This is a genomic window from Synechococcus sp. H70.1 (assembly GCF_047502705.1).
In the GTDB taxonomy this organism is placed as follows: domain Bacteria; phylum Cyanobacteriota; class Cyanobacteriia; order Thermostichales; family Thermostichaceae; genus Thermostichus.
The window spans coordinates 58,435-101,696 of record NZ_JANSIV010000076.1; the positions used below are offsets into that span (position 1 = coordinate 58,435).

Genomic DNA, 43,262 nt, shown 5'->3' on the forward strand with positions numbered 1-43,262 from the left:
GGAGATCCCGAGGAGGAGGCCCAGTTTACCCAGCTTGCAAGGTGGGAAAGCCTTCGCCGTTTATCGATAAGCCGGTCAATGGCTGGAGCCAGGCAGCGTTTTCAATAGAGAGTTTACAAGAGGAGGGTTTTGTGAGTCGGCACAGTCAGGAACATCAAAACGCTAGCCTATCGGTCCAGTTGCGGGAGGGCACCAAGCAGTCCCACACCATGGCCGAGAACATGGCTTTTATCAAATGTTTCCTTAAGGGGGTGGTCGACAAGCGTACCTATAGCCGCTACGTGGGCAATTTCTACTTTGTCTACAGCGCGCTGGAAGAGGGGTTTGCGAAGTTGCGGGATCACCCGATAGTGGGTCAGCTCTACTACCCTGAATTGTGGCGCAAGGCCAGCTTGGAGAAGGATTTAAACTACTTCATTGGTCCCCATTGGCCCTCTGTGGTTAAGCCTTCCCCTGCTTGCCAAGTCTATGTCAACCGCATTCGGGAAGTGGTGGAAAAAGATCCGGTTCTGCTCATTGCCCACGCCTACACCCGCTACATTGGCGACCTGTCGGGTGGCCAGATCCTGAAAAACATTGCCCGCCGGGCCATGGGCCTGCCGCCAGGGGAGGGCACTGCCTTCTACGACTTTGAGCAGATCCCCCACGAGGGCAAGTTTAAGCAGCGCTACCGCGCTCAACTGGATGCCCTGGGGCTGGATCAGGTTACTATCGAGCGCATTGTGGCGGAAGCCAACTATGCCTTCAAGCTCAACATGGACTTGTTTAGAGAGTTGGAGGGCAATTGGCTGCTGTCGATGGCGCGCTTGGCCTGGAATTCTCTCCTCGGCCAGTTTCAGCGTAAGCCTGCCAGCTCTGAGGTGGCTGCGTAGGCTAGGTCTGCCAAGTGATGGATTTCGCCCCTCTCCCTAGGGGAGAGGGGCTGGGACAGGGGCTAGTCGCACCCAAGGGTGTCGCGGGTGGCCCGACCAGTAACTGGGTTAACGCCGCTAGCCCGTTGGCAGAGGAGAGCAAGGGCATCTTTGCGGATGAGGGCGTTGGTAAAGTCTGCTCCCTCGATCTCGATCCCTTCCACCCGCGCCAGCCACATCATGCTGTCTTGCAGTTGGGCTTCCCGCAGGTCAGCACCCTGTAAATTGGCCATGTCCAAGGTGGCGCCGCGCAGGTCTGCACCGCGCAGGTTAGCCTTGCTGAGGTTGGCTCCGAAAAAATTGGCTCCTGTTGCCTTCACGTGGCTGAGATTGCTTTGCCGTAGGTTGGCTTTGAGGAATTTCCAGCCGCTCAGGTCTTGTCCGGCAAAGTTTGCCCCCTGCAGCTCCCGCTTGCTGTAGTCTTCTGCCCAGGCTGGCAATCCCAGCAGGACTAACCCCAACGCCAGCCCCAGGAGCGCCGCTAGTACGGCCCGTAAGCAGCGGGCCCACATCCATCTTTTCTCCGCCGCAACTGGCCCTGCAGTGGACATGACGGATCCCTCCCTTCTGGAGTCTTTTTGCCTTTGCTTTATCTATCCTACTGGCTGGGGATCTCAGCGGCAGATTGGGCTAACTTGGGATGTCAGCCCCCACTAACAACAAGGGGACGCAGGGGATCCATGTCCACAACCGAGGTGTTCAGTGCCCAGGAGATGGCTAGGCAAATTGCCGCTTTGGCGGCGGCAATCGGCAGGGATCACCCCCACCTGGACAGGCTGGTGTTAATTGGCATCCGCACCCGCGGGGTGCCCTTGGCCTATCGGCTCCGGGATGGCATGGCCGAGCTGTTTGGGATCCCACCCCAGGTAGGGGAGTTGGACATCACCCTCTTCCGCGACGACCTGGGCGCTGGCCGGCTGCGCACCCCCAATCGCAGTGAAATGCCACGGGATCTAACTGGCCAAGAGGTAGTGCTGGTGGACGATGTTATCTTTCACGGCCGCACGGTCCGGGCAGCTTTGGAGGCCCTTAGTCACTTTGGACGGCCGGAACGGGTGCGCTTAGCCGTGCTGATTGACCGCGGCCATCGGCACTTCCCCATTCAGCCAGACTACTGCGGCCACAGGCTAACCACGACCCCTGAGCAAATGGTTAAGGTGCAGCTGCGGGAAACCGACGGTGAGGAGCGGGTACTGTTGATTGACCCTGATCCCGAGGAAGCGCCCCAGAGGGCGATAGAGTGAGGCTCAGCGGCCCAAGGTTGTTGCTAGGTCTATGTTGCCGGAAAACCGCCGTTACGCTGTTTTGGGCAGCGGTGCCCTGGGAGGATTCTACGGAGCCAAGTTACAGCAGGCTGGCTTTGAGGTGCATTTCCTGCTCCATAGTGACTACGAGCACGTGCGCCAGAACGGGCTGTGGGTGGAATCCTGCTGGGGAGACTTTCACCTGCCCCAGGTCAATGCCTACGTCTCCGTGGAGGAGATGCCCCCTTGCGAGGGGGTCATCGTGGCCCTGAAAGCAACCCAAAATCACCTTCTGTCGCAGTTGCTGCCGCCCGTGCTGGCCGAAAGAGGGGTGGTGATCCTCCTGCAAAATGGGCTAGGGGCAGAGCCGGAGATTGCCAACTGCGTTGGCCCCGAGCGCATCATCGGTGGCCTCTGTTTCATCAGCTCCAATAAAGTTGGTCCCGGCCACATCCGCCACCTCGACTATGGCTCGGTGCTGCTGGCCGAATACGGCCCTGGCTATGCCCCCCAGGGAATCACACCCCGTCTGCAACAGATCCAGGCCGATTTTCAGCGGGCTGGGATCCCCACTGCCCTCTCACCAGATCTGATGTTGGCCCGCTGGCAAAAGTTGGTCTGGAACATTCCCTTCAATGGCCTCTCGGTGGTCTTTAATGCCGACACCCAGCAGATGATCCGCGACCCGGCAGCCCGCGCCTTGGCAGAAGCCCTGATGCAGGAGGTGGTGGAGGGAGCTGCAGCCTGTGGTCGCCGGCTTCCCCCTTCCCTGATTCCAGAAATGCTGGCTAACACCGAGAAGATGGCTCCCTACCGCACCAGCATGAAGATTGACTACGAGCGCAAGCGTCCCCTGGAACTGGAGGCTATTTTTGCCAACCCTCTCCGCTATGCCCAGCAGGGCGGGGTCCAGATGCCGCGGGTAGAGATGCTCTACCGGCAGCTGCAGGTGTTGGATCGTCTTAATCGTGGGATCCCAGCCTTTTCCTCCCCTTGCGGCTAGACTCAGCTCCAGTGGAGCGCTGCACTGGCTGGATGCCCCGGGGATCCACCCACGATCGCCTCACCCTTTGGACGGCTCCCGGCATCGCTTTGGCGGTGGGCTGGGTAAGTGACAGTACCGCAGCGGCTCTCGCAGCGGGATCGGCCTATCTTTTTGCCGGCCTGATGTTTTCCGGGGATCTGGATACACGCTCGCGGCAGTACCGCCGCTGGCTGTTCCTGCGCTGGATTTGGCTTCCCTACCGTCGCTGGCTGCACCACCGCTCCTTTTGGTCCCACGGGCCGCTGGTAGGCACCGCTCTGCGGCTACTCTACCTAGGCTTGTGGGTGACAGGGGTGGGCCTGCCAGCGGCTTGGCTGGGATCCCGCCTGGGCTGGTGGCAGTGGCAGCCGGGGATCTGGCGGGAGAGCCTCTGGCACTGGCTGCAAGCCCACGCCGCAACGCTGTTTTGGGTGGGCCTAGGACTGGAGCTGGGAGCCGTCAACCACAGCCTCAGCGATTGCCTGGTCTCGCGCTGGCGCCGTTGGCGCAAAAGGCGGCAGGGGAAAGGCTTGTCCGGCAAGTGGCGGCAAGGGTAGGGCGAGTCCTCCTTAGAGCTATCAAAAGCAGGAGGGGATCCCGGCAGCAGGGAAGGAGCGCATCCGCTAAGCTGGGTGGGGCAGAAGCCCTTGGGGTGGCACTTGGTGCATCCGCTGCGTAGCTATCGCCGTCTCTTTCCCTTCATTCAGCCCCACTTGTGGATGTTGCTGCTGGGGTTGGGCTGCACTCTGGGTTTTGTCCTCACCATGCCCGCCCTTGCTTACCTAATCGAGTGGGTGGCCCGCTCTATCGGGGCTGGGGATCTCAGACAACTGCGGACATTGGCCTTAATTGGGGTGGTATTTTTCGTGGTGCGTGGTGCTTTCCAGTACGGCCAGGACACCCTCATGGCCAGGGCTTCCCTGCAGATGGTGTTGGAGTTGCGGCAGCGAGTTTACGCTCACCTGCAGGGACTAGACGTGGACTATTTTTCCGGCAGCCGCACTGGTGACCTCGTCTATCGCCTCACCAGCGATCTGGATCGGGTGGGGGAGGTGGTCCAGCGGTTTTTCCACCGCTTTATCCCCAGCGTGCTTACCATCTTGGCCGTGGTGGCCTACTTGTTCTACCTCAACGGCATCCTCACCCTAACCACCCTGGTGATTGCCCCCCTGATGGGCGCCTTGATTAGTTGGTTTGGGGAGCGGTTGCTGCAGCGCTCCCGCCGCAATCAGGAAAGTATGGCTGACCTATCTTCTCTTTTAACAGAGGTCTTTGCCGGCATCCGCCTCACCCGTGCCTTTGCTGCCGAGGACTACGAGATCCGCCGCTTCAGTGCCCTGGCCGAAAGCAACCGCCTGGCTCGCTTCCAAACCGAACAGGTCAAGGCCATCCAAGACCCGGTGGTGGGCTTTCTCTACGCCATGAGCGTCTTGGGGGTATTTTGGGTGGGGGGCTGGCAGATTAGCGAGGGCAACCTGACCGGCAGCCAGTTCCTCGGCTTTATCGCGGGGGTGGCCCTGCTGATTGATCCCATTGTCCATATCACCAATAACTACAGCGAGCTAAAGCAGGGGGAGGCTTCCGTGGAGCGGATCTTTGAGCTCCTAGATACCCGCCCCCGCGTGCGCGAGCTGCCGGGTGCCCGCCCCATGCCCCCCATTCAGGGCTGGGTGGAGTTTGATCGGGTCTCCTTTGCCTACAAGCCGGATCAGCCGGTGCTCAAAGACATTAGCTTCCAGGTGGCCCCCGGCGAGATTGTTGCCCTGGTGGGCTCCTCCGGGGCTGGCAAATCAACTTTGGTGAATTTGATCCCTCGCTTCTACGATCCGCAGCAGGGGTGTATTCGCATCGACGGCATTGACATCCGCACCGTCACCCTCAAAAGTTTGCGCCGCCAGATCGGCATTGTTCCCCAGGAGATCACCCTCTTTTCCGGCACCATTGCCAGCAACATTGCCTATGGCCAGGAGCACTTTGACCTAGAGGCAGTGCGCCAGGCAGCCCGGGTGGCCAATATTGACCGCTTCATCGAGAGCCTGCCTGAGGGCTACGCTACCCGCATCGGCGAGCGCGGGATCACCCTCTCCGGCGGTCAGCGGCAGCGGCTAGCTATTGCTCGCGCCGTGCTGCTCAACCCCAAGATTCTCATCCTGGACGAGGCTACCTCTGCTTTGGATAACGAGTCCGAGGCTTTGGTGCAGGAGGCCCTCCAACGGCTAATGCAGCGCTGTACCGTTTTTGTTATTGCCCACCGCCTCTCTACTGTGCGCAGCGCCCATCGCATTTTTGTCCTCGAAGAAGGACAACTCCTAGAGCAAGGCAACCACCGCGAGCTCCTGGTGAAAGGAGGACGCTACGCCCAGTTCCACTGGCGCCAGTTCCAGTAGCTCTAAAGCCCCCACGCTTGCCGGAAGGGACGATAGAACTCCGGATCTGAGGGCGCACCCCCCGCAACCCCACAGATGGCTGCTGCAAACGCCACTGCCCGCTGCAGCAGCACCGCCTCCGGCCATCCTTGCAGCAGGCCGAGGATGGCTACCGCGCTAAACCCATCCCCTGCCCCTACTGTATCCACTAGCTGCAGCGCTGGCACCGCCTCCGCCTGATACACCCTCTCTGCTGTAAACAAGAGCGCCCCTGCCGCCCCCAACGTCAAGAACAAGCCCTTAAGGCCCAACTGGGCCCGCAAGAGCTGCCCCTGCTCTACCACCTCTTTGCCAGGGATCCCTTCCAGTTGAACCACTTGCTCCAGCTCCGCCTGGTTGAGCTTCAACCAAGTGCAGCTGCGCAGCATTTCTCGGATAGGGCCCGGGTGCCACCAGGGATCCCGCAGGTTGAGGTCGAGAAACACCGGACAGCCCAAAGCCAGGATGGCCTCCTGGAAATGGCGGTGGGTTGCCTCTTGCCGTGCTGCCAGACTGCCCCGGTAGAGTAAGCTAGGCCGGAAGGCTCTAAGGGCAGCAGGATCCAACTCAATGAAGTCGTAGGCCTGCTCTGGCAAGATGGCAAAGCTCGGGATCCCCTCCGGGTCGAGGGTAACCTGCACTTGACCGGTGGGGTGAGCCGGATCCCGCTGCAGCCCTTCCAGACGTAGCCCCTGCCGCCGCAGCGCCACCACCAACTGTTCTGCCGCCTCATCCTGGCCAATGCGGCTAATCAGCAGGGGATCCAACCCCAGTCCCTTGAGGTTCCAAGCCACGTTCAAAGCTGCTCCTCCCAGCACCACCCTGTCAGGGAAACAGTCAAAAAGAACTTCCCCCAAGATCAGAGGCGGACCAGGCGGCACTTCAAGAGGAGCCATGCTCGTCCACTAGAGGGCAGGGACGCCGTGCTGCTCTAGGATTTGCTGGTAAGTGTTGCTGCGGAACCAGCGCTCGATTTCCCTAGCTCGTAGCACCGGCAGCGGATGGGTACGGCCAAGGGTTTGCAGTTGTTTGAGCTCCAGCTGCCAGAGATCGTTATCCAACTCCTCGTAGGTGCGGGCCTGTTCTAGAAAGGCCTCCACGTTGAGCTTGGCCGCCAACTGGGGTGAGCCGCCGCACAGCTTCATCAGCACTGAGATTACCGTTCTTGGGTCCTGGGTAACCAGGAGCGCTGCCCGGTCGCAGGTAAACTCGGCACAACGCAGCCAGTGCAGCAGTTGATCCTGTAGCGCCTGATAGAACAGACCGCCAAAGGGGAGCAAGCTGGCGGAGAGCGTGAGAATGTTGGCCATCGTTAGGTAGACGCCGTGGTTGCACTTGAGATGGCCCAGTTCGTGAGCAATTACAGCTTGGAGTTCCTTCGGCTCCAGCAAATCTAGCAGAGAGCTGTGCAAGACAATAAAAGGCTTTTTCCCCTGCATGGCAAAAGTGTAGGCATTGGGCACAGGGTTTTGCCGCACATAGAGCTGGGGCACCTCCAGATCCAAAATGCGACAGGCTTGCACCAAAAGCTGGTAGATTTCCGGCAACTGGCGCTCGTTGATTTGGATGCTGGAGGCAATGTTGTCCAAGTAAAACATCTCCCCTGCTGTGGAGCCAAGCAAGTTTTGAATCAGCAGGCCTAAGCCTGGCAGCTGCTGCAGAGAGCGGGTGGCTTGCAGATCAACTGGATGGCGAAATTCGTCGGCCCGCAGGCCCAACAGGATGCGGGGCTCGCTGGAAACGGCTGACAGAGAGGCTGGAGAAGACATAGGAGGTCACAGAAAAACGGGTAGACTCTTAGGGCACCCCTGGCGGCAAGGGAGAGGGGTGAGCAGCTCTGGTCCCCCGGCGGGGGATCCCCCTCCCATTCTGCCTTAACCAGGGGGCAGGCTATCATGGTTGGGACGAGGACACAGCTGGGAGAAAACCGCGTGGAAGCAAAGTCAATCTTGGTAGCGGTTGGCCTGATCCTCTCCTTGGCAAGCTTCTACTTTGGCACCCGCAACGGCTTCTACGACACCGACAAGTATCACGGCAACGGCTCTGCCCACTAGGGCCAGCAGGAAGCAGTGGGGACTAAGGATCGCAAGCGAAGCGCTCCCCAGGAGGCGGGTGAGGCCGGCGAGGGCTGCGTGCAGCGCTACCTAGAAGGGCAAGGCTGGCAGATCCTGGCGCGGCGGTGGCGCTGTCGCTGGGGGGAAGTGGATCTGGTGGCCTACAAGGCAGGGCTGCTGATTTTTGTGGAAGTCAAAACCCGCAGCGGCCAGGGGTGGGATCAAGGCGGACTTTTGGCAGTTGGGAGGCGAAAACAGCAGTGCTTGATCCAAGCTGCCCAAGCGTTCCTCAGCCAGCATCCCCCCTTGGCGGAAGTCGCCTGTCGCTTCGATGTTGCTCTGGTGGAATATCGGCCTGGCCTTGGCTACGCGGTGGCTGACTACCGGCAGGGAGCCTTTGAGGTGGAGCCGTAGCGCCGCTCATCCAGCCAAGTTTGTAAAATCACCGCCGCCGACTGCTGGTCAATAAGAGCCTTCTGGGCTTTGGCCGGTATCCCTGCCTGGCGCAGATCCCACTCTGCCTGCACGGTGCTTAGGTACTCGTTAACTGTCTCTATGGGTAAATCCACAGCCGCCTGGAGAGCTCGCACAAAGCGCTGCACTTTGCGGGCTTGGGATCCCACTGAGCCATCTGCCAAAAGGGGGATCCCCACCACCACCACAGTAGCCTGGCGGCGGCGGATCCACGCCTGCACTTGGGCAATATCTTCCGGGAGGGAACGGCGCTGGATTACCCCCAGGCCAGTAGCCAGCAGCCCCAGTCGGTCGGAGCCGGCCACGCCAATGCGGCGGTTGCCCACGTCCAGCCCCAGGGCTGAAAAGGGATCCCTTGTGGGAGAATAGTACAGGCCTGTGGACATCTGAGCCTCCGTCCTTGGCAACATTGTAGCGGCCTCTCTCTGGCCGCTGGAGAGTTTAACTTCCTCCTAGGAGCCTTCTCATGAGCAGTGCTACTCTGTCCCTCCCCAAGCATGAAGTCAAGGATCTGAACCTTGCTCCCCTGGGTAAGCAGCGGATTCAGTGGGCGGCGCGGGAGATGCCGGTGCTGGCTCAGATCCGGGAGCGCTTTGCCCAAGAAAAGCCCTTGGCTGGCCTGCGTCTAGTAGCCTGCTGTCATGTCACTACCGAAACCGCCAATCTGGCCTTGGCCCTGCAGGCAGGCGGAGCTGAGAGTGTCCTCATTGCCAGCAATCCTCTTTCCACCCAAGACGATGTGGCCGCCAGCCTCGTGGCTGACTACGGCATCTCGGTCTTTGCCATCAAGGGGGAGGATGTGGAAACCTACCGCCGCCATGTCCAGATTGCCCTGGATCACCGCCCCAACCTCATCATTGACGACGGCGGCGACGTGACGGCGGAGCTGGTGCAGCAGCGGCAGGAGCAGCTCTCGGAGATCATTGGCACCACGGAGGAGACCACCACCGGTTTGGTGCGTCTGCGGGCCATGCTTAGAGCTGGGGTGCTCAGCTTCCCGGTAATGACCGTTAATGACGCAGCCACCAAGCACCTGTTTGACAACCGCTACGGCACTGGCCAATCTACCCTAGACGGCATCCTGCGTTGTACCAACATTCTCCTAGCCGGGAAGACGGTGGTGGTGGCTGGCTACGGCTGGTGCGGCAGGGGGGTGGCGATGCGGGCTCGCGGTATGGGCTCCCAGGTGATTGTGACCGAGGTCAACCCGGTGCGGGCCCTGGAAGCAGTGATGGATGGCTTTCGAGTTATGCCCATGGCCGAGGCTGCCCCTCTGGGGGATCTGTTCATCACGGTCACTGGCAACAAGCATGTTATCCGCGGCGAGCACTTCGACTGCATGAAAGATGGGGCGATGGTCTGTAACGCCGGCCACTTTGATATCGAGCTTGACCTAGGAGCCCTACGAGAGCGGGCCGTTTCCCGGCAGACAGTGCGCCCCTTCGTGGAAGAGTACCGCCTTCAGTCGGGCAAGTCGGTGTTGGTGCTGGGAGAGGGCCGGCTCATCAACCTGGCTGCTGCCGAAGGCCACCCCGCCAGCGTCATGGACATGAGCTTTGCCAACCAGGCGCTGGCCTGCGAGTACTTGGTGAAAAACCGAGGACGCCTGGCTCCTGGGCTGCACCCCATTCCTGCGGAGATCGATGAGACCATCGCCCGCCTCAAGCTCAAGGCCATGGGGATCCAGATCGACAGCCTTACCCCGGAGCAGATCGAGTACGGCAACACTTGGACAGTAGGAACCTAGAGCTGTTCGGGGGCAGACACCAGGGAGCTGCTATTGCCCGCTCCCTTGCAAGCGGGCCCCTGAAGGATACGCCCTCTCTAGGAAACTAAGCAACCCCAGACCTAGCCGCTCCACTTGATTGCAGTGAACAGGTGTTTCTGATAAGCTCTAGGCGGGGTTCTGGGATCCCTGGAGGCCAAGAGGGTGGCACGGGTAGGCATTAATGGTTTTGGCCGCATTGGACGGCTGGTGCTACGGGCAGCTTGGGGCTGGCCAGAGCTGGAGTTTGCCCACATCAACGAGATCAAGGGTGGGCCTGTTGCGGCAGCTCACCTGCTCAAGTTCGACTCGGTGCAGGGCCGCTGGAACATTGACATCGAACCCGGTGAGCAGCGGCTGCGCATCCAAGACAAAACCCTCACCTTCAGTGAGTTTAAGTCCCCTGGTGAAGTGCCCTGGGCCGATTTGGGGATTGACTTGGTGCTGGAGTGCTCGGGGAAATTTGTCAAGGCAGCAGAGCTGGAGGCTTACTTCAAAGCGGGGGTGCGCAAGGTTATTGTGGCTGCTCCCGTTAAGGATGGAGAGGCCCTCAACGTCGTTATGGGCATCAACGACCACCTCTACGATCCAGCCCGCCACCACCTCCTTACTGCCGCCTCCTGCACCACCAACTGCCTAGCCCCCTTGGTCAAAGTCATCCACGAAGGGATTGGCGTCCTACGCGGGGTCATCACCACCATCCACGATGTCACCAACACCCAAACCGTGGTGGATGCCCCCCACAAGGACCTGCGGCGGGCGCGCTCGGCTCTGTTGTCTTTGGTGCCCACCACCACCGGCGCTGCTACGGCCATTGGCCTCATCTACCCTGAGCTCAACGGCAAGCTCAACGGCATTGCCGTGCGCGTGCCCCTGCTGAATGCCTCCTTGACCGATGCTGTGTTTGAGGTAAGGCGGCCCACCACGGTGGAAGAGGTCAATCACCTCTTGAAGACTGCAGCCGAAGGGGAACTCAAAGGCATCCTTGGTTATGAGGAGCTGCCCTTGGTCTCCGTGGATTTCAAGGGGGATCCCCGCTCCAGCATTGTGGATGCCTCCTCAACCATGGTGGTAGATGGCACCCAAGTGAAGATCCTGGCTTGGTACGACAACGAATGGGGCTACGCCAATCGCATGGCGGAATTGGCCCGCAAGGTGGCTCTCAGCTTATAGAGGAGACCTGCCCATGACTGCTGTCTCAAGCGCCCAAGCTGCCGCAGTGCGCAACTATGCCCTAGTAACCGCCGCCTACTGGGGATTTACCATCACCGACGGCGCCATCCGCATGTTGGTGCTGCTCCACTTCCACAAGTTGGGCTTCACTCCGATTCAAATTGCCATGCTGTTTCTCTTCTACGAGATCTTCGGGGTGATCACCAACTTCCTGGGCGGTTGGATTGGCTCCCTGTTTGGCCTGCGGCTTACCCTCTACGGAGGCATTGCCATCCAGATCTTCGGCCTGGTGATGCTGGGGGTGATCAACCTGCAGTGGCCGGTCTGGGGCCAGGTGGCCTATGTGATGACGGCCCAGGCCCTAGCTGGGATCGCCAAGGATCTCACCAAGATGAGCTCCAAAAGCGCTGTCCGGCTGGTGGTGCCCAAGGAGGCCGAATCCCGCCTCTTCCGCTGGGTGGCGATGCTGACGGGATCCAAAAACGCCCTCAAGGGGGCGGGGTTCTTTGTGGGAGCGGCTCTGCTGCAGATCTTCACTGAGATCTACGGGGATCCCATGGGCTTCCGCATGGCCAACTTCGTCCAGGCAGGAGCGCTGGCTTTGATCTTCTGCTCTGGGGCGCTGCTGCCAGCAGACATGGGCAAGGTTAAGGCGAAGATCCCCTTCAAGCGGCTGTTCTCCAAAAGCCGTGAGATCAACCTCCTCTCAGCAGCCCGCTTTTTCCTCTTTGGATCGCGGGATGTGTGGTTTGTGGTGGCCCTGCCGGTGTTTCTCTACGACGAGCTGGGCTGGAGCTTTATGCAGGTGGGCAGCTACATGGCCATCTGGGTCATTGGCTATGGGATCATCCAGTTCCTAGCGCCCCAACTCCTGGGAGGAGGTCGCCCGGGTCGCGCTCCCAAGGCCCGTACCGTCCAGGTCTGGACGTTTACCCTAACCGCGGTGCCGGCCCTCATTGCCACCGCCTTTATGGCCGGCCTGCCGCCGGAGTGGGTAGTGACCGGCGGCCTCATCCTCTTTGGGATTGTCTTTGCCTTTAACTCAGCAGTGCACTCCTACCTGGTGCTGGCCTACACGGAAGATGACGATGTTGCCCTCAACGTGGGTTTTTACTACATGGCCAATTCCGGTGGCCGCCTGCTGGGGACGGTAACCTCCGGGATCCTCTTCCAGCTCTACGGCCTGGAGGGCTGCCTCTGGTTTTCCACCCTGTTGATTTTGATGGCAGGGCTGTTCTCGCTGAAATTGCCGGATCCCAGCAAAACTCCGGTGGAGTGGGTGGTTAAGCCGGGGGATTGAGGGGATCTCTCAAGAATCTGGAAAGTAGGTCAATCCAGCAGGGCTAGGTTGTCGCGATGGACGGCGGTATCCACCCCTTCGTAGCCCAAGATGTAGGGGATCTCGGCAGTTTTTTTGCCCTTGATGCGCCGCAGTTCCTCGGCGCTGTAGTTGACTAGGCCCCTGCCTACCTCACGCCCGCTGGGATCACACAGGCGCACGGCAGCTCCTGCCTCAAAGTCGCCGGAAACTTCTACGATCCCTGCCGGCAGCAGGGATCGCCCTTGCTCACAGACTGCCCGCACTGCCCCCTCGTCCAGGGTGAGGGATCCCTCAGGGATAAGGCCGTAGGCAATCCACCGCTTGCGGGCGCTAACAGGCTGGGGAGCTGGCTCGAAGCGGGTGCCAATGGGCTCGCCAGCCAAGATGGCCGGGATCTGGTCGGGCCGCTTGCCATTGGTGATTACCACCGTCACGCCGGCAGAGGTGGCAATTTGAGCAGCAGTAAGCTTGGTGGCCATGCCGCCCGTGCCCCAGCCACTTTTGCCTTGGGCTTCCGCCTTGACCCGTAAAGGCATCCCGTGCTCCACCCGCTCAATAGGCTCGGCGGAGGGATCGCGGTGGGGATCGGCTGAGTAGAGCCTGTCTACGTCGGTGAGGAGGATTAGCCACTTGGCCTGCACCATGCTGGCTACCAAGGCTGAGAGGGAATCGTTGTCGCCAAACTTCAGCTCCTCCACCGCCACGGTATCGTTTTCATTAACAATGGGGATAACTCCCATCTGCAGCAGTTGGGTAAAGGTGCGATTGGCGTTCACGTAGCGGCTGCGCTCCACGAAGTCGCCGCGAGTAAGCAGCACCTGAGCAATGGGTTGGTTGAGAGCGGAGAAGAGATCATCGTACAGGCGGATCAGCCGTCCCTGGCCCACCGCCGCCACCGCCTGTTTTTCCGCGATTGCTGTTGGCCGTTGGCGCAAGCCCAGGCGGGCACAGCCCACTCCCACTGCTCCGGAGGAGACGAGGATCACGGCGTAGCCTTGGTTGCGCAGCCGCGTCAGCACCTCCACGAGGGGCCCCAGCACGGAAAGGCGCAGTGAGCCCGTTTGCGGATCCGTCAGGCTGGAGGTGCCAATTTTTACGACAATCGTCCCCCCTGTAGCTGCCATAGTTCAATACTCCTCCCACCCCGAAACCTTAGGCCTGGCTTGCCCTTGGGGTCGCTCCGAGGGAAAATATTATAGGTCTGCCTCCCGCTCTCTGCCTGTGAATCCTGTCCGCACCTTTTCGGCCACTAAGGCTGCCTTTTTGAGCGCCTACCCCCGCCCCCTCCACCCTGCCTATCGCCGGGCAGTGGAGGAGTTGCTGGTGGAGCTGCACCTAACCACTGTCAACAGCGCCTTTGTCTACGACCCCTTTTTTGCCCTGGGTTTGGTTACCCTCTACAACGGGCTGATGGAAGCTTACCATCCTCCAGAGCAGCGTGAGGCCATCTTCACTGCCCTCTGTAAGGCACTCCACCTCAAGCCGGAGGTGGTGCGCAAGAATGCCCACGACCTCCTGGAGCTCCTGCGCAGTGGGGATCCCCAGCAACGCTACAACCTGCTCTGTCTCAAACCGGAGGCAGAGGATGTGGGCGGGCTCAAGGCCATTTTGCAGCGCATGACCCAGCCTCCCTATGCCTACAGTCGGGTTTTGGCAGTTGGCCTCTACACAGCCTATGAGGCAGTTGCTGCCTCCCTCTACAAAGATCCCGAAGAACGCACCCGCCGCTTTTTGGAGGAGCTTATTGGTAAGCTGCCTTTTTCCCCAGAGAGGGTGAGAAAAGACCTAGAGCTCTACCGCAGCAACTTGGACCGCCTGAAGCAGGCGCGGGCTGTTGTGGAGGAGATGGTAAAAGCGGCCCGGCGTCAACAGGAACGCCGTCAATCGGCTGCCTCCCTGCCTAGCAGCTCCCCTGCCGATTCCAGCAAGCCCAGTAGCTAGACCAAATAGGCAATCCAGCTATCTACTACCTCTGGCGAGCCGTACCAGCGCCGCCCACCGCGGCCAGAATGGTGACAGTCGGGAATGGTGAGGTTGATGGCCCCTGCCAGATGGGCAGCCTCAATGGGAGTGATGCCATCTCCCCACAGCTCCCCCTGGCCGGCGGTAAGCCGGTAGCTGTTGTAGGCCAGCCAAGCCAGATAATGCTCCTGCCGCCACAGGGATCCCAGGCCCAGGCGGCGCCCTTGAATGGCCTTGCCGGCCACACAGACGTACTTGACCTGCGGCCAGAAGGCCCCCGGGTAGTGGGTGTTAACAAAGTCCAGGTTACGCCTTGTCCAGCGTTCCCGGCTGGTGTGAGGGGATCCCAGGCTGATGAGGGTGGCAACGTGCTCTCGCCCCTGCCACACCTGCCCCCCGTAGGGCACGGATCCCAGGTAGATGCGGGCAATCCAGCCGCCAGCGGAGTGGGCCACCAAGTTAACCCGGTCAACTGCAAACTCGGCCTGGGTGCGTTGGATAGTGGCCTGGAGGGCCCGCAAGATGGGGGTGACGGGCCTTCCCCCCAGCGTGGGAATCCAACTGTACACCTGCAGGGGCACCACCCGGGCCGCATAGCCGCGGGCCTCCAGCTCCTGACGCAAAGGCTCGTACTCTGAGGCACCTGCCAAGTAGCCGGGCAGGATCACCGTGGGCAGAGCAGCCATGGGCTAGCGCGGGTACCAAAACATGCCCTTGATCCCCTCTGGGTCGGGTGTAAAGCCCAGCCGCTCGTAGAAGCTGACTACTCCCTGGTCGGCGAAAAGGGTGATGTTGCTGATGTCCTGGGCGCGCAACTCCTGGATTACCTTTTCCATTAGCCGCCTGCCCAGCCCTCGGCCCTGAAACTCAGGATGCACCACCACATCCCAGATGGTGGCATTGAAGGCATGGTCAGAGGTGGCGCGGGCAAAGCCGATGAGGCGACGGTAGCTGCCCCGCTGCTGCCACATCGACACCACTAGAAAACTATGCTGCAGGGCTTTCTTAACTTTGTGGATGGGGCGACGCGACCACCCTACCGCATCGCAAAGCTCTTCTAGCTCGTACACATCTATGTTGGGATCCAGGCTAAAGACAATAGTTTCCCCCCCTACCGCCACCGTTTCCTGGCGAGGGGCGGGTGTAGCCGTTGGCGGTGACGCTTTGGTGGCAGCGGCCCCTGCTGACCCAAACAGCCCTTTCCAAAAACCCATTGGAATTGCAGTGGGGCAAAAGCCCACCTTTGTGAGCCTGTCCTCAGTATAGCTGGGATCGGCAGCAGAAGCGGCCCGTCTGCTCAGCGGCTGCCGTGCCGGCTTGGAAGAGACCCATAGGGAGACTTATAATCCAGTCTGGCCAGCGAGAACGTCCTATGGCTCTCCCCGGCACCGGCACCCTCGTCAACGCCCTTGCCATCCTCGTGGGCAGTGGCCTTGGCTGGGTGCTGGGCCGCCGTTTGCCAGAGCGCATGAGCCAAACCCTGCTACAAGCTATGGGATCCCTGGTGTTGGTCTTGGGGATCCAGATGGCCCTCACCCTCAGCAGCGCTGCCCAAGCAGTAACAGTTTTGCTAGCCCTGATCGGGGGGGCTTTGCTGGGGGAGGGGATCGACCTCGAGGCTGCCTTTGAGCGGCTGGGGCAGGCCCTGGAAAAGCAGGTCAGTCGCTGGCTAGGCCCCAGCCCTATTGCTCGCGCCTTTGTGACCACCACCCTCCTGTTTGTGGTCGGCCCCATGACCCTGCTGGGCGCCATTGAGGATGGCTTGGGGGATCCCTCCCTGCTTTTGGTCAAAGCCGCCTTGGATGGCATTGCCACCCTAGCTTTTACCGCCAGCCTGGGCTGGGGCACACTGTTTTCCGCCCTGCCGGTGCTCTTGGTTCAGGGGGGCGTGGCCCTGCTGGCCCACCAACTGCAGCCGCTGTTGCGCCCAGACCTGCTGGCCGCCTTGGAAGCGACCGGGGGGCTCCTCATCCTGGGTATTGGCATTAATCTACTGGGCCTGGCCCGCCTACGGGTGGCCAACCTGCTGCCGGCTTTGGTCATTGTGGAACTGCTGGTGGGATTTTTCCCCCTCTGGGATCTCAACCTCTAGGGGACTGGTGGGGAAGCTGGGGGCTGGCAGCGGCAAAGGTGGCGTCGTTGATCACGCGAGGCAGCAGCCTGTCTTGGGGCACCCACCTACAGCTCAACTTTTGCCAAAGCTTCTTCCGGCCCCACCAGGGCAATAGCTGGGTTGACCAGGTAGGTTTTTGCAGCCTGCTGGAGATGGGCAGGGGTAAGCTGCCTCACCCTCTGCAAATACTGCTGGTCGAACTCCATGCCCAACCCCAAAATCTCGTACCAGCCGGCCAGTTGCGCCACTTGGGCGTTGGTCTGTTTGCTAAGGGCATATTGGCCCAAAAGCTTGCGCTGGGCCATCTCCACTTCCTCGCTCCTCAGGAGGGTGTCGTGTAGGCGCTGGATCTCTGCTGGCAGGCGCTCCAGCGCCACGGGAGTGTTCTCTGCTGCCGTGCCCAGGTAAGCCACAAAAGGGGCGGGATCCCGACGGGTGGCAAAGAAGGCGGAGACCTCGTAGGCCAGGCCGCCGCGCTCCCGCAGCTCGACAAAAAGACGGCTGGACAGGCCGCTGCCCAGGTAGGTGGCCAGTAGCTTCAGGGCGGGATAATCCGCAGAAGAGGCAGGGGAGCCGCGAAAGCCAAGCACGATCGTTGTCTGCTGGGTGGGTTGGGAGAGCTTTCGCAGTTGCGGCTTCTCCAAGGGGGGCAGAGGCAGAGTGGGATCGGGGGCAGGGGGGCCAGCGCTCACCCAATCTCCCAGGACAGCTTCCACTTGGGCTGCCATCGTCTCCGGTGGCTCTGGGCCAATTACCGCCATCACCATTCCCTCCGGGCGGCAGTAGGTGCTGTGGTAGGCTAGCAAATCCTCGCGGGTCAGGGATCCCACCGTCTCCAGTCGTCCCAACCCCGGCAGGGCGTAGGGGTGATCCCTATAGAGGGCCTGCCGCACCTGATCCCAGGCCAGGTTAAAGGGCCGTTCCTGCTGGGCGCGAATGGCCTGCAGCATCAGCTCCCGCTCCCGCGCCACCTCCGCCTCGGGAAAGCTGGGATCCCGGAGGATCTCCGCCAGCAACTGCAACAGCTCCGGAAAGTCCTCCGCTACACAGCGCAGGCCAACCTCGAAATGATCAGCAGCGCTGTCTACAGAAAGGGAAGCTCCCAACGATTCCACCCAAGCGGCAATAGCTTGGGAGTTGCGCTGCCGAGTGCCCTTGGTGAGGACAGCGGCCAGCAAGTGGCTCAAGCCCGCCTGCTGCGGCTGCTCTACCCGGCTGCCGCCACGAAAAAAACAGTGGGCGGCCAGGATCTCCACCGTCGGGTTCTGGCCCAACAGCAGCGTGATACCGTTGCCCAGGTGGAGGCGCTGTAAACGGCTACGTTGCGTGGCAAGCAGGGTGGAGCTCATTAGGGGCAAGGGATCCAAGACGGAAGGGCCATCAACGGCAGGCCAGTTGGAGCTCCGAAGCCGCGGCAGCATTAGAGGCAGCTGGCTTAAGCAGAGCCACCACGTAAGCCTCAGGAGAGAGGTACTGCTGAGCCAGCTCGCGGATTTGCGCTGGGGTAAACGCTTGCAACAGCTCCAGGTACTCCTGGAGGCGCTGCACCCCGACCAGGGTCTCGTAGTAGCCGTAGAGACTTGCCAGTTGGCTGGGGGACTCGGCGGAGAAGAGAAGTTCGTGGGTCAGCATGCGCCGAGCGCGCTCCAGCTCCGCTTGGCCGATGCCATCCTGCTGCAACTTCTCGATCTCGTGCAGGAGGGTTGCCTCCACCCGTGGCAAATCCTCTACCTCCAGTTGGGCGCTGATGCAAAAGAGCCCCCCCTCCTTCAGCACCAGCGAAGAGCAGCCGATAGCCCTCACCCAGCCCCGCTGTTCCCGCAGCAGATGCACCAGCCGCGAAGTACGGCCATCCCCCAGCACGGCAGCCAACAGCTCCAGGCCGCAAACTTGCTCCCAGGCGTCGAGGCTAACTGTGGGCCAGGCCAATTTTAGACGGGCCTGCTCTAGGCGGACATGGGTGCTCTCGCGGCGCAGGATCCCCTGCGGGTGGGGCTGAGGCGGGATTGGGGGCCTTGTCCAGGCAGGGCCACGGGCGGGGCCGCCAAACTCCTTTTCCACTAGCGCCAGCGTCTGCTCAGGGTCGATGCCTCCCGTCACCACCACTGTCATGTATTCGGGTCGGTACCAGCCGCGGTGGTAGGCGCGCAGCAGCTCTGGGGTCAGTTGCCTCAGGGTTTCCGGCCTGCCCAGCACTGGTCGCCCATAGGGGTGCTCCTCCCCGTAGGCAGTTTCCATGAGAAGCTGGTAGGTGATGTACCCCAAGTCGTCAGCAGCGCGGCGAATTTCCTCCAAAACCACCTGGCGCTCCCGTTCCACCTCCTCGGGCGGGATCCCGGCCCGCAACACCGCCTCTGCCAGATAGGGCAGAGTCTCCGGCAGATCGGCAGCAGCTACTGTCATGTAGTAGTGGGTGTAATCCTGGCCAGTAGCAGCGTTGGTGATGCCTCCCCGCCCTTCAATAGCGCGATCCAGCTCACCGGGGGCCAGCCGCTCGCTGCCCTTGAAAACCATGTGCTCGAGAAAGTGGGAGATGCCCAGCCACTGCGGCGGCTCGTTGCGCCCGCCTGTCTGTACCCAGACGTCCACAGTAGCCGAGTCGGCAATGGGAACGGGGTGAAGAATAACGCGCAGCCCGCTGTTTAAGCGATGGGTGTAAGCAGGCAGAAGACGAGGTAGGCGGCTCAAAATTCTTAATTGATAGAGAACAAACTTAATTTTAGCAAGACAACCCCCGTCCGCGCCTGGAATACTCCAGGGAGGGGTCATTTCTCTAGGTCTTGGAAGGGGTATCCGTTGCTCCTGGCCACGAAAAGCTGGGGGATCCTTCGTCTAGGCTTTCTTCCACTTGGAAGCCCGGGGGCCATTCTTCGCTGTCGCGTAGCCGCTGCACCACCTCCTGGGGCAGATCTACCCCCAGCTCCCGCGCCGCTACCGCTACCACATCGCCGCGGTCGATCAAGCCGGCAATGGCGCCGCTGGGGGTGAAGACCAAGACGCGACGGGGTTCCGCCTGGCGCATCATCTGCATCACCTGGAGGAGAGGGGTCTCCTCTCGTACCCCCTGCAGTTGCTCCATTGGCTTAAGAATGGCCTTGAGGGTGAGGTGATCCCACTGGCTGCGCTCGATGTCGTTGAGCAGTTCCGGCCTCACCAGGCCCCGGTAGCGACCGTCCTCCTCGGCAAAGTACACTTCTTGAACTCCCCCTCCTGCCTCTGGCTGGAGGGAAGCGGGAACCAGGTAGCGATCGACAAACTCCCGCAGGCTCATGCCTGCATCCAGGACGCGAAACCGGCGGCTCATGACGTCTGCGGCCTTCAGGCGGGCCAACACCCGCTGCAGTTGCGCATACTGCTCATAGCGACGGGCGCTGTTTAAAATAAACAAGCCGATTAGCCCCACCCAAAGGCCGTTGAGGCTTCCCCAAAATACCACCAGCAGACCTAGGCCTACTAAGCCCCAGCCCACTCCTTGGCCAGATCTAGCCGCCCAGAGCATGCCCTTTTGCCGATCCCCTGTCCAAGCCCAGATGGCCGCTTTGAGCATCTGCCCCCCATCTAGGGGCAAACCTGGCAGCAGATTAAACAGGGCAATCATTAGGTTGATGGCAGCCAAGCTGGCGAGGGTTGAGACCAGCGGTGATCCTGGCCCCATCCAAGCTCCGGCCACGCTCAAGAGGACAAACAAGCCCAAGCTGAGGAGGGGCCCTGCCAGGGCCACCCAAAAGGCGCCCAGGGGGCGAGGAACTTCCCGCTCGATGGCCGCCATGCCGCCAAAGATAAACAGCGTGATGGAACTCACCCGGACTCCATAGGCGCGGGCTACCAAGCTATGGGCCAACTCATGGGCCAGCAAGGAGAGAAACAGCCCTAGCGCCGTCACCAGGCCATAGGAGAGCACCAGCAACACAGCCGCTGGAAACCAGGTGTAGTCCAGGAAGAGGGGGATCCCCCACAAACTCCCAATGCGCAGGCGACTGGTCATAGCCCTCAACTCCCTACACAGCTTTTGCCCAAGGGGCACAGTTTCTAAGACAGCAGGTAACCCTTCCGTTGGGGATCCCTTCCTTTCCACTCTAGCCCTTTCCAGGGCTTGGTAACGGATCCCCCGCCTGCCCCCACCCTAGCTGGGGAAGATAGCCAGAGCCCACGACACCCCCTGCCCCTTGATGATTGTGGTAGCCTAGTTGGGCATTTGGATGGCCGGCGGGTCGGGCAGCTCCTCTGGGACGGCCCTGGCCGGCAAGGAAAATTCTCGTCGGACTCCACGGGCAGCTTTGCAGGAGGGGTGTGGCTCTATGGTGTCGATTTCGTCTTGCTCAAGCGAACAGAGCAAAGCAGTGCCCTTGCCACAAGGGCAAGCGCTGGGTTCTGGGGGCGAGTTCCCAGCAACCGCTCCGACGGCCGCTCCAGTGTTCTACCGCACCTACAGTCGGCGGCGCCCGGATGGCAGCCGCGAGACTTGGAGCGACGTCTGCGATCGCAGCCTGGCCGATATTGCCCGCCTAGGACGCTTCACTCCCCAGGAGCGGGAGCTGGTGGAACGTCTGCAGCGGCAGTTGAAGGCGTTGATCTCGGGTCGGGCCCTGTGGGTGATGGGCACCGCGTGGATCCAAAAGCCGGAAAACTACTCCGGCGCCTACAACTGCACCAGCCTCACCGTGGTCGACTGGCCCTCCTTTGGCTTGATGATGGATCTGGCCATGATGGGCTGTGGCACAGGGGCGGTGCTGGAGCCCCAGTTCATCAGCCAGTTGCCCCCCATCCTCAACCGCCTACAGGTCCAGGTGGTGGGATCCATTGGCGCCACCCCCCGAGAGCAGCGGCAGGAGCACACCCGCATCCAGCGGCAGGGATCCCGGGTGCACATCCAGGTGGGGGATAGCCGGCGGGGCTGGGTGGAGTCCTACCAGGCGCTGCTGGAGCTGGCGGCGGATCCCAGCTTGGGCGGCGAGGTCCAGGTGACGGTGGACTTGAGCGATGTCCGCCCTGCCGGCGAGCGGCTACAGGGGTTTGGGGGGGTGGCCAACCCCATCAAGCTGCCCGGCCTCTACGAGCGCTGCGCCGCCATCCTTAACAAAGCGGTGGGCAGACAACTGAACTCGGTGGAGTGCTGCCTGCTCATCGACGAGGCGGCGGTGACGATTGTGGCGGGGAACATTCGGCGGTGCTTACCTGAAAACGCCTTGGTGCACACCTCACAAGGTCTGGTGCCCATCAAGGATGTGCAGGTAGGCGATTGGGTTCAGACCCCCCTTGGGTTTCGTCGGGTGGTCAACAAGTTTGACCAAGGGATCCAAGAAGTTTACGAAATAGAGACCAATGCCCTTCCTTTCTTTTCAACTTTGAACCACCGCCATGCGGTTTTGGCAGACGCTCGGGGGAACATCGCATGGAAAAGTACCCACGAGTTAGTCGAAGGGGATCGTCTGCTGCACAACACCCAAGTTCTCCCCGGCACCATTACCCATCTCCCTGAGGACTTTACGGCATCTCGTCCAAGCCAAAGCCCCACCGCAAAGCCCCTGCACATCCCGCCCCTGACGCCAGAGGTGGCCTGGCTCATTGGGTTTACCCAGGGGGGTGGGTATGTTGCGCTGGGGCGCGATCTCCACGGCAAGCCCTACGGTCACCTGGAGTGGAGTGCCAATACCCTGGATCCCGAGCTGCTTTCCCGTCTCCAAGCTAAGCTGGAGCAGGCGCTAGCCGCCTTCGGGCTGACAGCTACCTGCAGCTATGGGCCAGGGGAGAACGGGGCAAAGTTTGTGTGTTCCTGCATCCCGCTGGCGGAGTATTTCGAGCGGCACATCAAGAAACCAAAGCAACCCCTGCAAGTTCCCGACTTTATCCTGCGCGGCACCGTTGAGGTACGGTCAGCTTACCTGGCAGGCCTTATCGACAGCAATGGGTCAACCCGTAGTCATCCCCCCCAATTGCTGACAACTGTCCACCGCTCCTTTGCCCTGCAAGTGGGGGCTGTGCTCTCCAGTCTGGGTATTGCAGGCCGACTCAAAATCCTCCCCCCCCAGCAGGAGAACTGGCAGGTTCAATACAGCCTTACCCTGCCGGCATTCAAGGATCGGTACAACGCCTTGGTGGCTCCCTACTCAGCTAAAGGGAAGTTGCCCCAAGGGCTGGAGACGCATGGCTTTACGATTCCGGGCTCCCTGCTGCAGGAAGTATACAGCTACACTGAGATGCGCGGCATGGGCTGCCAAGGAGCTCGGTCGGTCGAAGCCAACTATGAACGATACTTGGCTGAGTCGGGGTTGGATTTGGATATCCCCGTTACAGTTAAGGGCCTAGGCAGCCATGACTGGGTACGAACCTACGACATTGAAGTCGAAGAGGCCCATTGCTTTTACTGCAATGGCTATCTCACCCACAACAGCGCGGGCATGCGCCAATTTGCCGCCGACGACGAGCTGGGATCCAGCGCCAAGGACAACCTCTGGCAGCAGGACGAGCAGGGCAACTGGAGAATTGACCCGGAGCGGGATGCCCTGCGCATGGCCAATCACACGCGTGTGTTCCACCGCAAGCCAACGCGAGAAGAGTGCATTGCGGCAGTGCGCAAGCAGTTTTACTCCGGCGAGGGAGCCATCCAGTGGGCGGGGGAAGCTGTGGCGCGGGCCAATGCCGACCTGCTCGCCACTCCAGAATTGAAACAGACCTTCCTCAACATCTATGCTTCCCAGGGCCCAGAGGAAGCTCGACGCTGGCTAAAACACCACTGGCCAACCCTGCCTGAGGCTGAACTGGAGCATCGGCTGCGGCGGTATGGGTTAAACCCTTGCGGCGAGATCATTGGATGCGACTTCCACTGCAACCTGGCTGAGATCCACCTCAACCAGCTGGATCCCCACAACCGCCAGGAACAAGAGGAGGCCTTCACGGCGGGGGCCCTGACAGCGGCGGCGCTATTGCACCATCGCTTTGTCGAGCCCCGCTTCCAGCGCTCGCGGGAGTGGGATCCCATCGTCGGCGTCTCGTTTACGGGGCTGTTTGACTTTTGCGTCAAAGCCTTTGGGGTGGACTGGCTGCGCTGGTGGCAGAAGGGGAGGCCGGACACGCCCCTGGGGCGGGAGTTTAAGCAACAGGAGCGGGAATACCTCAGCTTTTGGAAGGAGGTTGTCCACCGCGTGGTCTGGGACTACTGCGACCGCCACGGGTTGCGCCGTCCCAACCGCTGCACCACTGTTCAGCCCGCTGGCACCAAGTCCCTGCTCACCAACGCCTCGCCCGGCTGGCACCCGCCCAAGGCCCAGCGCTACATCCGCCGCATCACCTTTGCCAAAAACGACCCCGTGGCCCTCGCCTGTCTGGACTATGGTTACTCGGTAGTGCCCGCCCAGGCGGACAAGGACGAAAACGGCAACCTGCTCAACGATCCCTTTGATCCCCGCTGTACCGAGTGGCTGGTGGAGCTGCCGGTGGAGGTGGAGTGGGCCAATTTGCCCGGCGCCGAGGAGATTGAGATTGAGCGCTTCTCTGCCCTGGCCCAGTTTGACTTCTACATGCAGGTGCAAAAGTACTACACTACCCACAACACCTCAGCCACCATCGAGCTGCGGGAGGACGAGATCGAGGCGCTGGGATCCCGCATTTACGAGGCCATCCGCGACGACGAGGGGTACATTAGCGCAGCGCTGTTGGCGCGCTTCGACGCTCCCTTCCCCCGCTTGCCCTTTGAGAAAATTGACAAAGCCACCTATGAACGGCTGATGGCTGAGGTCAAGCAAAGACGAAAAACCGACAACTTTTACGAGGCCCTGGCGCGCTATGACCGCAACCTCGCCCTCATGGCAGAGGGGCCGGCAGGGTGTGATGCTCTCGGCTGTCTGATGCCGGAGGCTAGCCCGCAGAGCGAGAACCCGTCCCGTTAGCAGAAGGGGGAATCCCGCCCAAGCTGGGTGCTGTTGCCCCTTCTCCGCTAGCCGGCCCTGGCTACACTGTTCTTGGCTGGGATAGCCGTGCGCGCCTTGGCAGCCCCATCGGCAGGGCAGGGGCGCTGGGCACAGTCGGGTTTTCCCTGCCCAAGCGTTTGCTGGCTGGGGGAGTGGGATCTGATGCAGACAGGAGAGCGGCTCCAAAGGAAAGCCTGGGCGAGGGAAATCCGGCGCAGGCTGGGGGGGCTGGTGCTGGCGCTGGTGGTGCTGCTGGGGATCGCCTGTTCTGGCCCCAAGGGCTCTGGGACCTCCCCTCCTGGATTGCTCCCGCCTCCGCCTGAGCCGGGCAGCCAGTCGATCCCTCTGACGGTGCGCACTTTGGGCAACAGCCGCTTTAAGTTGCTGAGCTTGAGGGTGGAAGTGGCAGGAGGGGAGGCCGAGGTGTTACTGGACACCGGCTCGGCAGGGCTGCGCATCTTATCGTCAGCAGCAGGCCGCCTTGGCCTGGAGCGGACAGGGATCCCTTCCACAGTAACCTTTGCTGATGGCACACAATTTATCGGAGTGCTGGCCCGCGCTCCCTTTGGCTTGGGCGGGATCCAAAGTCAAGAGCCGGTAACGATTCAGTTGATTGACCAAATTACCTGTGTGGAGGGTCTGGTGGCCACCTGCTCCGACAACCTATTTGGACCAGGGCGGCCCTTTACTGGGATCCTTGGCACCTCCCTAGACGAGCGCAGCCCCGATGCCAACTTGTTTAGCCCCCTTCCTCGCCTGCCGGGCAATTTGGGTTCTGGGTACATCCTCCAAACAGGTGGGTTCGACTCTGTGCAAGGCCTTTTCACCCTCGGCCTGACGGAGGCCAACACCGCTGGTTTCAATTTCCGGCAACTGCCTCAGGTGGGAAGCTTTCCCAATGGCACGCCCATCTGGCGGGATGAAGCCCTGCAGGTGGCCTACAGCATCAGCAATACCTCTATTCAAAATGTCCTCAGTCCCACCCTATTTGACAGCGGCGCCTCCGACATCTTCCTCAACGTTCGCCTGTTGGGATCCCCTCCCTTTCCCACCTCAACCCTGCCCCCCGGGTCGGAATGGCGCGCCGTCCTGGAGGGGGCATTTGACTACCGCATTCGGGTGGGCTTTCCGGTAACGCCCAGCCGGGATCGGATCTTTGTGAACGGCAACCAGAGAGTGCAACTGTTGGGCATGCCCCTGTTTTTCAACGCCGACGTTGCCTTTGATATTGCAAGGGGGCGGATTGGCTTTCGCCTACGTTGAGATCAAGGCCTTGAGTTGAATTGTGGAGGAAACCAATGTTTGCCCAGGAGGGGATCCCTGCACGTAGAAGGCCACGCTGCTGGCCCTGGGTCTGGGTTCTGTTGCTGTTGGGTTGGCTGGGATTGGGCGGGCCGGCTTGGTCCATTAGTTTGGGGGATCCCTTGCCGGAGTGGGCTAAGTCTATGCAGGTAGGACGCCAGCGGCTACGGGGCGTGGAGCACTACCAAGGCCAAGAGCAGATCCGGGCCTACGGCAACCAGGCGGGGCGGGTGTTTTGGATTCAAATCGAAAGCAGTGCCGACCTGCCGCCGGATCCCCGGCAGTACCTGGGGGAGTACCAGGCGTTTCCAGCCGAGGTCATCCAGGTGGTGCCCCTGCGGGCGCAGCGGTTGCGCTTCCGCCAAGGAAATCGCAGCGCTGAATGGCAAGTGGTGGGCATGAGCGGCCACTTTGAAGCCGAGGCGTTTAGCTATGACCTGGCCCCACCGGAGCTGTTTCGTCCTTGAGCTGGGGATCTTGAGCGAGGAGCTAGGGCTTATCCTGGAAAGGTGACGAAGAATCCACCAATGAGCCTGCTTCACCAGAACCAGTCAGTTGAAGTTATACTCAATCGCTTCTTTGTCAAGGAGCTAGCTCAGGAAGACCTCACCTTTTATGAGTACGCCTGTAGGCCAAACCCACTTCCGGAGCCAGGAGAAGAGCAGAAAGCTATTGCTAAGGTTTGCAATCGGCTGGGTGTAATAGCCGTTCGTTTGGGGAGTCGCATTATCACACGGGAAAGAGTCTCGCCCAGCCAGCTCAAAACAACAGAATGGGAGTTAGAAGAGTGTGGGCTTAGGGTTCTAACCTGTGCCAATGCTCAAGAAAGAAGCGCCCTCGAAAGCTTTGAGCGCAAGAGGATAGAGTCGCGCCTTAGATCTCTGTACACCAAAACTGCAGTTGAATTGATAGGAGGAGGCCTGCTCTGGTGGATCACTGCTCAGGAAGGGGTAGAACTTTCCGGAGATGGCTGGGAAATCCACAGAGGGAGAGCGATAGATGTTGCTGTCGAACCAGATGGAAAGCTTTACTTAGAAGTCGATATTCATCACCGCCTCTACACGCCGTGGACTTTGCATGAATGGCTGGAAAACTATCCAGATATCCCAATCAAGTGGGTTCGGAATACATACGGTAAACGCGAGATCTGGGAGTATCTGGGTATTCTTTCCAATCAGTTGCCGTGGGAGATTCGGTTGCCAGAACTGAACATGAGTCTGGCAGAGTACCATTTACAGAAGTACAATGCACCTAGAGAGGAAGTGGAAAGCTCTTGGGTAGTCGAAGTAGCTTCAAAGCAAAAGCGTTTGCCCCATCTGTCTCGAAGGCTATCGCCTGTTTTAACCTTGGAAATGCTGGCCAGTCTAGAAGGTAACAAAGGTTCTAGCAGCAAAGTTATCGACCGTGTTATCAAGCATGTTAGAAAAAGCCTAGAGAAACGATTGCAAGAGTCTGAAAAGACTGCAAAGTCTCTTATAGAGAATGTCTACAACCCTCCCAAGCTGGAAGTTGAGCCCTTCAAGGCCAAGGGCTACATCCTGCCCAAGCCAAAGCTATTGGGATCGGGTCGCAAGCAAGTTCAAAATCCTGCTCGGGTTAGGTATCACGGATGTGCAAAAGTAGGCGAGACTAAGTTTGGATGCCTAAACCTCTCCGACGACAGGCAAGAGTATCCCAGCGAAGTGCGCAAGTGCTTGCTTGAGGTAGCCCAAAAAAGCGGAGTAGAAGTTGAACTGGGCTTCTATGCCACTCAGCAAGACTTGCCTGAAGGCGATCTTGCCCGAAAAAGATTCTGGCAACACTGGGCTGAGCAAGGGATCAAAACTGTTTTGGTTGTCATGCCCTGGTCGCCCAATGAGCGCAAGCAAAAGATCCGCATGGAGGCCCTTGAAGCGGGGATAGCGACTCAGTTTATGATCCCTGGCGCTGATCCCTACAAAGCCCTAAACGTCGTCCTAGGGCTTCTGTGTAAGGCAGCATGGCAGCCGGTACTCCTGGAACCCCTCGACCATCCTGAACGCCCTGAGCTAATCATTGGCTTTGATGTGGGCACTAATCGGCAGCTATACTACGGAGCCTCTGCTTTTGCTGTGCTGGCCGATGGGCAGAGCTTAGGTTGGGAGCTGCCTGCTGTGCAGAGAGGAGAAACCTTCTCCGGGGACGCAATTTATCAAACTGTGTCCAAACTTGTCAATAAGTTTCATGACAAGCTTCGTCGCTATCCCAGCAAGGTTCTCTTGATGAGGGATGGTTTAGTTCAAGGAGGCGAATTTAGTAGAACAATTGAGGAGCTAGAAAAAGAAAAGATTGCTGTGGATATTGTTGGCATACGCAAAAGCGGTACAGGAAGAGTGGGGGTAGAAGAAGGAAAAGGTAAGTACAAAGACGCCAAAATAGGCACCGTTGTTTTCGACTACTCGCGAAAGTCATTTACTCTGGTAACAAGCGAGCCCATTAGCAGAAAAGGCGCAGGCTCTATTGGCAGCGCAAGGCCCCTGCGAGTTGTCCACGAATATGGCAGTACGCCTTTGGAGGTCTTGGCTCTACAGACTTATCACCTTTCTCAACTTCATCCTGCCAGTGGATTCCAAGCCTGCAGGCTTCCCTGGGTACTCCATTTTGCTGACAAAAGCGGCAAGGAGTTCCAGCGCCTTGGCAGCAACATCTTCAATGTCCTGCAAAGCATAGATCGCCAGAAGTTAATTGCCGTCTAGCTTGGCCCTGCTAGGATAGGGAAGGGTTTGGCATGTTGGCTATGTTCACCAACAACGAGGTCTGGAAGGCCTTTTTGAGCAACCCCGTTGTCTTCTGCGGGGGCTTCCTGAGCGGCCTGCTGGGCTTGGATATCAAGCAAGATCCGCTGCGCAGTTGGCTGGAGTCCCAGGGCTTGAGGGTGGAGGATTCACCCGCCCCCACCCAAGGCCCCCAGTCTATTTCCATCGAGTAGGCGTCCGGGCAGGAGGGATCCCTGCTGGGGAGCCTCTCAATTTAGCAGGGCAAGCCGAGGTAAGCTAATGTCGCCCAGACAGTCCAAACTGAGAGGGTGGCGACGGCGGGGATCCCGCGGGGGCTATCTCGTCGGGGTGGTGTTCCTGCTAACGGGGCTGGTTGCCCTACAGGCGGCAGATCCGGCCTTGGCCCAGTCGGATCCCGCTTCTTCCCCAAGCGCCGAGCTGGATCCCCAAGTTTGGCTAGGGCGCTACAACGCTGCCCTGAAGCAGTTGCCGCCTCTGCCCAACTTGCAGTACCGCCAGCAGGTGCGGGTGGAGGGATCCCAAACTTTCACAGCCACCCTGGATGTGCTCCGCCGCCGTGATGGCAGTTGGCAGGCGTGGGTAGCCGAAGGGGATCGCATTCGCCTGTTGGATTCGCGGCAACTGGAGGTGGTGAACCAATCGGACCTGCTCAAGCTGTATTCGGTGTACGTGAGCCGGCCCGAAGCGCTCCTGCCCTCGGTAAGTTTTGAGCTAGAGGCTGATCCCAGCCGCTACCGCGTCGTCTCCTCAGAACGGGCGGATCTGGCGGGATCCCCTGTCCAGCACTTGCGCCTAGAGCCCCTGCAGGAGGGCCAGCTGCGGGAGCTGTGGCTGGAGCCGGAGTCAGGGCTGCCGCGGCAGGTGCTCTTGTTTTTGTCAGGGGTGTGGGGGCAGGCCTATGTCCTCATGGGGTTTACGGCAGTGCCTGCTCCCCAGGGAGGCACCCGTTACTGGCTGCCGGAGAGCAGCCGCATCAATGTGGGCTATGGGTTTTGGACGCTGGAGGGCCTGACCCGCCGCGTGTTCAGGGGATCCCTTGCCATCCGGCACGACTACCAGGACTATCGCCTTCTGCCGGAGGGGGTGCAGTTGCGCTTTTTGCCCTCCCAGCCGCCGCTGGATGCACCGCCAGTGGTGGCCGGCCTGCCGGGGAGCAGTCCCCAACTGGAGCTGGGAGAGGTCCAGGTTTTGGGAGTGGACGAGCAGGGAAATCAGCAATTTAGCATTGGCCTGGGCAGACGCACCGCCGCAGAGACCCCCTTGGAAGACCGCATCGCCGCCTTTAACCTCACCCGACCGGCCAGCCGCAATGCCCTCACCCAGATTGATATCTTGGCCTTTTTGCCTCTGGGCGACGGCCAGTTGCCCATCTATCTCTTTCAGTTCGACACCGGTCGCCCTCTCTCGCCCCTGCAAGGGGTGGAGCGCCCGCGGGTAGATCCCAGCGGGGTTTTTGATCCCAGGCCGCCAGCCATCAAACTCTTTGGAGACTAGGTGGCTCTCCCCAAGCCATGGAAAAAGCCCGGTTGGGAAGGGAAGTGGCAGCGGCGTAGAATAGGCCTGGGATCCAAAGGAGAAGCAAGGCGTGATCAAACCTTACTCTGCCCACTTGTTGACCCCTGACTTTCGCCTCAGCCTGGCAGTGTTGGTTTTGGCAGGGCCGCTATTTTGGCTTTCCTTTTGGGTAGGGCTGGCGATGGGTCTGTTTGGCCTGTTTTTGCTAGTGCAGACCTGTCTCATTGGGCTGGCCTTTACCCGCAGGGCCCTGCAAGTCTATAGCGGCTCCCAGCGCATTCGCGAGTTCCCCTACAGCGAGTGGCAGGATTGGCAGATTTTCTGGCGACCTGTCCCTGTTCTTTTTTTCTTCCGGGAAAGCCGAGGCATCCATTTTCTACCCATGCTCTTTAACCCCGTTGAGCTGCGGCTTTGCCTAGAGGAGCACGTAGGACATCTGCACGCCCAGAGATCCTCTTTTCGCGCGGCGGGCCGATGAGCGGTTCTAACGGCTGGATTTGGCAAGAAAAAGGGGGGTGGCGTTGGCTGCAGTGTCAGCTTTTAGCAGACTGGCCGCATGCCTTTGGCTGCCGGCGCCACTCTTTCTATCAACCGGCTGAACTGGCTGAGCAACTGCAGTTGATCCCCGAACGGGCGGCTTGGGGCCGCCAGGTTCACGGCTGCCAGTGGAGGTGGGCCGATACCCTCACCAGGATCCGGGCAGAGAAGACAGAAGGCGAGGTTCAGCGTCCTGCAACCGATGCCGTCATTGCCCGCTGCCCAGAAGACTCTGCCTGGGTTGGCACTGCCGACTGTGTGCCGATTTTGGTTGCCAGCCGCCAGTGGGTGGCAGCAGTTCACGCCGGCTGGAGGGGGACGGCCGCAGGCATCCTGCCTAAGGTGCTCCAGGTCTTTCTCCAGGGGGGGATCCCTGCGGAGGAGATCCGCATTGCCTTAGGGCCAGCCATTTCTGGACCAGCCTACCAGGTTTCCCAAGCAGTGGCTGACCAGGTGCTGCAGACGCTGCCTGCAGGGGTGGATCCACAGCTTGCCCTTTGGCCCGATCCCCTCCCTGGCAAAGTTCGCCTGGATCTGCGCTGGGTCAACTCTGCCCAGGCCCAAGCGCAAGGGATCCCGCCCGAGAACATTGCCATCAGTCCCCACTGCACCTTTGGCCAGCCCCAGGACTTCTTTTCCTATCGCCGCGAGGGATCCCTAGAAAAAGAGGGCCGTCGCTGCGTGCAGTGGTCGGGAATTGGGCTGCCGAAGGCGGCTTTGGGCAAGGGGCTGGCTGCCAAAGACAGCCCCTATAATTGCCTTCAACCCTCCACCACAGCAGGGATCCCGTGATGTACCGTGCTGCCTTTTGGGGACTGGCTTGGATGGCTTTGTCTCTATCGCTTGCCTGGGCCGGCGAAGCCTATGCCCAAACCTCTTTGACAGGCATCAACCGCGACAGCGTACGGCAACTTAACCTTGGGTCGGGACGGGGCTTGGCTCCGAGGCCGATGAAGGGTGCACCTCTAGAGGAAGGCCAGGATCCCACCGCTCCCTCAGCCCAGATGTGGGCGGAGTGGCACATCCGCACCAACGTCTGCCCTGGTCACCTCTCTACCGAAGAACTGGCGGAGCTGTTTCCTTTGGTAACCCAAGAGTTGGTGGAGGCGGTTTGCCAGGGGGGAAGTTAGCGGTATCGCCAAGGCAAGCGGTAAGGTATTTAAGGGAAGACCTGAGGTTGCGGCTGCATGGATTTTGAGAAGCTCTTGGAGGAATGGGTGGCGGCCTTTACCCAGGCGGCAGAGGCAAGCCTTGCTGCTTTTGAAGCTGCCCTGAGGGAGCTGGGAGAACACCTGGCCACACCCTTTGAGCAAACCCTTAGGCAGTGGGAAACCTTTTGGCGGCTGGAGCCCGAGCCGGAGGCCCCAGAGGAAGCGTTTAACCCTGCCGGGGGGCAGTCTTTTAGCACCAGCCGCTTTTTCATCAGCCCCTTGGGGTTTGGGGGCATAGTTGTCTATACCTATATCACTTCGCCACCTGGCTGGATTGGGGATCCCACCTGTCGCTACAACGCCCTTTCCCCGCAGCTGCGCTGTGCCGTCAACCCCTATGGTCCCTGCCAAGGCTGTCCCCACTACGAGCGGCGGGAGGAGAGCCCTCCGCGTTAGCTAGGCTGGGAGCTGTGGGTATGCAGGATAGCCGCCTTATTGTTGCCCTAGATACCTCCTCTCTCCAACAGGCTCTCGAGTGGGTGGAGCGCTTACCCCAGGTGCAGTGGTGGAAGGTGGGGCTGGAGCTGTTTACGGCGGTTGGTCCTCCAATCCTGCAAAGCCTTAAGGAGCAGGGCAAGCGCATTTTCTTGGATCTCAAGCTGCACGATATTCCCCACACGGTGGGGCGGACAGTTGAGGTGGTAGTCAAGCAGGGCGTGGATTTCCTCAGTGTCCATGCCGCCGGCGGCAGCGCCATGCTGCGCTCAGCCGCAGCTGCTGCCCAGGGCAGTTCCTGTCGCCTGTTGGCAGTTACCCTTTTAACCAGCCTTGGCCCTGACCAGGTGCGGCAGGAGCTGGGCATTGAGCGGGATCCCGGCGACTATGTGTTGCAGTTGGCCCAGCTGGCCATGGAGCAGGGCCTAACTGGGCTGGTCTGTTCCCCCCAAGAAGTAGGGCGGCTGCGCCAGGCGCTGGGGCAAGCAGTTCTGCTGGTAACTCCAGGGATCCGCCTCGGAGAGCCAGAGGTGGGAGACGACCAGCGGCGGGTCTGCACCCCGGCAGCAGCTCTGCGGGCAGGGGCAGACTATTTGGTGGTGGGTCGCCCCATCACGGCAGCTGCCGATCCCCTAGCCGCCTGGCAACGCTTCCAAGTGCTGGTGGAGACGGCTGGCTGAGGGGAGTGGAAGTGGGGGGAAGCAAGCGGGGGAAAAGAGCTGCTCAAGGAGGGCGGGGCGTAGGTTTAGCGGTGGTTTGGGGGTTGTCCAGCCTAGCTGCTGCGCCAGCCAGGGGAGCAGTCTGTGCCGCCGATCCCCAAAGTTGGGCCCAGGCGCTGACGGCGCAGTTGCCTTTGTTCCTCAATTTGGCCCTAAGCCGCTCCCGCTCCGAGTTTCAGGTGGTGTTGGTGGGCCAGCCGCAGGTGGAGTCTTTTGCTGCCGAGGAGTTGGCGGATAGCCCCTCTCCTCTTCAGGGCTTTCGCCTCTATTTCACTACGCTGGAGCGCCGCTTGGTTCTGCCCCAGCAGCCACCACGGCAGGACAACCCTCTGGCGGGGCGGCGCAGCGAAACCCTGCAACTGGCCTATGAGGCCTATGTGTTGCGGGCTAGACCAGGGGATCCCTGGCAGCTGGTGCGCCTACAAGTAACTGGAGCCGGGATGCCCATCCGCGATGTTACCCACGGGCTTACGGCCCAAGCCATCCGCCGTTGGCAGCAGTCTGGGTGTCCCTTAGCCGGCGATCTAGAGTTGACTAGATCCTCTTCTCCGTGAGGTTTCCTCCTGCCATGCCTCCTCAGGGCAAACGGCTGCTCCGTCCTGCTCCCACGGCAGGCAATCGTCGGCGCCGGCATCCGGCCAATTGGAGTTGGATGGGCCCCTGCTTACTGTGCGGGGGAATAGGACTGCTTTTGGGGCAGCGGCTTCGCCTTTTAGAAGGGCCAGTTCAGGCAGTGTGGTGGCGCGTTTTGCCTGCCAGTAACTCTGAGGGATCCCCTGCTCCTCCAGAACTTCCTCTCTACCACTGGCTGGCAGACGGACTTTTGCCTTGGCTGCTGCAAAAAATCGGGATCCCGCGGCAGGAACTGCTGGCAACCGTGTCGGCCCTGGCCTGTCTGGCTATCCTGCTGTGGTGTTGGAGGTGGGGTAATTTCTGGAGCGCTGGCCTGTGGGGGCTTAGCCCCTGGGTGCTGACCCAGGGGTTGGAGCCAAGTAGCGAGATTTTGGCCCTGCTGGTCCTCCTAGGCAGCAGCGGCATTAGGCCGGGATCCCGCCTGCGCTGGGAGGGGCTGGCGCTGGCCTGTGCTCTAAGCTACCGCGTTTGGCCCTTGGCCTTGCTCTGGGCGGCGCTGTGGAGTAGCCAGGAGCGGACGCAGCGGCGATGGCGGGGGCCAACCTTGCTGCTGTTGGTGATGGGCCTCTCCTGGCTTGGGCAAGTCGAGCGGCTTGCCGCTGGCTTCCCGGGATCAGAAACCCTCTCTACTGCTGCGCTCACCAGCCCGACTGGCCTACCTGCTCTGGCTACCTTGATGTTGCCCCTGGGGCTGGCCTTGGTGCGGCTGGGCTGGCCCTGGGAAGAACGCCAACAAGCTTTGCTCAGCCTGGCCGGCTTGGGTCACGTCCTCTGGATGGGCCTGCTGGCGGCTTGGCTTTGGGAGGTGGGGGATCTGCCGCTGTACCTCTTGCAACAAAGCGCCCGCTGGGGCCTAGTGGCCCTGCCCTTCCTCTGCCTGAGCGCTGGCGGTGTCTTGGCGGAAATTCCCTATGGGGGCTGGCGGCGGCTGTTGGGATCCCTGCTTTTGGTTAGTTCGTTCCTGTTATCGTGGCAAGCCCTGACCTAGGGCTGGCTTGCTCTCCCCTCGGCCCCTATCAAGGACCTTTTCTGTCTAGCTGGCCTAGGCAACTAGAGCGCTGAGGGGCTGCGCGAGGTGGTGCTTCAAGTTGGGTCCCTAGCCCCTTGCCCTAGCGCTTCCAGGGGGATCCCTTTTGTCAAGAAAAGGACTACAGTTAAGGTCAATGCGGCTCAGGTGTCCAAAGACGCCGCCCCGCTGAGGCAAAGAGGAGAACAAAAAGAGATTATGACGGTGCGGGTGCCCCTCGACTATTACCGAATCTTGATGCTGTCGCCACGGGCCGACGAGCATCAGGTCGAACAGGCTTACCAGGAGCGCCGCGAGCTCAAGTCAAGCGAACATTCTTGGCTGCTGGGGTTCTCACCGCAGGCTTTGGAGGCTCGGGCCCAGCTGATTCAGGAGGCTGCCTCCGTCCTGCTCAACCCCGAGGCCCGGCGTAGCTACGATGAGCACCTGAACCTAGCGCATCCCACCCTAACGGTGGACGAGGCCCTTCTGCCGGGAGTGCTGTGCCTGGGCTGTGAAGCTGGAGAGTACCCAGCGGTTTTAAGCTTGGCTCAGCAAATGCTCGAGCAAGGCCACCCCGCCCGTTCCGATGCCATTTTAGGGCGGGCGGTGGCCCGTTTGGAGCTGGGCCGGGAGGCCTGGCGACAGGGAGCCTACGAGGAAGCAGCGCATTCTTTGCAGACAGGCTTGGCAGAACTGGAGGAATGTCGGGCCTTTCCCCAGCTGCAGGCAGAGCTCCGCATCGATCTGGGCAAGCTGCGCCCCTACCGCATTTTGCAGCTCCTTGACCCCAATGCTTCTGCTTCAGCCCCAACGGGCAAAGGAGCGCTTGCAGATCCTGCCTTGGCACGGCAGCAGGGGCTGGCCCTTCTCAAAGCCATGCTTGACGAGCGGGGTGGCATCGAGGGAAGTGGACAGGATGGCTCCGGCCTGAGTACGGAAGATTTCTTACGCTTCATCCAGCGAGTGCGCCGCTACCTCACCCTGCAAGAACAGCAGGAGCTATTTGAGCAAGAGGCAGAGCGCCCCTCCTTGGTAGCGTCCTACCTAGCTGCGCAGGTGCTGCTGACCGCAGGCTACTTGGAGAAACGGCCAGCCTTAGTGCGGCGGGCGCGCGGCTACCTGGTCCGCCTAGCCCAGCGGCAAGATGTGCACCTGGAGCAAGCTATCTGCAGCTTGTTGTTAGGGCAAACTGAGGAAGCCCTTAGCCATCTGCGCGCCAGTCAGGAAACCGAAGCCCTTCAGTTTATTGAGGAGCACTCCACTGGATCCCCTGATCTGTTGCCGGGCCTCTGTCGCTTTACGGAAAAGTGGTTCCAGGAGGAGGTATTCCCGGAGTTTTACGCCCTGAACACTACCCAGGCCAGCCTCAAAGCCTACTTTGACAACCCTCAGGTGCAGGCTTACCTAGAGGAGATGCCCAGCCGCGAGAGCTTGCCAGCGGGTCGGTTGTCTCCACCTCCTGCTCTCCCTCTGTCCCAAGTGCCTGCTGCCGGGGGTGCTAAGGTTCAGGAATGGCTTCCCCCACCTGCTCCCTTCCAGCAGGGAGATTTCCCCAAGCCGTCGCGCCTGTCCGAGGGATCTACCCGCTGGGGGAGTGAGGAGGCAGCCAGTTCTCTCCTTGCAGAAGGGAGCCTTCAGATCCACAAGAGGGGGTTGCAGGAGGGGGAGCGTTACCACCGCAGCCACTTGGGTTCAAGACGCAGCCGGACTGAGGATCCTGCCCCTTTCCTCAACCTCCGCTTGGCGGCCGTGGCTGGTGGGGTCATCCTTTCCCTCTTCGTCATCTGGCAGATGCTGCGCGGCCTGTTCACTCCCCCGCCGCCCCTGGAACAGCCCCAGGTACAACTGGAGCAGCCACCGGTTGCCATCGACAATCCGGGCCAGCCGGAACCCACGCCTGAGCCTGAATTGACCGGCCCTCTAGCCGAGTGGCGGGGTGTGCAACAGGTGCGGGTGATTGCCAAGGAGGGCATTAACATTCGCCAGCAGCCTAGCCTAACCGGGGCTATTGTTGGGGCCGCCCCGCGCCAAGCTCTGCTGCGGGTGGTAGAGGTGCAGGCTGGCGAAGGACAGGTGCCTGTCTGGTTGCGCATCGAGCGAGAGGGGGCACCAGGAGGGTGGATTGCTGCTCAATCCGGCTCAACTCGCTTGGTAGAGCGACTCTAACTTTTCTGCTATTGGCCTTGCCCCGCTTGTTTCCCGCTTTCCTGTGGTGGATATTCTACGCAATGCCCCGCTGGGGATCTACTTGGAAGAGCCGCGCACCTGGCTGCACCGTCTTGATCCACGCGTGAAGTTGGCTTGGTTGCTTAGCTTTCTCCTCAGCCCAATTTTGGCCAGCAATGGCTGGCGCCTGGCCGTTGTGGCAGTTCTCCTGCTCTTGACGGTAGCAGCCCGTCTGCCGCGCCGGGTCTGGTCGGGCCAGCTCTCGCTGGTGTTGGCCCTTAGCCTGCTGGCTTTTGGGATCACCAGCTTCGCCCCCGATGGCTTAGGGGTCTTCCCTCAGCCCCAGCGGCAGGACGCGCAAGTGGTAGGCTACGGGCTCCTCGCCAGCCCTGCCCTGGAGGGGGGGGAGAGGGCAGCAGCCAAACGGGCCTGGCAGCGCCAAACCCGTGCCTGGTCAACTGCCTACCGTTACCGCTTGCTGCAGGTTACCCTGCTGGGGCGAACTTTTCAAGTCTCGCGGCGTTCCCTCTCCGTGGCCCTGCGGCTGGGTACCCTCATCTTTACCCTGCTCTATGCCACCAATTTGTTCTTGCTGACCACTGCCCCCGAGGAGATTACGGCAGGGATCGGCCAACTGTTACAGCCTTTAAAGCGCTGGGGCTGGCCGGTTGCGGAGGTGATTCTCACCCTTACCTTGGCCCTCCGCTTTCTGCCGCTGGTGATGGAGGAAGTCCAGAACTTGGTGCGGGCGGTGCGCACTCGCGATGTGCGCTGGCGATCCCTCAGCTTCCGGGGCGGGATCCAAACCCTGCTGGCCCTGGTGGAGCGCTTTTTTGAAAACCTGCTCCTGCGGGCGGAGGAGATGGCGGCGGCTATGCAAGCTCGCGGGCTAACTGGTCCCGACCATCCTCTGCGCTGGCACCGCCTGCAGCTCCAGTGGCTGGATTGTGCAGCGCTGGCCCTCCTGCCTTTCTTCTGGCTGCTGAGAGCTTTGTCACCCTAAGAAGTGGCGCTAGGAAGGGGGGTGGAGCTCCCCGCTAGCCATTGGCAGGAACAGCTGGGAAACAGAGCGCCCATCGGAGGACACGTAGAAGGAGAGCTGCCCCCCTAGCCTCTGCACTATCCGCTGGCAGAGGCTCAGCTCCAAGCCGGGGCTGACCGAAAGCGGTGATTGGAACAAGGGATCCGCGTAGATAACCTGCTGGGGATCCCCTTGCAGGGCTGCCAGCAGGTAGGGATCAAAGTGGCCCTGATCCACCACCAGCAGCTCTGCATAGCCCTCTGTGGCTTGGCCCCACAGATCCAGCCGGCCTCCTTCCGGGCTGCGCAAGGCAGCAGCCAGCAGCACCTCCCAGAGGATCATCTCCAATCGTCCGGCATCGCCTTGAATGGTGAGGCTCAGCTCCCCGTGGGCGCGTAGCCACAGCTTGCGTTTTTGGGTCAGGCCCTCCACTCGGCGCAAGCTTTTGCGCACCAAGGTAGCCAAAGACAGCGACTGGAACTGCGGCTGCACCTGCCAGGTTTCTGCCTGCAACAATGGACTGGTAGAGCCGGCCAGCTCCTGCAGTCCTCTGGCAATTTCCACTACCTTTTGCCAGCGGCTGGCCTCCTCTCCCGGGATGTCCGGCACCTGGCCAAGGCGGCGCAGGCCGTCCAGCAGGGTATTTTGCATATCCAGCAGGCGGCGGTGCTTGTACCAGTTCAACTCGCTGAGCACCTCCTGCCGCTCCTGCAAAGTTTGCACCCAAAGCAGGCGCCGCAGCGTCCAGCCACAGGTTTGGGCAATTAACGTCACAGCCGCCTGCTCCTCCGCCTCCCAGACTCTGTCCGCCTCTGCTCCCAGGATCAAAACCCCTAGGGGCTCCGGCAGCGAGGGATCCGTCTCCCCCAAGGGCACCAGCAGCCAGGAGCCCAGGCCCGCGGAATTGAGCCAGGCGCGGCTGGCAGCCGGGATCTGTTCCTGGGCAAGCTGGAGGGGCCCTCTTGCCCGCAGCGCAGCAGCCAGCAAGGGATCCTGCCGAGTGATCTCCGTGGGGCCGCTGGGGCAGAACTCAGGGGCGGCGGCAAAGGGCGGCTGCAAGCAGGCCCGGCTCTCCCCCGGCTGCCAACTGACCACCAGCGCCAAAGGGATCCGGAGGAGCTGGGCCGCCTGTTGGGCGGTGGTGGCGTAGAGAGCAGCAGGGGTTGCCAGGTTTTGCAAAGTTAGGCAAGCAGTAATCAGGGTGCTGAGCAAGTGCTCTTGCCGTTCCTGCCGTTGCTGAGAGCGAAGTTGTTGCAGGAGCAATCCCACTTGTTGGGCAGTCCCGCGCAGCAGTTGCCGTTCTTCTCGGCTCCAAGCCCTTGGCCGCGGGTGGAGTACTAGGATCAGCCCTTCGGGGGTGGCAGTGCCGCTGCTGCCGGTATGAGTTAGCAGGAGGGAGCGCACCCCCAAAGGGGCCAGGTCTTGCCGCCAGGAGAGGAGGCGCAGATCCTGGTCGTAGTTTTCCGCCACCACCACGTCGCTGCGCAGCAGCTCCTGCCAGTCTTGCTCACTCAGCGGGCTAAGCTGCGGCGGCAGAGCCTGCTTGCCCTCGCGGCGGTACTCGGAGAAGAGGCGGGGGCTTGGCCTATCGGGATCTACCGTCAGGAGGGCCACCGCACCGGCTTGCAGACGCTGGCCCAGGCCAACCACCGCTTGCTGGAGAGCCTGCGGCAGCTCCGCCGGATTGTGAAGCGAACGGCCCACCTGCTGCACAAACTCCCCGTCGTCGGCCAACTGGCGAATGCGGCGATCCAGATTTTCCAGGGGGGCGGCTAAGGCCAGCCCCTGGGCAGCAGCAGCCACCAACTGGCGCTCGGGGGCTTGCCAGGTGCGGGGCACCTCCGATTGCACCCAGATAAACCCCAGCAAATCCTTTTGCAGGAGGATGGGGGCTGCCAGGGCGGCTTGGGCTCGCCACTGCTGCATTAGCTTGAGAGGGATCTCGGAGCGGGTTGTCCCCAGGCCGCCCACCACCACCTGGCCTGCGGCAAGGGTGTAGTACATGTTTCCCAACTCCCGCAGCGCAAGGCCGCCCTCTCCAGTCGGGATCCCCCCAGCTTTGGTCCCTTTGGCAGGGGGGGTGGGCCTAGAGGCACTTCCATGGGGAACGAAGCACCCCTGGCTGTGCTCGTGCCAGTACACCTGGATGTGAACAGCGCCTAGGCAAGACTGCAGCTCCTGCCTAACCAGGCTGACCCGCTCTTGCAGGGATCCTGCCTGACTCATCGCCGCCCCCAACTTCAGGAGCGACTCTTGCACGCGCTTTTCAGCCTGGAGTTTCCAGGCGTTTTCCAGCTCCTGCAAAGAGGCGGCCAACTGCCCCAGCACAATCCCCAGCAGCGCCTTTTCCTCCTCGTGGATAGTAACGCCCCACAGTTGGGATCCCAGCATCAGGATCCCTAGGCAGCGCCGCCGCCCTACTGCTGAGAAGGGGTAGATGAAGCAGCCTTGGATCCCGCCCAGGCGCTTGGCTTCCTGCTGCCAACGGCCCATGCGCGGCTCCTGGGAGAGATCGGCCACACTGATGGGCCGCTGTTCGATCACCACCTGCTCCAGGATCTCCCCCGGCTGCAGGGGATACAGAGCTCGCAAGAGCGCTTGATCCTCTTCCCGCAGGGTTACCCCCCCTTGGCCCACCAACTGGTGATTGGCATAGTCGTAGAGGGCTAGCCAAATGAGCGGCGCCCCAAACACCGCCTTAACATACTCCAGCGTGAGCTGAATCAAGGCATTGGCATCCCTCTGCTCCCGCATCCGCTGCAGGGTTACCTGCAGGGTAACTAGGGGGGAGATTGCCCCAGCTCCAGTTGAGGAGTAGGGGGAAGCAGGTTGAACCATGGCCCGACTTTGGTGATGCAGATTTTTGCCGCAGCTTCCGCTTGGCTCACCTTAGCCATGCCGTTGCTTGGGCGCCAACCCCTTTCCCCTGCAAGAGTAAAAGGGGGAGCCGCTAAAACGGAGGCTGCTAGAGAGCCTAGCGCCTTTTTAGGAAAGGGGAGCCGGGATCCCGCGCAATTTGGCCGTGTTGGTTACCATGCTCTGCACAAAGCGCTGCAAGCGCTGGCGTAGGTTTTCGTCTTTGAGGTTGCCCTGCTCATCGAAGGCGCTCCAAGCCCGCCCAATGGCAATCTGCTCCGGGATCGCCCAGCCATGCACCCAGCGCACAATCAGGCGCATTTGGTTGAGGGTGTTGCTGTTGCTCTCGCCGCCCAAGACACTGATGAGTCCGAAGACCTTGCCCTCCAAATGCTCAAAGCTCAACAGATCCAGGGCATTCTTCAAGCTGCCGCTGATGCCGCCGTGGTACTCGGGGCTGGCCAGGATAATCCCATCGGCCTGCTTCATCGTGGCCCGCAGGACCTCCACATCGGGGTAGTCCGGGTAGGATTCAGAACCATCGGCAAAGGGCAACTTCATCTGCCGCAGATCGAGGAGGTGCAACGGGATCCCCAACTTCTCAAACTCGGCCCGCACCACCTCTAGCGTTCGATAGGTCAGGGAGTTAGGCCGTAGGCTGCCACCAATGGCCACGAAGCAAGCCGCGGAGGCTGCAGTCATGGTGGCTTGAGAAGCGACAGGCAGGGCTTTTAGAGTTGAGGAAGACATGGGTTGAGCTCCTGAGGAGAAATTAGTTGCGTTTCAAACAATCTTAACTCATACTAATTCCGCATTGGAGATTCTTGCTCCGGAGTGGGGATCTGGGGCCAGCGGATCACCTGCAACAGGTTGGAAAAATCATCTCGCCAGAGCGGATCTCCGGGTTGGGGCAGCAGGGGCTGCCAGCCCGGCGGGGCGGCAGGGTTTTTGGCCATCAGCACCCAGTGGGAGGGGGCCAGCCCCGCTTGTCGCTGGTCAGGGGAGAGATCCCGGTGGACCCGCTGCCAAGCCTGGAGCCGCAGGGATCCGGCCAGGCCAGCCAACACAGGGGCCAAGTCCAGGTGGCGGTTGGTGATGTTAAAAAGCAGCCAGCCCTGAGGCTTGAGCTTGCTGAGGTAGAGGGTTAACGCCTCCTGGGTGAGCAGATGCACCGGCACAGCGTCAGAGCTGAAGGCATCCATCACCAGCAGGTCATAGCTGCCCTCTGGGATCCCTTGCAGACGGAGGCGGGCATCGCCCAAGATCACCCGCACCTGCGCCCGCCGGCTGGTCCTATTGAGATAGGCAAAGTAGCGGCCTGCCCAGTCGGCCACGGTGGGATCCAGCTCAAAGAACGTCCACTCCTCTCCCGGCTCGGCATAGGCGGCCAAGGTGCCGATCCCCAGCCCCAACACCGCAACCTGGGCTGGAGAAGAGCGCGGCTGCGCCCGCCACTGCTGGAACACCTGACCCACCGGCCCCTGGCGGGAAAAATAGGTGAGCGGCTCCAGCGCTTTCTGGGGATCTAGGTTTTGGCTGCCGTGCAGGGTGGTGCCGTGGAGCAGGCTGCGGAAGGAGCCCGCCTCGGTGTGGTATTCCACAAGGCGGTGAAGGCCAAAGACACTGCGCTCGCTGGCTACCACCTGCAGCCCCGGCGGTAGCCAAGGCTGTCCCAGCAGCAAAACCAACCCCGTGGTTACTCCTAGGCGGTACCGCCATCCCCTCTTGCTTTCTCCCAACAGGGCCAGCAGTGCCCAGCCCAGGCCCAGGCCTACGGCTGCGCCAGCGTGAAGGAGCCCCTGGAGATGAAAGCGCAACAGCAATAGGGGCAGGAGCAACCCCAGCCCCAGCCCTAGGCCCAACCGTCCCCCCTGAGCTGCCAAGGCTGCCAGTGCTAGGCCCAAGAGAAGCGGATACTCCAGCACCGACTCAAACACCTGCGGCGCCAGCAAAGCGGCAAACAGCCCTCCTAAGCTCCCCCCCAAGGCCAGCCACAGGTAAAACTGCGTCAACTGCTGAGCCGGCGGGCGACAGCGAGCCAACTGGCTATGGCAGGCCCAGCTCACCAGGGCAAAAGCCCCTAGGTGCAGCGGCAACACCCAAAACCAAGGCCTCACCCAGCCCAAGACCTGTGCCCCCACTGCCCCACAGGCCAGCAGAGCCGTTGTCCCCAAAGCCAACTCGTTGGGGTGGAGGCCGCCGAAGGCCAGCATAAAGGTCACCAGATAAATGCTCAGGGGGAGAGCCCACAGCAAGGGCACCGCCGCCACCTCGGTGGTCAAGAGGGTGGTGACTGACACCAACAGACCCGCCGGCAAAAAGGCCCAGCCGGCCCAGCGGCAACCCTCCCGCCAGCAGAGGGGCCAGATCTCCGTCCTGCCGACGTCCCTGGGATCCCCTGGAGCAGGAGCGGGTCGTAGGAAAGCCACCCCCCGCCCTTGCAGGAGCAGCCCCACCCCACCCAGCAGCACCAGCGCCGCTACTAGGGCGTAGGCCCCCGTCCACAGGTGGGTTTGTCCTGACAAAGACAACCGTGGCTCCAAAAGCAGCGGATAGCCCAGAAGCCCCGCTAGGCTGCCAGCATTGCTGGCCACGTAGAGCTGGTAGGGATCCCTTTTCACCCCTCCCAGCGCCCGCTGCAGCAACGGCGTCGTCCCCGACAGAAGAACCAGCGGCACTCCCACCCTCGCCGTCTAGTCCGCCAAAAGTGCTAGGTAGGGTGAGGCCACTTCCAGTTGGCAAGGAATCC

Annotated in this window: 40 protein-coding genes; 27 read left to right on the top strand and 13 right to left on the bottom strand. The window is 61.1% G+C overall.

The features are described 5' to 3' along the window. The first annotated feature begins 131 nt into the window (after positions 1-131). Positions 132-872, top strand: coding sequence for a heme oxygenase (biliverdin-producing) (locus NW827_RS05655; RefSeq protein ID WP_414361962.1), 741 nt, complete (start codon positions 132-134; stop codon positions 870-872). A gap of 62 nt (positions 873-934) precedes the next feature. Here NW827_RS05655 and NW827_RS05660 read toward each other — a convergent pair whose 3' ends face one another. Further along, positions 935-1,462 carry a pentapeptide repeat-containing protein gene (locus NW827_RS05660; protein WP_414361960.1) on the bottom strand — a complete coding sequence of 176 codons (528 nt, stop codon included), beginning with the start codon at positions 1,460-1,462 and terminating at the stop codon, positions 935-937. 129 nt (positions 1,463-1,591) lie between these two features. Between NW827_RS05660 and pyrR the strand changes: the two genes are divergently transcribed. From pyrR to NW827_RS05680, 4 genes are all read left to right on the top strand, one after another. Then, positions 1,592-2,155 carry a bifunctional pyr operon transcriptional regulator/uracil phosphoribosyltransferase PyrR gene (pyrR, locus tag NW827_RS05665; protein WP_414403326.1) on the top strand — a complete coding sequence of 188 codons (564 nt, stop codon included), beginning with the start codon at positions 1,592-1,594 and terminating at the stop codon, positions 2,153-2,155. Between the two features lie 31 nt (positions 2,156-2,186). Further along, positions 2,187-3,158 carry a putative 2-dehydropantoate 2-reductase gene (locus tag NW827_RS05670; protein ID WP_414403327.1) on the top strand — a complete coding sequence of 324 codons (972 nt, stop codon included), beginning with the start codon at positions 2,187-2,189 and terminating at the stop codon, positions 3,156-3,158. A gap of 32 nt (positions 3,159-3,190) precedes the next feature. Continuing rightward, the gene (locus NW827_RS05675; RefSeq protein ID WP_414503431.1) at positions 3,191-3,736 is read left to right on the top strand and encodes a metal-binding protein; all 546 of its coding nucleotides are present in this window, start codon (positions 3,191-3,193) and stop codon (positions 3,734-3,736) included. 162 nt (positions 3,737-3,898) lie between these two features. Next, positions 3,899-5,566 (top strand): ABC transporter ATP-binding protein, encoded by a 1,668-nt coding sequence (locus tag NW827_RS05680; RefSeq protein ID WP_414362068.1) that lies wholly within the window; start codon positions 3,899-3,901, stop codon positions 5,564-5,566. A 2-nt stretch (positions 5,567-5,568) separates the two neighbouring features. On the opposite strand, the gene NW827_RS05685 is transcribed toward NW827_RS05680, so the two are convergent. Both NW827_RS05685 and NW827_RS05690 read right to left on the bottom strand, forming a co-directional pair. Beyond that, positions 5,569-6,480 (bottom strand): carbohydrate kinase family protein, encoded by a 912-nt coding sequence (locus NW827_RS05685; protein ID WP_414403329.1) that lies wholly within the window; start codon positions 6,478-6,480, stop codon positions 5,569-5,571. Between the two features lie 9 nt (positions 6,481-6,489). Continuing rightward, the gene (locus NW827_RS05690; protein WP_414403330.1) at positions 6,490-7,353 is read right to left on the bottom strand and encodes a M48 family metallopeptidase; all 864 of its coding nucleotides are present in this window, start codon (positions 7,351-7,353) and stop codon (positions 6,490-6,492) included. Positions 7,354-7,479: 126 nt separating this feature from the next. Here NW827_RS05690 and NW827_RS05695 point away from each other — a divergent pair, with 126 nt between their 5' ends. Both NW827_RS05695 and NW827_RS05700 read left to right on the top strand, forming a co-directional pair. Further along, a complete protein-coding gene (locus NW827_RS05695) occupies positions 7,480-7,638 on the top strand; it encodes a hypothetical protein (protein WP_414362080.1) in 159 nt (52 codons plus the stop codon). A gap of 15 nt (positions 7,639-7,653) precedes the next feature. Next, on the top strand, positions 7,654-8,052 hold the full coding sequence (locus tag NW827_RS05700; RefSeq protein ID WP_414403331.1) for a YraN family protein: 399 nt from the start codon (positions 7,654-7,656) through the stop codon (positions 8,050-8,052). Here the strand turns inward: NW827_RS05700 and ruvX are convergent. Further along, positions 8,019-8,498 carry a Holliday junction resolvase RuvX gene (gene ruvX, locus NW827_RS05705; RefSeq protein ID WP_414361944.1) on the bottom strand — a complete coding sequence of 160 codons (480 nt, stop codon included), beginning with the start codon at positions 8,496-8,498 and terminating at the stop codon, positions 8,019-8,021. The genes NW827_RS05700 and ruvX overlap by 34 nt on opposite strands. 80 nt (positions 8,499-8,578) lie before the next feature. Between ruvX and ahcY the strand changes: the two genes are divergently transcribed. From ahcY to arsJ, 3 genes are all read left to right on the top strand, one after another. Then, positions 8,579-9,859 (top strand): adenosylhomocysteinase, encoded by a 1,281-nt coding sequence (ahcY, locus tag NW827_RS05710; RefSeq protein ID WP_414403332.1) that lies wholly within the window; start codon positions 8,579-8,581, stop codon positions 9,857-9,859. A 183-nt stretch (positions 9,860-10,042) separates the two neighbouring features. Continuing rightward, on the top strand, positions 10,043-11,050 hold the full coding sequence (locus tag NW827_RS05715; protein ID WP_414503432.1) for an ArsJ-associated glyceraldehyde-3-phosphate dehydrogenase: 1,008 nt from the start codon (positions 10,043-10,045) through the stop codon (positions 11,048-11,050). Positions 11,051-11,063: 13 nt separating this feature from the next. Beyond that, positions 11,064-12,350 carry an organoarsenical effux MFS transporter ArsJ gene (arsJ, locus tag NW827_RS05720; RefSeq protein ID WP_414361937.1) on the top strand — a complete coding sequence of 429 codons (1,287 nt, stop codon included), beginning with the start codon at positions 11,064-11,066 and terminating at the stop codon, positions 12,348-12,350. A gap of 29 nt (positions 12,351-12,379) precedes the next feature. On the opposite strand, the gene proB is transcribed toward arsJ, so the two are convergent. Beyond that, positions 12,380-13,495 (bottom strand): glutamate 5-kinase, encoded by a 1,116-nt coding sequence (proB, locus tag NW827_RS05725; protein ID WP_414361935.1) that lies wholly within the window; start codon positions 13,493-13,495, stop codon positions 12,380-12,382. Between the two features lie 97 nt (positions 13,496-13,592). On the opposite strand from proB, the gene psb29 reads away from it, so the two are divergent. After that, positions 13,593-14,312 carry a photosystem II biogenesis protein Psp29 gene (psb29, locus tag NW827_RS05730; RefSeq protein ID WP_414403334.1) on the top strand — a complete coding sequence of 240 codons (720 nt, stop codon included), beginning with the start codon at positions 13,593-13,595 and terminating at the stop codon, positions 14,310-14,312. Here psb29 and NW827_RS05735 read toward each other — a convergent pair. Both NW827_RS05735 and NW827_RS05740 read right to left on the bottom strand, forming a co-directional pair. Further along, on the bottom strand, positions 14,309-15,019 hold the full coding sequence (locus tag NW827_RS05735; RefSeq protein WP_414361930.1) for an esterase/lipase family protein: 711 nt from the start codon (positions 15,017-15,019) through the stop codon (positions 14,309-14,311). The genes psb29 and NW827_RS05735 overlap by 4 nt on opposite strands. 3 nt (positions 15,020-15,022) lie before the next feature. Next, on the bottom strand, positions 15,023-15,547 hold the full coding sequence (locus tag NW827_RS05740) for a GNAT family N-acetyltransferase (RefSeq protein WP_414361927.1): 525 nt from the start codon (positions 15,545-15,547) through the stop codon (positions 15,023-15,025). 158 nt (positions 15,548-15,705) lie between these two features. On the opposite strand from NW827_RS05740, the gene NW827_RS05745 reads away from it, so the two are divergent. Beyond that, on the top strand, positions 15,706-16,425 hold the full coding sequence (locus NW827_RS05745) for a DUF554 domain-containing protein (protein ID WP_414403336.1): 720 nt from the start codon (positions 15,706-15,708) through the stop codon (positions 16,423-16,425). Positions 16,426-16,511: 86 nt separating this feature from the next. Here NW827_RS05745 and NW827_RS05750 read toward each other — a convergent pair whose 3' ends face one another. From NW827_RS05750 to NW827_RS05760, 3 genes are all read right to left on the bottom strand, one after another. Then, positions 16,512-17,795: a M16 family metallopeptidase gene (locus tag NW827_RS05750; protein WP_414503433.1), complete on the bottom strand. Its 1,284-nt coding sequence runs from the start codon at positions 17,793-17,795 to the stop codon at positions 16,512-16,514. A 31-nt stretch (positions 17,796-17,826) separates the two neighbouring features. After that, positions 17,827-19,134 carry a M16 family metallopeptidase gene (locus NW827_RS05755; protein ID WP_414503434.1) on the bottom strand — a complete coding sequence of 436 codons (1,308 nt, stop codon included), beginning with the start codon at positions 19,132-19,134 and terminating at the stop codon, positions 17,827-17,829. An 85-nt stretch (positions 19,135-19,219) separates the two neighbouring features. Next, positions 19,220-20,431: a site-2 protease family protein gene (locus NW827_RS05760; protein ID WP_414361917.1), complete on the bottom strand. Its 1,212-nt coding sequence runs from the start codon at positions 20,429-20,431 to the stop codon at positions 19,220-19,222. Positions 20,432-20,744: 313 nt separating this feature from the next. Between NW827_RS05760 and nrdJ the strand changes: the two genes are divergently transcribed. The 15 genes from nrdJ (at position 20,745) to NW827_RS05835 (ending at position 37,639) form a co-directional block, all read left to right on the top strand. Next, complete coding sequence (gene nrdJ, locus NW827_RS05765; protein WP_414503435.1) at positions 20,745-24,332, top strand: ribonucleoside-triphosphate reductase, adenosylcobalamin-dependent; 3,588 nt, start codon at positions 20,745-20,747, stop codon at positions 24,330-24,332. 183 nt (positions 24,333-24,515) lie between these two features. Then, positions 24,516-25,616 (top strand): hypothetical protein, encoded by a 1,101-nt coding sequence (locus NW827_RS05770; protein ID WP_414503436.1) that lies wholly within the window; start codon positions 24,516-24,518, stop codon positions 25,614-25,616. A gap of 182 nt (positions 25,617-25,798) precedes the next feature. After that, positions 25,799-26,122 (top strand): hypothetical protein, encoded by a 324-nt coding sequence (locus NW827_RS05775; RefSeq protein WP_414503437.1) that lies wholly within the window; start codon positions 25,799-25,801, stop codon positions 26,120-26,122. 60 nt (positions 26,123-26,182) lie between these two features. Then, on the top strand, positions 26,183-28,369 hold the full coding sequence (locus NW827_RS05780; protein WP_414403342.1) for an argonaute PAZ domain-containing protein: 2,187 nt from the start codon (positions 26,183-26,185) through the stop codon (positions 28,367-28,369). A gap of 32 nt (positions 28,370-28,401) precedes the next feature. Then, positions 28,402-28,602 carry a hypothetical protein gene (locus tag NW827_RS05785; RefSeq protein ID WP_414361903.1) on the top strand — a complete coding sequence of 67 codons (201 nt, stop codon included), beginning with the start codon at positions 28,402-28,404 and terminating at the stop codon, positions 28,600-28,602. Positions 28,603-28,669: 67 nt separating this feature from the next. After that, entirely contained in the window at positions 28,670-29,905 is a 1,236-nt protein-coding gene (locus NW827_RS05790; RefSeq protein ID WP_414503438.1) for a hypothetical protein, read from the top strand. A gap of 91 nt (positions 29,906-29,996) precedes the next feature. Continuing rightward, positions 29,997-30,404: a DUF3119 family protein gene (locus NW827_RS05795; RefSeq protein WP_414361899.1), complete on the top strand. Its 408-nt coding sequence runs from the start codon at positions 29,997-29,999 to the stop codon at positions 30,402-30,404. Beyond that, positions 30,401-31,255: a peptidoglycan editing factor PgeF gene (gene pgeF, locus NW827_RS05800; RefSeq protein WP_414403344.1), complete on the top strand. Its 855-nt coding sequence runs from the start codon at positions 30,401-30,403 to the stop codon at positions 31,253-31,255. Before NW827_RS05795 ends, pgeF begins: the two co-directional genes overlap by 4 nt. Beyond that, positions 31,255-31,593 (top strand): hypothetical protein, encoded by a 339-nt coding sequence (locus NW827_RS05805; protein ID WP_414361895.1) that lies wholly within the window; start codon positions 31,255-31,257, stop codon positions 31,591-31,593. The genes pgeF and NW827_RS05805 overlap by 1 nt, the downstream gene beginning before the upstream one ends. 57 nt (positions 31,594-31,650) lie before the next feature. After that, positions 31,651-32,070 (top strand): DUF6464 family protein, encoded by a 420-nt coding sequence (locus NW827_RS05810; RefSeq protein ID WP_414361892.1) that lies wholly within the window; start codon positions 31,651-31,653, stop codon positions 32,068-32,070. A gap of 20 nt (positions 32,071-32,090) precedes the next feature. Continuing rightward, positions 32,091-32,789, top strand: coding sequence for an orotidine-5'-phosphate decarboxylase (gene pyrF / locus NW827_RS05815; protein WP_414361890.1), 699 nt, complete (start codon positions 32,091-32,093; stop codon positions 32,787-32,789). Between the two features lie 71 nt (positions 32,790-32,860). Beyond that, positions 32,861-33,382: a hypothetical protein gene (locus NW827_RS05820; RefSeq protein ID WP_414361888.1), complete on the top strand. Its 522-nt coding sequence runs from the start codon at positions 32,861-32,863 to the stop codon at positions 33,380-33,382. A gap of 179 nt (positions 33,383-33,561) precedes the next feature. Then, positions 33,562-34,449 carry a hypothetical protein gene (locus NW827_RS05825; RefSeq protein ID WP_414503439.1) on the top strand — a complete coding sequence of 296 codons (888 nt, stop codon included), beginning with the start codon at positions 33,562-33,564 and terminating at the stop codon, positions 34,447-34,449. A gap of 237 nt (positions 34,450-34,686) precedes the next feature. Continuing rightward, positions 34,687-36,636: an SH3 domain-containing protein gene (locus NW827_RS05830; RefSeq protein WP_414403346.1), complete on the top strand. Its 1,950-nt coding sequence runs from the start codon at positions 34,687-34,689 to the stop codon at positions 36,634-36,636. A 46-nt stretch (positions 36,637-36,682) separates the two neighbouring features. Next, the gene (locus NW827_RS05835; RefSeq protein WP_414403371.1) at positions 36,683-37,639 is read left to right on the top strand and encodes an energy-coupling factor transporter transmembrane component T family protein; all 957 of its coding nucleotides are present in this window, start codon (positions 36,683-36,685) and stop codon (positions 37,637-37,639) included. 9 nt (positions 37,640-37,648) lie between these two features. On the opposite strand, the gene NW827_RS05840 is transcribed toward NW827_RS05835, so the two are convergent. From NW827_RS05840 to NW827_RS05850, 3 genes are all read right to left on the bottom strand, one after another. Then, positions 37,649-40,495: a GAF domain-containing protein gene (locus NW827_RS05840; RefSeq protein WP_414503440.1), complete on the bottom strand. Its 2,847-nt coding sequence runs from the start codon at positions 40,493-40,495 to the stop codon at positions 37,649-37,651. Positions 40,496-40,642: 147 nt separating this feature from the next. Beyond that, positions 40,643-41,263 (bottom strand): NADPH-dependent FMN reductase, encoded by a 621-nt coding sequence (locus NW827_RS05845; protein ID WP_414361879.1) that lies wholly within the window; start codon positions 41,261-41,263, stop codon positions 40,643-40,645. 53 nt (positions 41,264-41,316) lie between these two features. Next, entirely contained in the window at positions 41,317-43,191 is a 1,875-nt protein-coding gene (locus NW827_RS05850; RefSeq protein ID WP_414503441.1) for a spermidine synthase, read from the bottom strand. Between the last annotated feature and the right edge of the window lie 71 nt (positions 43,192-43,262).

Bases quoted from the DNA above. Each gene is read 5' to 3' on its own strand.
- NW827_RS05745 (WP_414403336.1), top strand. From the start codon at position 15,706: ATGGCTCTCCCCGGCACCGGCACCCTCGTCAACGCCCTTGCCATCCTC.
- arsJ (WP_414361937.1), top strand. From the start codon at position 11,064: ATGACTGCTGTCTCAAGCGCCCAAGCTGCCGCAGTGCGCAACTATGCC.
- NW827_RS05680 (WP_414362068.1), top strand. From the start codon at position 3,899: ATGTTGCTGCTGGGGTTGGGCTGCACTCTGGGTTTTGTCCTCACCATG.
- NW827_RS05695 (WP_414362080.1), top strand. From the start codon at position 7,480: ATGGTTGGGACGAGGACACAGCTGGGAGAAAACCGCGTGGAAGCAAAG.
- NW827_RS05750 (WP_414503433.1), bottom strand. From the start codon at position 17,795: ATGAGCTCCACCCTGCTTGCCACGCAACGTAGCCGTTTACAGCGCCTC.
- nrdJ (WP_414503435.1), top strand. From the start codon at position 20,745: ATGGTGTCGATTTCGTCTTGCTCAAGCGAACAGAGCAAAGCAGTGCCC.
- ruvX (WP_414361944.1), bottom strand. From the start codon at position 8,498: ATGTCCACAGGCCTGTACTATTCTCCCACAAGGGATCCCTTTTCAGCC.
- pyrF (WP_414361890.1), top strand. From the start codon at position 32,091: ATGCAGGATAGCCGCCTTATTGTTGCCCTAGATACCTCCTCTCTCCAA.
- NW827_RS05675 (WP_414503431.1), top strand. From the start codon at position 3,191: ATGCCCCGGGGATCCACCCACGATCGCCTCACCCTTTGGACGGCTCCC.
- ahcY (WP_414403332.1), top strand. From the start codon at position 8,579: ATGAGCAGTGCTACTCTGTCCCTCCCCAAGCATGAAGTCAAGGATCTG.
- NW827_RS05775 (WP_414503437.1), top strand. From the start codon at position 25,799: ATGCAGGTAGGACGCCAGCGGCTACGGGGCGTGGAGCACTACCAAGGC.
- NW827_RS05735 (WP_414361930.1), bottom strand. From the start codon at position 15,019: ATGGCTGCTCTGCCCACGGTGATCCTGCCCGGCTACTTGGCAGGTGCC.
- NW827_RS05780 (WP_414403342.1), top strand. From the start codon at position 26,183: ATGAGCCTGCTTCACCAGAACCAGTCAGTTGAAGTTATACTCAATCGC.
- pgeF (WP_414403344.1), top strand. From the start codon at position 30,401: ATGAGCGGTTCTAACGGCTGGATTTGGCAAGAAAAAGGGGGGTGGCGT.
- NW827_RS05830 (WP_414403346.1), top strand. From the start codon at position 34,687: ATGACGGTGCGGGTGCCCCTCGACTATTACCGAATCTTGATGCTGTCG.
- NW827_RS05845 (WP_414361879.1), bottom strand. From the start codon at position 41,263: ATGTCTTCCTCAACTCTAAAAGCCCTGCCTGTCGCTTCTCAAGCCACC.
- NW827_RS05690 (WP_414403330.1), bottom strand. From the start codon at position 7,353: ATGTCTTCTCCAGCCTCTCTGTCAGCCGTTTCCAGCGAGCCCCGCATC.
- pyrR (WP_414403326.1), top strand. From the start codon at position 1,592: ATGTCCACAACCGAGGTGTTCAGTGCCCAGGAGATGGCTAGGCAAATT.
- NW827_RS05770 (WP_414503436.1), top strand. From the start codon at position 24,516: ATGCAGACAGGAGAGCGGCTCCAAAGGAAAGCCTGGGCGAGGGAAATC.
- NW827_RS05685 (WP_414403329.1), bottom strand. From the start codon at position 6,480: ATGGCTCCTCTTGAAGTGCCGCCTGGTCCGCCTCTGATCTTGGGGGAA.
- NW827_RS05840 (WP_414503440.1), bottom strand. From the start codon at position 40,495: ATGGTTCAACCTGCTTCCCCCTACTCCTCAACTGGAGCTGGGGCAATC.
- NW827_RS05670 (WP_414403327.1), top strand. From the start codon at position 2,187: ATGTTGCCGGAAAACCGCCGTTACGCTGTTTTGGGCAGCGGTGCCCTG.
- NW827_RS05805 (WP_414361895.1), top strand. From the start codon at position 31,255: ATGTACCGTGCTGCCTTTTGGGGACTGGCTTGGATGGCTTTGTCTCTA.
- NW827_RS05785 (WP_414361903.1), top strand. From the start codon at position 28,402: ATGTTGGCTATGTTCACCAACAACGAGGTCTGGAAGGCCTTTTTGAGC.
- NW827_RS05760 (WP_414361917.1), bottom strand. From the start codon at position 20,431: ATGACCAGTCGCCTGCGCATTGGGAGTTTGTGGGGGATCCCCCTCTTC.
- NW827_RS05810 (WP_414361892.1), top strand. From the start codon at position 31,651: ATGGATTTTGAGAAGCTCTTGGAGGAATGGGTGGCGGCCTTTACCCAG.
- NW827_RS05740 (WP_414361927.1), bottom strand. From the start codon at position 15,547: ATGGGTTTTTGGAAAGGGCTGTTTGGGTCAGCAGGGGCCGCTGCCACC.
- proB (WP_414361935.1), bottom strand. From the start codon at position 13,495: ATGGCAGCTACAGGGGGGACGATTGTCGTAAAAATTGGCACCTCCAGC.
- NW827_RS05790 (WP_414503438.1), top strand. From the start codon at position 28,670: ATGTCGCCCAGACAGTCCAAACTGAGAGGGTGGCGACGGCGGGGATCC.
- NW827_RS05660 (WP_414361960.1), bottom strand. From the start codon at position 1,462: ATGTCCACTGCAGGGCCAGTTGCGGCGGAGAAAAGATGGATGTGGGCC.